This window comes from Nocardia sp. NPDC051929 (assembly GCF_044548645.1).
In the GTDB taxonomy this organism is placed as follows: Bacteria; Actinomycetota; Actinomycetes; order Mycobacteriales; family Mycobacteriaceae; genus Nocardia; species Nocardia sichangensis.
Window position 1 is genome coordinate 1 of sequence record NZ_JBIUCG010000015.1, and the last position, 54606, is coordinate 54606.

A 54606-nucleotide genomic window follows, 5' to 3' on the forward strand; every position below is an offset into this window, starting at 1 on the left:
CATTCCGAACCCGGAAGCTAAGCCTGCCAGCGCCGATGGTACTGCACTCGACAGGGTGTGGGAGAGTAGGACACCGCCGGAACATCCTTTCACGAAAGGCCCTCGACACCGTCGAGGGCCTTTCGTCGTTCATGCGGCGAGAACGTTTCGCAGCAATTTCAGAGGGAACTACAAGCACACACAGCGCGCGGCCGACGATGATGGATGGTGGAGACGGATCGCTGTCCCGCGCGAACAACGGAGGTATGTATGGTCGTCGCGACGACGCCGGGTCACCCGGCGCCGCCAGCCCCCGCCACCTCGACGCGACCGCGTTGGTGGCGGCCGAGGCTGCCCGCGACGGCTGTGTACTTGGCGGGGCTGGTCGTCGTCTCGGCGATCTTCTCCGTCCTGAGCGACTCCGCGCAGACGAGGGTGGTTCTGCACGCGAGCACGAACCTGCACAACCTGCTGGACGGCCGGATCGGGACGTTGCTGGCAAGCGCGTTCGTGATCGGCGACGTCGTCGGGTCGTGGGTGATCATCCCGCTGCTGGCCTGTCTGCTCGCTCTCGCCGAACTGCGCTTCGGCGCGTTGCGGTTGGTGCGGGTTTTCCTGGCCGGCCACATCGGCGCCACGTTGTTCGTCGCGGCGGGGCTGTGGGTGGGCGTTGAGGCCGGATGGGTGCCCACGAGCATCCGCTGGGCCGAAGACGTCGGTGTCAGCTACGGCGCCATGGCTTTGGTGGGCGCGCTGGTGGCCGCCCTGCCCTACCGGTGGCGCGCCGCCTGGTCGACGCTCTGGTTCATCGTCGCGGTCGAGGGTGTGCTCATCGAGCACACCTTCACCCAGGTCGGCCACATGGTGGCGTTGATGATCGGCACCGTGGTCGGGTTCTGCATGGTCTGGGCCAGGACGACCACCCGTCGGCGGCTGACCCGGATCGAAAGCGCCCTGCTCGCCGTCAGCGTGGTTCTCGCGGCGATTCTGCTCATGGGCTGACGACGGGGGCGTGCGGGCGTTCGCCTACAGTGCTTGGGTGCGCCTAGTGATTGCTCGCTGTCAGGTCGACTACGTAGGGCGACTCACCGCCCATCTTCCGATGGCCCGCAGGCTACTGCTGGTGAAAGCGGACGGCTCGGTGCTCGTGCACTCCGATGGCGGCTCGTACAAGCCGCTGAACTGGATGAGCCCGCCCTGCTGGCTGGAGGAACGCAACGGCGACGCGCAGCTCCCGGAGGGAGCGAAGGCGCTGTGGGTCGTCGCCAACAAGGCGGGCGAGGAACTTCGCATCACCATCGAGGACATCGAGCACGACTCCTCCCACGAACTCGGCGTGGACCCGGGCTTGGTGAAAGACGGTGTGGAGGCTCATCTCCAAGAGCTGCTGGCCGAGCACGTGCATACGCTCGGCACCGGCTACACGCTCATCCGCCGCGAGTACATGACCGCGATCGGCCCGGTGGACCTGCTGTGCCGGGACGCCGACGGCGGCACTGTGGCGGTGGAGATCAAACGGCGCGGTGAGATCGACGGCGTCGAACAGCTCACCCGCTACCTCGAGTTGCTGAACCGGGATCCGCTGCTGGCTCCGGTGGCGGGCGTTTTCGCCGCCCAGCAGATCAAGCCGCAGGCGCGCACCCTTGCCGAGGATCGCGGTATCCGCTGCCTCACACTCGATTACGACGCCCTGCGTGGCACGGAGAGCAACGAATTCCGCTTGTTCTGAACTCGGGGGCGCGCGGGGCGCACGCGGCCGAGTAATAGGCTTGTAGCATGCCCCGCCGGAAACCGCGTTCGGATCGCCACGCTGATCACTCGCGGTCGGGAGGCGCGCCGATCGGCGATGTCTTCGGACGGACCGAATCAGGCCCGGACGGTGACGAGACTTACGTGGTCCGCACCATTCCGGGCACCCGCGCTGTGAAGACCTACCGCTGCCCGGGCTGTGACCACGAGATTCCGCCCGGCGTCGCGCACCTCGTCGCGTGGCCCGCTCATGGCGGAGAAGACGACCGCAGGCATTGGCATCGCGGGTGCTGGAACGGTCGCCGTACTCGGAAGATCACCCGACGCTGGTCCTGATGCCCAGCAAACGGGTGCGGAATTAAGGAAGGCCGCCCCGGTGGGGGCGGCCTTCGGTGAATTCGGTTCAGTTTTGCTGTAGTCGCCTCAGTCCGACGTCAGTTGCTGACGTCGGCGCTCTCGCGCTCTTCCGAGTCGATATCGTCGTCCTCGGTGGCGACCTCGGGGATCGCCTTCTGACGGGAACCGGTGACCGACTTGGTGTTGCCGCCGATCGACTTGCGCTGATCCGGAACGCCGTCCAGCAATTCGCTTTCCCGGTTGACCGCGGCGAGCATCGCGGGCACCGAGTCGAGCTGACCGCGGATACCGAGCAGCTGGGCGAGCACGCGGCCGCGCAGCACGCGCATCTCCTCGGCCAGCTCCTTCGCGTGCGCGATCTTGCGCTCGGAGGTCTGGGTGGCGGAGGTGATGAGGCGGTTGGCCTCGTCGGTCGCGTCCTTGATCCGCTGGGCGGCCTCGGCGCGGCTGGTGGCTTCCAGCTCTTCCATGGCGCGGGTGAGCTTGGTGCGACGCTCGGCCATGGTGGCCTCGAAGTCCTGCTGGGTGGCCTTGCGCTTCGCGTCGGCTTCCTTCGCGATGCGGTCGGCCTCGGCCTGAGCGGCCTCGATGATCTTGGCGGACTCGGTGCGTGCGTTCGCGAGGGTCTGCTCGAATTCGATTTCGAGCGCCTCGCGCTTCTCCTTGGTCTCCGCGAGCAGCGACTCGTACTTGCCACGCATCTCGGTGGCCTGCTGCTCGGCGATCGACACCATCTCGGCGGCTTCGGCCTGCGCCAGGGCACGGACCTCGGACGCCTCGTCGGAGGCGAGACGGAGCATGCGGGAGATGCGGTCGGACATGCCTTCCGCGGTGGTCGGCGGCACCGAGAGTCGGTCGACCTCCTTGCGGAGTTCGTCGATCTCGTCGCGCGCGTCTTCCAGCTGGCTCGCGAGGTTACGTGCTTGTGCCGCAGCCGCATCGCGGTCGGTGGCGGTGACTCTCAGTTCCGCGTCGAAGCGGTCGAAGTAATTACGCACCTCGTCTTGCGCATAACCCTTGCGCACAACGGTGAAGGGCAGTGCAACGAAGCGATTGCGATCGGACTCGGGTGACGACATGGCACACAAACTACAGCCTGAAGACAGCCGATGGTGACTCGACTGCGAATGTCATTCCAACGAGTTTTCCCGACCTGACGCCGATACTAGTGCGTAACATTAGCGTTCGGTTCGACCAACTCGATCAGCACACCTCCAGCATCCTTCGGGTGGATGAAATTGATGCGAGAATCGGCCGTTCCGTGCCGTGGAGCCTCGTACAGCAAACGCAGACCCTTGGCGCGCAGGTACGCGGAGACGGCCTCGATGTCGGTCACCCGGTAGGCCAGTTGCTGCAAGCCGGGCCCGCTGCGGTCGATGAACTTCGCGATCGTCGATTCCGCGTTGAGCGGCGCCAGCAACTGCAGGGCAGTGGCGCGGTCGGGTGCGCCGGGCAGCGACAGCATCGCCTCGTGCACGCCCTGAGCCTCGTTGACCTCGCGATGGGTCTCGATCATGCCGAGGTTCTCCGCGTACCAGGCGACCGCGGTGTCGAGATCCGGCACCGCGATGCCGACGTGGTCCACCGCGGTCACGTAGTCCGCGGGGATGAAAGATGACTGTTCGGTAACGTTGCTCACCATTCGAAAGTAGCGCGACCTGGCACGGGGCGCGCGTGACGCACCCGCTACCGTTGAGTAGAACACCTGCTCTCGCATTGCCCGGTGTGGGCGCGAGCAGGTCCGATCTACGAATGCGAGGCTCGTCGTGACCACTTCCGTGATCGTCTCCGGTGCGCGTACCCCGGTCGGCAGGCTGCTCGGAGGTCTGAAGGACTTCAGCGGTTCCGATCTGGGCGGGTTCGCGATCAAGGCGGCGCTGGAGAAGGGCGGTGTCGCGCCCGACCAGGTCGACTACGTGATCATGGGTCAGGTGCTCACCGCGGGCGCGGGCCAGATCCCGGCCCGGCAGGCGGCGGTGGCGGCGGGCATCCCGATGGACGTGCCCGCGCTGACGCTGAACAAAGTCTGCCTGTCGGGCATCAACGCGATCGCGCTGGCCGACCAGCTGATCCGGGCGGGCGAGTACGAGATCGTCGTCGCGGGTGGCCAGGAGTCGATGAGCCGGGCGCCGCACATGCTGGAGAAGAGCCGGGAGGGCTTCAAGTACGGCGACGTGACGCTGCGTGACCACATGGCCTACGACGGCCTGCACGACATCTTCACCGATCAGGCCATGGGCGCGCTGACCGAAGCGCGCAACGAGGCCGATCGGATCAGCCGCGAGGATCAGGACGCGTTCGCGGCGGCTTCGCACCAGCGTGCGGCGGCGGCGTGGAAGAACGGCGTGTTCGACGACGAGGTGGTCCCGGTCGCGGTGCCGCAGCGCAAGGGTGATCCGGTGCTGGTGACCACGGACGAGGGCATTCGCGCCGACACCACGGTGGAGTCGCTGGGTAAGTTGCGTCCGGCGTTCCGCAAGGACGGCACCATCACCGCGGGTACCGCGTCGCAGATCTCCGACGGAGCCGCGGCGGTCGTGGTGATGAGCAAGGAGAAGGCGCAGTCGCTGGGGTTGAGCTGGATCGCCGAGATCGGTGCGGCGGGTGTGGTCGCGGGTCCGGATTCGACGCTGCAGGACCAGCCCGCCAACGCGATCGCCAAAGCCTGCGCACGCGAGGGCATCTCGCCCGCCGACCTGGACCTGGTGGAGATCAACGAGGCGTTCGCCGCCGTCGGCATCGCGTCCACCCGCAAGCTGGGCATCGACCCGGAGAAGGTGAACGTCAACGGCGGCGCCATCGCCATCGGCCACCCGCTGGGCATGTCCGGCGCCCGCATCCTGCTGCACCTGGTGCTGGAGCTGAAGCGCCGCGGCGGCGGCGTCGGCGCGGCCGCGCTCTGCGGCGGCGGCGGACAGGGTGACGCGCTGATCGTTCGCGTCTGAGTTCGGCGGGGCGATGCCCCGCGCCGAATCGTGCCGATGGCCGCCCCGACGTGGGCGGCCATCGGTCGTTCTGGCCCAGCGCACCGCAACCACGTTCTTTCGAGCGAAGCGAGACCGAGCCTGTTCCGTTCGCGGCCCGGCTCGCGTGTGCGCGGCCGCCGCGTACGCGACGAAGGAGCAAGCGGCGGTCGCGCACACGCGAGCCATAAGAGGGCCGCGAACACGCAGCGCCGCAGGCGCTGCAAATTGAACACAGCAATTAGACACAGCTCACTACGACAGCCTGTAGTGCATCCGGCAGAATGGGCGCATGGGCAATGTCTTCGACCTGAGCACGGTGGCCAAGCGGTTTCGTTTCATCGCGGTGCTCGAGGCGATCTCCTGGCTGCTGCTGATCATCGGCATGGTGTTCAAGCGGATTCCGGAGCCGGTGCTGTGGCCGGTCAAGGTGTTCGGCATGACGCACGGCATCGTGTTCGTGCTGTTCGTCATCACCGCGATCGTGGCGGCGCGCGAGCTGGGCTGGAACGTCAAGACCACCGTCCTCGCGCTGCTGTCGAGCATTCCGCCGTTCTGCACGGTGCTGTTCGAGGTCTGGGCGGTGCGCACGGGGCGGTTGGGTGAGCTGAGCAACGCCGGTTCGGTCGAGTCCGGGGCGCCCGCATCCGCCACGTCGTGACAAACTGGAGGTCGTGAATCGACCAGCCGCACGCCGTCCTTCGCCCGCTGTCGCCGCCGCCATGTCCGGCGCGGTCGATCTGTCCAGCCTGAAGCAGCCCGCCGGTGGCGGGGGCGCTCCGGCCGGTGGCGACTACGCGGTATCCGAGGCCGATTTCGAGACCAAGGTGCTGCGTCGTTCGATGCAGGTGCCGGTGGTGGTCGTGCTGTACTCGCAGCGCAGTCCGGGCAGCGTCGAACTGGTGCGAACGCTGGAGCGACTGGTGGCCGCCGACGGCGGCAGCTGGGACCTGGCGATCGTCGAGGCCGAGGCCAACATGCGCATCGCGCAGGCGCTGCGGGTGCAGGGCATCCCGACGGTCATCGCGATCGCGGCAGGGCAGCCGCTGGCCGATTTCGAGGGCGCCCAGCCGGAGCCGCAGGTGCGGCAGTGGCTGAACGCCGTGGTCGACGCGGTTGCGGGCAAGCTGGAGGGTGGCGGGGAGCCGCAGCCGCAGGCCGAGGACCCGCGTTTCGCGGCGGCCGAGGCGGCGCTCGAGCACGGTGACCTGGCCGGCGCCGAGGCGGCGTACCAGGCGATTCTCGACGCGGAGCCGACGAACGACGAAGCCAAGGGCGCGCTGCGTCAGCTGCGCTTCCTCGCGCGGGCCCAGGAGCTGCCGGAGTCGGCGATCGAGGATGCCGATGCCGACCCGTCGAACGTCGATGCCGCGATTCGCGCCGCCGATCTCGAATTGTTCCAGCAGCGGCCCGAAGCGGCCTTCGATCGGCTGATCGGCGTCGTCAAGCGCACTTCCGGCGACGAGCGCACCAAGGCGCGCACCCGCCTGCTCGAGCTGTTCGAGCTGTTCGATCAGGCCGAGCCGTTCGTCGTGGCCGCGCGCCGCAAGCTGGCCGCGGCGCTGTACTGAGCCGCCGCGCGGGGCGGTCCGCGAACCAGCCGGCCGCGTCACCGCCCCTGGTGGCGCCCAGGCGTCGGGTATCCGATCCGGGGCGGTGTTGTGACCGACCTGCGCTACCGGTCGCGATGACCATCGGTCGCCGCTCATAGTGGGCGTCCGCCGAGTCTGCTCTGGATTCGCGCATCGGACTCGGGTCTCGCACCGAGGCGTCAGCTGCTCACCTGAGTCCGTGCTTCGGGGACCGGCGCACGTCGGGGTCGGGCAGGGCTCGGTTCGCCGGGCGACTCGTCAGGCGGGGCGCAGCCAGACCGCGCCGTGGGGTGCGAGCGTCACGGTGGCCGAGGCGGGACGGTCGTGCCACGGCTCGGCGCTCGCCGTCACCTCGCCCAAGTTGCCGAGGCCGGAGCCGCCGTAGTCCGCGGCGTCGCTGTTGAGGATCTCCAGCCATGAGCCCGCGTGCGGCAGGCCGATCCGGTACGCGTCGTGCGCCGACCCGGAGAAGTTGTAGACGCAGGCGACAACGGAGCCGTCGGAGCCGTAGCGCAGGAACGCCAGCACGTTGTTCGCGCGGTCGTCCGCCTCGATCCAGGCGTAGCCACCGGGTGTGGTGTCCTGGCTCCACAGGGCGGGGTGGGCGCGGTAGACGGCGTTCAGGTCACGCACCAGCGTGGTGATGCCTTGGTGCAGCGGGTTGTCCCGTTCGTGCCAGTCCAGACCGCGATCGTGTGACCACTCCCGGAACTGGCCGAAATCCTGGCCCATGAACAGCAGCTGTTTACCCGGGTGGGCCCACATGTAGGCCAGCAGCGCGCGCACGCCCGCGGCTTTGGCGAAATCGTCGCCCGGCATTCTGGTCCACAGCGTGCCTTTGCCGTGCACGACCTCGTCGTGGCTGATCGGCAGCACGTAGTTCTCGCTCCAGGCGTAGACCAGTGAGAAGGTGATCTCGTTGTGGTGCCAGGAGCGGTGCACCGGGTCGCGGCCGAGGAACCCGAGGGTGTCGTGCATCCAGCCCATGTTCCATTTCATGGTGAAGCCGAGACCGCCGACGTCGATGCCACGGGTGACGCCGGGCCAGGTGGTGGACTCCTCTGCGATCGTCACGACGCCGGGGTGATGCCGATGCAGCGTCTCGTTGAGGTCCTGCAGGAAGTCGACGGCCTCCAGGTTTTCCCGGCCGCCGTGCACGTTGGGCTCCCACTGGCCTTCGGCGCGGGAGTAGTCCAGGTAGAGCATGGAGGCGACCGCGTCGACGCGCAGGCCGTCGATGTGGAATTCCTCGACCCAGTAGCGAGCGTTGGCGATGAGGAAGTTGCGTACCTCGTGCCTGCCGAAGTCGAACACGTAAGTGCCCCAGTCGAGTTGCTCGCCCCGGCGCGGGTCGGCGTGCTCGTAGAGCGGAGTGCCGTCGAATCGGGCCAGCGCCCACTCGTCGCGCGGGAAGTGGGCGGGGACCCAGTCCAGCAGGACGCCGATGCCCGCCGCGTGCATGCGGTCGACGAACGCTCGGAAGTCGTCCGGGGAACCGAATCGCGCCGTCGGCGCGTAGTAGGAGGTGACCTGGTAGCCCCACGAGCCGCCGAACGGATGCTCGGCGATGGGGAGCAGCTCGATGTGGGTGTATCCGGTCGCCCGCACGTACTCGGCGAGTTGGTCGGCCAGTTCGCGGTAGCCGAGGCCGGGCCGCCAGGAACCGAGATGCACCTCGTAGACGCTCATCGGGGCGCGGGTGGGATCGGTGGCCGCGCGCTGCCCGAGCCAGGCGCTGTCCTGCCACACGTAATGGCTTTCGGTGACCACCGACGCCGTGGCCGGTGGTAGTTCGGTGGCGAATGCCAGCGGGTCGGCGTGATCGACGGTCCGCCCGTCGGCGCCGTGCACGCGGTATTTGTACTTGGCGCCCGGCTCGACACCCGGGATGAAGACTTCCCAGATCCCGGACGACCCCAGCGCGCGCATGGGCGCGGTGGTGCCGCTCCAGCCGTCGAAGTCCCCGATCACGGTGACGCCGCGCGCGTTCGGCGCCCATACCGCGAACGACGTGCCCGCGACGTCACCGTCGAGGGTGCTGTAGCGGCGCGGGTGCGCCCCGAGCACGTCCCACAGGCGTTCGTGGCGGCCTTCGCCGATCAGGTGCAGGTCGAGTTCGCCGAGCGTGGGCAGGAAGCGGTAGCCGTCGGCGCCGATGACGGTCTGGCCGCCGGGGTAGGTCGTCACGACGCGATAGTCATCGATCTCCGGGTACGGCAGCACCGCGGCGAATACGCCGTGGCCCACGGACTTCAGCACATGGTCGTCGCCGCCGACCCGCACCGACACGGTTTCGGCGTGCGGGCGCAGCACCCGCACGGCGGTGCCGTCCGGATGGGGGTGTGCGCCGAGCACGGTGTGCGGGTCGGTATGGGTGCCCGCCGCGAGCAGCATGAGGTCGCGACGTTTCATCGCAGCGTCCTGCGGTAGGACAGCTCGGTGCGAGCCTGCTGGGACACCGGGGGCAGGGCGATGATGTGCGCCACGGCCCGCGCGGGGTCCAATCGCACGTAATTGGTTTGGGCCCAGTGGTATTCCTCGCCGCTGACCTCGTCGTACACCACCGGGTGGTCGTGCCACTCGCGGCCGATCGCGGGCAGGTCGAGCGAGAGCATGCCCCATTCGGCGCCGAAAGGATTGAGATTCACCACGACCAGCACCGCGTCGCCACTTGCGGGATCGAGCTTGGAATAGGCGATCAGCGCGTCGTTGTCCACGTGGTGGAAATGCAGGCAGCGCAGCTGTTGCAAGGCGGGGTGGGCCCGGCGGATCTCGTTGAGCCGAGTGAGCCAGGGTTCCAGCGATTCTCCGCGCGCCAGCGCCTCGGCGAACGGGCGCGGGCGCAGCTCGTATTTCTCCGAATCGAGGTACTCCTCGCTGTCCGGGCGCACCGCCTGATGCTCGAACAGCTCGAAGCCGGAGTAGACGCCCCAGGTGGGCGCGAGGGTGGCGGCCAGGACGGCGCGGATGGCGAACATGCCCGGCCCGCCGTGCTGGAGGCTCTCGTGCAGGATGTCCGGGGTGTTCACGAAGAGGTTCGGGCGGGCCTCGTCGGCCTTCGCGGCCAATTCGTTGCCGAACTCGGTCAGCTCCCATTTGGCCACGCGCCAGGTGAAATACGTGTAGGACTGGCTGAATCCGCGCCGGGCGAGCCCGTAGAGCTGGGCGGGGCGGGTGAACGCCTCGGACAGGAAGATGACGTCCGGGTCGGTGCGCCACACGTTCGCGATCAGCCACTCCCAGAAGTCGGCGGGCTTGGTGTGCGGATTGTCGACGCGGAAGATGTTGACGCCCAAGCCGATCCAGTGTTTGACGACGCGCAGCACTTCGGCGTAGAGGCCGTCGGGGTCGTTGTCGAAGTTGACCGGATAGATGTCCTGGTACTTCTTCGGCGGGTTCTCGGCGTAGGCGATGGTGTTGTCGGGCAAGGTGGTGAACCACTCGGGGTGCGCCTCGACCCACGGATGATCCGGCGCGCATTGCAAGGCGAGGTCGAGCGCGACCTCGAGGCCCAGTTCCCGCGCCGCCCTGACGAACTCGGCGAAATCGGCTTCGGTGCCCAATTCCGGATGCACGGCGTCGTGACCGCCGTGCCGCGAGCCGATGGCCCACGGCGAGCCGACGTCGCCGGACTCCGCCGTGAGCGCGTTGTTGCGGCCCTTGCGGTTGACCTCGCCGATCGGGTGGATCGGCGGCAGGTACACCACGTCGAAGCCCATGGCGGCGATGCGCGGAAGGTCCTTGGCCGCGGTGACGAAGGTGCCGTGAACCGGCTCGCCGGTGGCGTCGCGGCCGCCGGTCGAGCGCGGAAAGAACTCGTACCAGGAGCCGTAGAGCGCGCGGTGCCGCTCGACCAGGACGGTGTGCTGCGGCCCGCGGGTGACCAGGTCGCGCAGCGGCGTGGCGCGCAGGATCCCGGCGACCTCCTCGGTGAAGGCCGGGGCCACCCGTGCGGGGAGTTGCTCGTCACCGCGCAGCGCGGCGGCGACCGCGCGCAAGCGCTCGAACTGTTTCTTCGGGACGGCCTGCGCCGCGCGGTCGAACAGGCGGGCGCCCAGCTCGAGATCGTTGGCCAGATCGACGGCGCTCTGCCCGACGGCAAGCTTCGCCTCGATCGCCGATCGCCAGGTCGCGATCGGATCGCTCCAGCCTTCGATCCGGTAGGTCCAGGCTCCCGGCGTGTTCGGTGTGAAGGTCGCGTTGAAGACGTCGGGCTCGTAGTCCGGCGTCATGCGGACGCGGGCGGGTCGCGACGCGCCGGGGGCGCGCACGACGAGTGTGGCGGCGACGGCGTCGTGCCCCTCGCGCCAAACCACGGTGCGCACCGGGAATACCTCGCCGACCACCGCCTTGGCGGGCCGGCCGCCTGGGATGGACGGGGCAGTGTCATCGATAGCGATGCGGCCGGTCACGGACCCCAACCTACCGGCAACCGGCCTTTCGGACCGGACCAGCCGATTTTTCGTGCCCGTTTGCTGGCCTCTCACGGTGGCGGGCCAGCTGGGCATTCGCCTCAGCGTGCGTCGGCGGCGAGGCCCAGGCCGAGCGCGACCAGCACCGCGCCGAGCGCACGCTCTACCCGCTGCCGGATACCGGTGCGGCGCAACCAGGCGCCCGCGCGGTCGGCGGCCATGACCACGCCGACGCACCACGCGGTGTCGATCACCAACTGGATCAGCGCCAGGATCACCATCGTGGGCAGCACCGGCCCCTCGGACGGAAGGAATTGGGGAAGGATTGTCAATCCGAAAATCGCCGCCTTGGGGTTGGCCGCGATCGAGATCAGCGAGGCGCGGAACGCGGCGGCGGGCGTGTGACCCGCCGGGAGCATCCTCGTCATCGCGCTGCCGAACTCCTCGCTACCACGGGCATTCCGCCACGCCTGCACGCCGAACCAGATCAGGACCAGCGCGCCGATGACGTGCACGGCCGTGTTCATGGCGCGGTTCGCGACGAGTAGGACGGACAGTCCCGCCCCGCCCGCCAGCGTCCAGCCGAGTACGCCGATCTCGTTCCCGGCCACCGCCGCCAGGCCCGCGGTGCGGCCGTCCCGCACCGCGCGCTGCAGGAACAGTGCGGTCGCAGGCCCGGGCAGCGCGGCGATGAGCAGGCAGGCCGGAAGGAATTGCGGAAGAACGTCGACCCAGTGCGGCATCAGCCGATGCTGTCATCCCGGTCCTGCTCGGGCTACCGATTTTCCCGCTTTCGGAAGCGAGGTGCCCGGGTGGCCACAGACGGGGCTCGCTCGTCCACTGGGTGGCCACCCGGGCGCTCAACTCGACATGCCCGAACCGTCGATCAGGGCATGACCATGCACGCGAAGCCGAGGTTCATCCCGTTGCCCACCGTCATCACCGGTGAGGTCCAAGCGGGCGTGGCGCCTTGTGTCGCGGAAATGGTGTGTTGCCCGGTCGCCTCGGGGATCCAGACCGTGGTGGCCTGGCTGCCGACCACCGGTGCGGGGTTCGGTGAGAAGGTGCCCCCGGCACTGTCGGCGAACTGAACCGATTCGGTCGAGGGATTGTTGTCCACCGTCGCCGTCACCCGGTACTGGCAGTTGGTTCCGTAGTTTCCGAAGCCGAAACTGGTGCCTTGGGCCGGGCTTGCGGTCGCCGTCGTGACCGCCGCGCCGGCGGTGGGTGCGACGAGAACGAATGCCGCCGCGAGCGCTCCGAACCCTGTGATCGCTGCTCCAGCGCGCGACCAGCGCCGATCGCGGGCGCGATTTGGGTGTGCTGTCATCCACATCTCGATCACTCCCGTACTGATTCGGTTGGTGCGGCCGGTTGGTCCGCACAGCTTGTGGGTTTGCCCCGCGTTCCGGAGTTCACAAGCGAGCGCGGGTCTCGATCGGGTAGCGGGCACGGGGGTGCCGGTGTGCGGCGTGTGGCCGTTCCGTGACGATGAAGAGCGTTATGCTGCCGGGAAACACGCTGGTCGGAAGGTTGTTCCTGGCCGTGGTCGGGCAGGGCGCCTCCCGCGGTCGGCGTGTAGGTTCTACCCAATGAAGGCATTGCGTCGTTTCACCGTCCGTGCCCATCTGCCCGAGCGCCTGGCCGCCCTGGGGGAGCTCGCCACGAATCTGCGCTGGTCGTGGCATCCGCCGACGCAGGACCTGTTCGCCGCGCTCGATCCCCAGCGGTGGCAGGAGATGGGGCACGACCCGGTCCGGATGCTGGGCGAGGTGCCCGCGGCGCGGCTGGACGAGCTTGCCGCCGACCCCGGCTACGTCGCGCGTGTGGACTCCGCGGCGGCGGACCTGCGCGAGTACTTGGCCGCGCCGGGGTGGTTCCAGCGCCGGGCGGGCGAGGAAGGGGTGCGGGGCATCGCCTACTTCTCGATGGAGTTCGGCGTCACCGAGGTGTTGCCGAATTATTCGGGCGGCCTTGGCATTTTGGCCGGAGACCACCTGAAGGCCGCCTCCGACCTCGGCCTGCCGCTGATCGGCGTGGGATTGCTGTACCGCTCGGGCTACTTCCGGCAGTCGCTGACGACGGACGGCTGGCAAGCCGAGCACTATCCGGCGCTGGATCCGCAGGGCTTGCCGCTGCGGGCGCTCACCTCCGGCGGTTCGCCCGTGCTCATCCACGTCGCGATGCCCGACCGCAGGGTGCTGCGTGCTCGGGTGTGGATCGCGCAGGTCGGCCGGGTTCCGCTGCTGCTGCTCGACTCCGACATCGCCGAGAACGACCCGGAGTTGCGTGCGGTGACCGACCGGCTCTATGGAGGTGACCAGGAGCATCGCATCCGTCAGGAGATTCTCGCTGGCATCGGCGGTGTGCGGGCGGTGCGCGCGTACACCGCGTCCGCCGGACTGCCCGATCCCGATGTGTTCCACATGAACGAGGGCCACGCGGGTTTCCTCGGCGTGGAGCGGATCCGCGAATTCGTCGCGGCCGGGCAGGATTTCGATTCCGCGCTCGCCGCCGTTCGGGCGGGCACGGTGTTCACCACGCATACTCCGGTCCCGGCGGGCATCGACCGGTTCCCCATGCCGATGGTGCGGCGTTATTTCGGCGGCGCGCACGGGGAATCCGAATCCGCTCTGCTGCCGGGGCTTTCGGTGGACCGGATCGTGGCTCTCGGCCGGGAGGCCGATCCGTCGGTCTTCAACATGGCGCACATGGGCTTGCGCCTGGCGCAGCGCGCCAACGGCGTGTCGAAGCTGCACGGCGAGGTGAGCCGGTCCATGTTCGCCTCGCTGTGGCCGGGCTTCGACCCGGCCGAGGTGCCGATCGGTTCGGTCACCAACGGTGTGCACGCCACCACCTGGGCCGCGCGCGAGTGGGTGGACAAGGCGCGCGAACACATCGGCGCGGAGCTGGTCGAGGAGGGGCGCGGCTGGGAACGGCTGCGCGACGTCGATCTCACCGAGTTGTGGTCGACCCGCAACACCCTGCGCGGCATCCTCGTCGAGGAGGTGCGCCGCAGGCTGCGCGTGTCCTGGTTGCAGCGTGGCGCCGCGGAGGCCGAACTCGGCTGGGTGAACGGCGTTTTCGACCCCGATGTGCTGACCGTCGGGTTCGCCCGGCGAGTGCCGACCTACAAGCGCCTCACCCTGATGCTGCGCGATCCGCAGCGGCTGCGCGCCCTGCTGCTGGATCCGCGGCGGCCGATGCAACTGGTCGTCGCGGGTAAGAGTCATCCGGCCGACGACGGCGGCAAGGCGCTGATCCAGCAGGTGGTCCGCTTCGCCGACGATCCCGAGGTGCGGCACCGGATCGTCTTCCTTCCCGACTACGACATATCAATGGCTCGCTACCTGTACTGGGGCTGCGACGTCTGGCTGAACAATCCGCTGCGCCCGCTCGAGGCCTGCGGCACCTCCGGCATGAAATCCGCGCTGAACGGCGGGCTCAATCTCTCCATCCGCGACGGCTGGTGGGACGAGATGTACGACGGCGAGAACGGGTGGGCCATTCCGACCGCGGAGGGCGTCCGGGACGAGCACCGCCGCGACGATCTGGAGGCCGCCGCGCTCTACGACTTGTTCGAGCGTGCGGTGGCGCCGCGTTTCTACGAGCGCGACGCGTCCGGGATGCCGGTGCGCTGGGTCGAGATGGTTCGCCACACGTTGCAGACCTTGGGGCCGAAGGTGCTGGCTTCCCGGATGGTCCGCGACTACGCGGTGGAGTACTACGCTCCCGCCGCCGCGGCGTCGCAGCGGGCGACGGCCGACGATTTCGCGGTGGCGCGCGCCATCGCCGAGTACCGCCACCGGGTCGAGTCGGCGTGGCCCTCGGTCAAGGTGATCCAGGTGGACAGTGCGGGGCTGCCGGACACGCCGGTGATCGGGGCGCGGCTGTCGCTCACCGCGCGGGTCGAGCTCGGTGGCTTGAGCGTGCCGGACGTGGTGGTGCAGGCGGTGCTCGGCCGGGTCTCGTCGACCGACGATCTCTCCGACACCACGACGATCCCGATGACGCACGTCGGGTCCGACGCGGGCGCCGAGCTGTTCACCGTGGACACGCCGCTGCCGCTGTCCGGCGCGGTCGGGTACACCGTGCGGGTGCTGCCGCACAACGATCTGCTGGCCTCCGACGCCGAATTCGGACTGGTCTCCGCTCCGAGCGCTTGACCCCGGTGGCGCCGGTCACGGTGGCGCCGCCGTGGGTGTCGCGGGCAGTGAACCGTCGGCTACCGTGCCCTTGGCCCGCCCCGAATCGTTCCTGTACTGGAGTCACCCATGGTCACCGACGTTCTGCACCGGACCCGAGGACGCCTCGACGGATACTTCGGGGTTCGCTCGACCGGCTCGACCGTGAAGCGCGAACTCATGGCGGGGACGGTCACGTTCCTCGCCATGTCGTACGTCCTCGCGGTCAACCCCGCCGTGCTCGGCGATCAGGGCGCGCTGGGTGACAAAGGCATCCCGATGCAGGCGGTGTTCACCGCGACCGCTGTCGCCGCGGTATTCGGCACGCTGGTCATGGGGCTGTGGGCGCGATATCCGATCGCGCTCGCGCCGGGCATGGGACTCAACGCCTTCTTCGCCTACACGGTGGTGCTCGGCATGGGGATTCCCTGGCAGGTCGCGCTGTCGGGCACGTTCCTGTCCGGCGCCATCTTCTTCGTCCTGGCGGTGACGCGGATTCGCGAACGCATCCTCAACGCGATCCCGATGCAATTGAAGCTCGCCGTGGGCGCCGGCATCGGACTGTTCGTCGCCTTCCTCGGCTTGAAGAACGCCGGGATCGTGGTGAACAGCGAGGCGACGCTGGTCACCCTGGGCGACTTCACCAAGGGCACCACCTTGCTCGCGCTGTTCGGGTTGCTGGTGACCGTGGTGTTCCTCGTGCGCGGCTGGCACGGCGCCGTGCTCTACGGCATCGTCCTGACCACCCTCGTCGGCATCGTCAGCGGCTTGGTCGCGCTCCCCAAGGGCTTGTTCGCCGCGCCGCATGGGCTCGAGCAGACCTTCGGTCAGGCGATCGTCCATCTGCCCGACGCGTTCACCGGTCAGATGGTCGTGGTGGTGCTGACCATGCTGTTCGTCGACTTCTTCGACGCATCCGGCACGCTGATCGGCGTCGCGAACCAGGCCGGGCTGCTGGACGCGAACGGTAAGTTGCCGCGCGCGGCGAGCGCGCTGGCGGCGGACTCGGTGGGCACCATGGCGGGTGCGGTCATCGGCACCTCGACCACCACCGCCTACGTGGAATCGACCGCGGGCGTCTCGGCGGGCGGACGGACCGGGCTGACCGCCCTCGCCACGGCGGGCTGGTTCTTCGTGGCCATGTTCTGTTTTCCGATCTTCGCGGTCGTCGCGGGCTCCAGCGAGGTGACCGCGCCCGCGCTCATTGTGGTCGGCATCCTGATGGCCCGATCGCTGGGGCAGATCGACTGGAACCGCCTGGAGTACTCGGTGCCCGCGTTCATCACCATTGTGATGATGCCGCTGACGTACTCGATCGCCAACGGCCTGGCCATGGGGATGCTGCTGTACCCGGTGGTCATGGCGGCCAAGGGCCGCGTCAAGGATGTGCATCCGGCGATGTGGGCACTGATGCTGGTGTTCCTCGGCTACTTCTTCTTTCTCGCGGAATGACTTTCCGCTCGCCCGAGCGCTGAACCATCCTTCCCGCCCGACCGTGGAATAGACCGAGAGGTTGGGTAGTTGCCCCCGTTCGTGCGATAATCGGACCGCAGTCCGATTTCTTCGCCGAAGTAACGATCATGTCCGGGAACGACAGCGCAGGGATGAGGACCACCATGACGATCAAATCCGTACTCGACAGAACCGGAACCGATTCCGAGCTGGACCGAATCGCCCCCGACATCGGCCTGCTGGTCGTGCGAGTCGTCTTCGGCGGCCTGCTCGCGGCGCACGGCGCGCAGAAGCTGTTCGGCTGGTGGGGCGGGCCCGGTCTGCAAGCCAACGCCGACGGCTTCGAGAAGATGGGCTACAACCCGGGCAAGGTATTCGGGACGCTGGCGGGGCTGAGCGAATTAACCGGCGGCCTCCTCTTGCTGCTCGGTCTGCTGACGCCGCTGGCCGGAGCGATCGTGCTGGGCACGATGATCAACGCGATCAACGCCACCTGGGCCGGTGGCCTGCTGGGCGGTTACGAGATGGGTCTGCTGTTCGCGGTGGTCGGCGCGGCGCTGCCCTTCACCGGGCCGGGTAAGTTCTCGTTGGACGCCGGGCGTCCGTGGGAGCGACACGGATTCGTGTGGGGTGTGGGAGCGCTGATCCTCGCCGTCGCCGCGGGCGTGCTCACGCTGATCCTGAAGTGGGTGCTCTGAGCCTGCGGCGCAGACGGATTCGCGGCGCTCGCGTTGCCGGCCACGCTGTTCGAGGTGGCGTGGTGGCCGTGCGCCGTTGTCACACCTTCGCCGCGGCGGCCAGCCTGCTCAGTGCTTTGACCACGACCTCAGGGTCGGCCGTCTCCCAGTACGGCGGTAGCGACGCGCGCAGGTATCCGCCATAGCGAGCGGTCGCGAGGCGGGAATCCAGGATGGCCACCACACCGCGATCGTCGACGCTGCGCAGCAGGCGGCCGGTGCCCTGCGCGAGCAGCAGAGCCGCGTGGTTGGCGGCCACGGTCATGAAGCCGTTGCCGCCACGCATCTCCACGGCGCGTTGCCTAGCCGCCAGCAGCGGATCGTCCGGGCGGGGAAAAGGGATGCGGTCGAGGATCACCAGACTCAGCGACGGTCCAGGCACGTCGACGCCCTGCCACAGCGACAGCGTGCCGAACAGGGAGGTCTCCGGGTCGTCGGCGAACTTGCGGACCAACGCGCCTGTCGCGTCCTCGCCCTGGCACAGCACCGGTGTGTGCAACCGTTCGCGGAGTGCGTCGGTGGCCGCGCGGGCGGCGCGCATCGAGGAGAACAAGCCGAGGGTGCGTCCGCCCGCGGCCGTGATCAGTCGCTCGATCTCGTCCAGGTAGGCAGGTGCGAGCCCGTCGCGGCCCGGCGCGGGCAGGTGTTTGGCGACGTAGAGGATGCCGGACTTGGCATGGTCGAACGGTGACCCGACATCGAGCGAACTCCAGCGCACGCTGTCGGCGTCCGACGGCGCCTGCGCCCCGTTCGCGGTGGCCGGGTCGGTGCGATTGCCCGACTGCGCGGGCAGGCCCCAGGTGACCGCGAGGCCGTCGAACGAGCCGCCGATCTGCAACGTGGCGGAGGTGAGCACGACGGTCGCGGCGCCGAAGAGCCTGCTGCGCAGCAGCCCGCCCACCGACAGCGGCGCCATCCGCAGCGACCGGCGCACGACGCCCCGGATCTCGTCGGCGGCCAGCCAGATGACGTCGCGGCGGGCGGCGGGATCGGGCTCGTCGAACGCCGTCAGCGCGCGGACCGCGCTGTCGTGCACCTCGTCGAGCGCGGCCAAGGCCATGGTGCGGGCGGCGGAACTCTCCGGGTCGCCCTGCGCTGTGGTGCTGCCAGGGGGCGCGAGCGCGGTGCGCGCGTTCCACGCGCCGTCGCGGACCAGGGCCAGTACCGGGGCCACGCCGTCGGGCAGGGTGTCCCACCGGGCGGCGGGCAGCTCGTCCAGCACGGTGTGCCAGGCCTCTGCGGCGCCCTCCAGGCGGTCGACCTCCTGCTCGTCGATGAGCTTGGCGCAACGCCGGGCTGCCGCGCTGATCGCGGCGGAGGTCAGTTCGGCGGTGGCCACACCGGTGACCCGGTCGACCAGCTCATGCGCCTCATCGATGACCACGACGTCGTGTTCGGGGAGCACCTGGATGCCGCTGATCGCGTCGATGGCCAGCAGCGCGTGGTTGGTCACCACCACGTCGGCCTGCGCCGACTCGGTTCTGGCGCGTTCGGCGAAGCAATCCTGGCCGAAGGAGCAACGCGACTTGCCCAGGCATTCCCGCGATGACACGCTCACCTGCCGCCAGGCCCGATCGCTCACGCCGGGAGCGAGTTCGTCGCGGTCGCCGGTGTCGGTGTCGGAGGCCCATTCGTTGAGCCGTTGCACTTCGCGACCGAGGCGCGAGATCGCGAACGCGTCGAACAACTCCGCTTCGGCGGGCTCGTCCGGTACGGCGCTGTTGATCTTGTTCAAGCACAGATAGTTGTTGCGGCCCTTGAGGATGGCGAACTTCGGCGTGCGTCCCAACGGGCCGCTGAGCGCCTCGGCCAAGCGCGGAAGGTCACGGTCGACCAGCTGACGTTGCAGCGCGATCGTGGCCGTGGAGACCACCACCGTGCGGCCGGTGCGCACGGCGTGGCGCAGGCTCGGCACCAGATACGCCAGCGACTTGCCGGTGCCCGTGCCCGCCTGCACGGCGAGATGCTCCTTGGTATCGATCGCGTGGTCCACCGCCGCGGCCATCGTCACCTGCCCGGCGCGCTCCTTGCCGCCCAGCGCGTGTACGGCGGTAGCCAGAAGATCGGATACGGGGGGCAGTTCGGGCACGCCAGCAGCCTACTCGGCGCCTCCGACAGGGCAGGGCGGTCGCGGAGACCGGACGGTCTATCGGGTGATGCCGCCTTCCAGGTCGACGCCGGCCCCGCGCATGCGGTCCAGCGCGAGGGCGACCGTTTCGGGTGCGACTCCCGCGGTGAGATCGAGCAGGACGCGGGTGTCGAAACCCTCGATGCGCGCGTCCAGCGCGGTGGCGCGCACGCAGTGATCGGTCGCGATGCCCACCACGTCGACGGCGTCGACGCCGCGGTCGTGCAGCCAGTCGGCCAGCCCGGTGCCGTCCTCGGTCGTGCCCTCGAACCCGGAGTAGGCCGCCGAGTACGCGCCCTTGGAGAAGACCGCATCGATGGGTTCGGTGGTCAGGGCGGGGTGGAAGTCGGCGCCCGGCGTGCCGACCCGGCAGTGCGGCGGCCAGCTGTCGATGTAGTCGGGCGCGTCGGAGAAATGCGCACCGGGATCGATGTGATGATCGCGGGTGGCCACGATCGCGCCGTAGTTCGCCGCCGCGAGGTGCTCACTGATCCGGGCCGCCACGGCGGCGCCGCCCGCGACCGCGAGCGAACCGCCCTCGCAGAAATCGTTCTGGACGTCGACGATGATCAGTGCCCGGGTCATGGCGACCTCCCGCGATGTGGCTGAACAACTGTTTCAGATTCTGCCGCTCGGTCGGACGCTCGTTCAGCCGACTCGCGGGAAATTCACATGCGCGCGATGTAAACGCGGCCTGCGCCCACGGTGATTACCGGATGCCCCTTTCGTCGGCGGCCGGATGCGCCGCCTTCCAGCACGGAGACCCTCATGAGCCCTGCCAAACTGTTCCGCAGCGTAATCGTCGCCACCACCGTGTTCCTGGCGGTCTTCTTCCTGCTCGGCTCCCGCCCCGCGGAGCCGTCGGCATGGGTGTGGTTCGGGATCACCGGAGTGGTGTTCGCGCTGCTCTTCGCCGCCGGGCTGCGGCTGGTGACCCGCGTCGACGAGCGCAGGCGCTGACCTCAGACGAAGGTGGTCACCACGGCGGGTTCACCCGCCGACAGCTTGAGGCCCTCCCACGGCAGGCTGATCAGTCCGCGCGCGACCAGGTCGCGGCTCTCGGCGAGGGTGGGCAGGTCATCGACCTGCTTGCCCTCCCGGATCAAGGGGACCAGCAGCTCATGGGATCGGAAGCCGTTGCGGGGCGGCATCGGCCCCGCCGCCGGATAGACGATCTCCTCGACGATCGTGCCGGTGTCGCGGGCCAAGCGGAGCGCCTTCTTCGTACCGCCACGAGACTGCTTGTGGCTGCTGCGTTTGGCGACCGGCACCCCTTCGACTTCGACCAGCTTGTAGACCATCCCGGCCGTCGGCGCGCCGGAGCCGGTGACCAGGGCCGTTCCGACACCGTAGACGTCGACCGGTTCGGCGCGCAGCGCGGCGATGGCGTACTCGTCGAGATCGCCGGAGACCACGATGCGGGTCTTGGTGGCCCCGAGCGCGTCGAGCTGGTCGCGCACCTGCCTGGCCAGGACACCGAGATCGCCGGAGTCGATCCGCACGCCGCCCAGCTCTGTTCCCGCGACCTCGATGGCCGTCGCGACGCCCCTGGTGATGTCGAAGGTGTCCACCAGCAGCGTCGTCCCGACTCCCAGCGTCTGCACCTGGCTGCGGAACGCTTCGGCCTCGTGCGCCCCGTCGGGGCCGCTGTGCAGCAGGACGAACGCGTGCGCGCTGGTGCCCGCCCCCGGGATCCCGTAGCGGCGTACCGCCTCCAAGTTCGAGGTGGCGTCGAAACCGGCGAGATACGCGGCGCGCGCGCAGTCCGCCGCGGCCAGCTCGTGGGTGCGCCGGGAGCCCATCTCGATCATCCGGCGGCCGCCCGCGGCGCTGACCATCCGTGCCGCGGCGGCCGCGATCGCGCTGTCGTGATTGAGAATCGAGAGGACCAGCGTCTCCAGCACGACGCATTCGGCGAAGCTGCCGCGCACCGAGAGGATCGGGGAGCCCGGGAAGTACAGCTCGCCCTCTGGGTAGCCGTCGATGTCGCCGGTGAACCGGTAGTCACGCAGCCAGTCCAACGTCCGCCGATCCGAGAACGAGGCGGCGACGGACAGTTCCGCATCGCCGAACCGGAACTGCCGCAGCGCGTCGAGCACCCGGCCGGTACCCCCGACCACGCCGTAGCGGCGACCGTTTGGCAAACGTCTAGCGAACACCTCGAAGGTGCACTGCCGATGCGCCGAACCATCGGCGAGCGCCGCGGCGAGCATGGTCAGTTCGTACTGGTCGGTCAGCAGTGCCGTGCTGGTCACGCCGTCACGCAGGTCCACGCTGTCACTGTAGACAGAACGGTCGGCTCACGCCGTCCGGCATCGGCCCGGTGAACCGGCGAAAACCCGAATCGGGGCTGCGTGGGTGTTGTTTATCCGGTGTCGAGTCGTACCCTTGACCCTATGGCCTTGTGCAACACAGTCCGGGGTGACGTCGTTGTGGACGCCGCGAACGCGACATTGTCGGCGGCACAGGCGACACCCGAAGCGGTGGAGTACACCGAGATCCTGGAGGCGGAGGACCGCCCGTGGGTGACCGTGGTCTGGGACGATCCGGTCAATCTCATGCACTACGTCACGTATATCTTCCAGAAGCTTTTCGGCTACAGCAAAGCGAAGGCGACCGAGCTGATGCTCAAGGTCCACAACGAGGGCAAGGCGGTGGTCTCGTCCGGTTCCCGCGACAAGATGGAACACGATGTCCAGCGGCTGCACGCCGCCGGACTTTGGGCCACCATGCAGCGGGACGACTGACCACCGCGACTACCCTGACGCCGTGCGCAAGTGGAGCAGGAAGAACTCGCTGAGCGGTCTCAAACTGCGATCCGAAATGGACGCACGTGAGGCCAACGTGCTTCGGTCCCTGGTCGGTGCGGTCTCCGGACTGCTCACCGAGCGCGCCGGTTCGGCGCCCGACGACGACTTGGCCGCCCTCACCGGACTGCGATCCGGCAACACCGTCCCGCCGGAGGATCCGCGGCTGCGCAGACTGCTGCCGGACTTCCACCGCAACGAGCCCGGCTCGCCGGACGCCGAACGCGCCGACCTCAACAGCGCGCTGCGCGGTCTGCACGAGCCCGACATCATCGACGCCAAGCTGGCGGCGGGCTCGGTCGTGCTGGACACCGTGCCGAGCGCGGGCGGCAAGATCGTCATCACCCCCGAGCAGGCCGACGCGTGGTTGACCGCGCTCACCGACGTGCGGCTGGCGCTGGGCACGGTGCTGAACATCGATGCCGACACGCCCGACCATCTCGATCCCGACGATCCGCGCGCCCCGCACCTGGACGTGTACCACTGGCTGACCTGGATGCAGGACTCGCTGCTCCAGGCGCTGGCTCCCTGACCGGCCGCGCTGCGATGATCGGCGCGAACAGACCAGCAGTCCCGCGCCGTGAGGAGTACCGATGGTGAATGCCGAACCGGGTGAACGCAACTCGCTCACCGATGTGCCCGGAGTACTGGTCGGTCATCATCACGTCCTCGATCCGGACGCCACGCTCGGTTCCGGATCGGCGACGGGATGCACGGTGGTGCGCGTGCCGGGCGGCGCGGTGGCGGCGGTCGACGTGCGCGGCGGCGGGCCTGGTACCCGTGAGACCGATCTGCTCGATCCGATGAACACCGTCCGGCAGATCGACGCGATCCTGCTCACCGGCGGCAGCGCCTTCGGGCTCGCCGCGGCCGACGGCGTGATGCGGTGGCTGGAGGAGAACGGCGCGGGCATCGTGATGGACCCGGCGGACCCGAGCCGGGTGGTGCCCATCGTCCCCGGCGCGGTGATCTTCGATCTTCCGGTCGGCGCGTGGGACATCCGTCCGACCGCCGAGTTCGGCTACCGGGCCGCCGCGGCGGCGGACGTCGACTTCGCTCGCGGTTCGGTCGGTGCGGGCGTCGGCGCGCGCGCCGGTTCGATCAAAGGCGGGATCGGCACGGCGAGCATCGTGCTGGGTGATGGCGTGGCCGCGGGAATCACCGTCGCGGCGCTGGTCGTGGCGAATCCGGTCGGCTCGGTGTTCGATCCCCGCACGGGGTTGCCGTGGGGGTGCGGCACCGATGGGCCCGCCTTCTTCGGTCTGCGGCAGGCGACCCCGGAGCAACTGGCGGCGGCGAACGCGCTGCCGGTGAAGGGCACCGTGCTCAACACCACGATCGGCGTCGTGGCCACGGACGCTCCGCTCGACCCGGCCGGATGCAAGCGCGTCGCGGCCACCGCGCACGACGGGCTGGCCAGGGCGATCCGTCCCGCGCACTCGCCCCTGGACGGGGACACCCTCTTCGCGCTCGCCACCGGAACGGCGGAGGAGGGCGGCGACTTGCCGTTGCCGCCCGCCTTCCCCGCCGATCTGCTTGTCCTGGACCAGATCTGCACCGCCGCCGCCGTCTGCGTCGAACGCGCCATCGTCGACGCGATCCGCTCGGCGCACCCAGTGGCGGGCATCCCGGCCTACAACGACCTGTTCGGTGTTTGAACAGGCGATGCCGGGAACCGGGGGACCGGGCGACGTCGCCGGGGGAATAGCCGAATATCCTGGCTCGTTGTCGACTGCGATGGGTCGGCGTTGTGGAAAGGTGTGCGACTCGTGCTGGTGATCAGGGCCGACCTCGTGGAGGCGATGGTGGCGCACGCGCGCGCCGATCACCCCGATGAGGCCTGCGGTGTCATCGCGGGGCCGGAGGGTTCGGATCGTCCGGAGCGCTTCATCGCCATGGTCAACGCCGAGCGTTCGCCCACGTTCTACCGCTTCGACTCCGGCGAGCAGTTGAAGGTGTGGCGCGCGATGGACGACGCCGACGAGGCGCCGGTCGTCATCTACCACTCGCACACCGCCACCGAGGCCTATCCGAGCCGGACCGACGTGTCGTACGCCTCCGAGCCGTTCGCGCACTACGTGCTGATCTCAACCCGCGATCCCGAGCGGCACGAGCTGCGCAGCTACCGGATCGTCGACGGCGAGGTCACCGAGGAACCGGTGCGGATCGTCGACGCGTACGAGAACTAGACCGATGCCTGTTCGCGAAACCGAGGAGTACCCATGCCGGTAACCGTCTCCATTCCGACCATCATGCGCGGCCTCACCGGAGGTGAGAAGCGCGTGCAGGCCGAGGGCGCCACGCTGTCGGCGCTGATCGACGACCTGGAGGCCAACCACCCCGGGCTCGCCGAGCGCCTGCTGAAAGACGGCAAGCTGAACCGCTACGTCAATATCTACGTCGACGACGAAGACGTGCGCTTCGCGGGCGGGCTGGCCGCCGAAGTGCCCGAGGACGCCAGCGTCACGATCCTGCCCGCCGTGGCCGGAGGCTGACCCGTCCCGTGGCGCGTTACGAATCGCTGATCGCGACTCTCGGCAATACCCCGCTGGTCGGGCTGCGCACCCTGTCCCCGCGATGGGACGGTGACGATCACGTGCGGCTGTGGGCCAAGCTGGAGGATCGCAACCCCACCGGCTCGATCAAGGACCGGCCCGCCCTGCGGATGATCGAGCAGGCCGAGGCCGACGGGCTGCTGCGGCCCGGTTGCACGATTCTCGAACCCACCAGCGGCAACACGGGCATCTCGCTGGCCATGGCGGCGAAGCTCAAGGGATACCAGCTGGTCTGCGTGATGCCCGAGAACACCTCGGTGGAGCGGCGGCAGTTGCTCACCATGTTCGGGGCCAGGATCATCGATTCCCCGGCCGCGGGCGGCTCCAATCAGGCCGTCGCGCTGGCGAAGAAGATCGCCGCGGAGAACCCCGATTGGGTGATGCTCTACCAGTACGGCAATCCGGCGAACACGGCGGCGCACTACGAGACGACCGGCCCGGAAATTCTGGCCGACCTGCCCGAGATCACCCATTTCGTCGCGGGTCTCGGCACCACGGGCACGCTGATGGGGACCGGCCGCTTCCTGCGGGAGAAGGTGCCCGGCATCGAGATCGTGGCCGCCGAACCGCGTTACGGCGAACTGGTCTACGGCCTGCGCAACATCGACGAGGGATTCATCCCCGAGTTGTACGACGAGAGCGTGCTGACCACCCGTTTTTCGGTCGGCCCGTACGACGCGGTGAAACGCACCCGTGAACTGGTGCTGGAAGAGGGCATCTTCGCCGGGATCTCCACCGGCGCCATCCTGCACGCCGCGCTCGGCGTCGCCCGCAAGGCGGTCAAGGCGGGCACGCGCGCAGACATCGCGTTCGTGGTCGCCGACGGCGGATGGAAATACCTGTCGACCGGGGCATACGACGGCACGCTCGAAGAGGCGGAAGAGCGGCTCGACGGCCAGCTCTGGGCCTGATTCCCGGCCGCGCCGGTACCCTCGGTGAGGCGGGGGCCACGTCCCCGCCACGGCGAGGAGGTGGCCATGACCGGCGCGGGACTCGGGCCGTCGTTCGACCCTGATCGGCCGGCTGCGCTTCGTGCGCAATTGGGCAAGCCCGCCGGTGTGCCCACAGCGCCCGCCACCGCGGGCTTCGCCGCGATCAAGCAACTGTGGCTGCGGGCCGGCGTGCTGATCGCCGGATTCGTAGGGGTGCTGTACGGCGTCGAAGGGGTCGACACCGCCGTCGGTGGCCGGCTCGACCACGCGGGCATCGAGCCGCGCCGCGCCGACGGGCTGACCGGCATCCTGTTCGCCCCGTTGTTGCACGGCGGCTGGCCACATCTGATCGGCAACACGCTCCCGGTGCTGGTGCTCGGCTTCCTGGTCCTGGTGACGGGCATCGGCCGCGGGCTGGCCGCGACCGCGATCATCTGGCTGGGGGCCGGGCTCGGCGTCTGGCTCACCGGGGCGACGGGGAGTACGCATATCGGCGCGTCGTCGCTGGTGTTCGGCTGGCTGACCTTCCTCATCTCCCGTGGCTGGTTCGCGCGCAACGTCGGGCAGATCGTGCTCGGTCTCGTGGTGCTGGCCCTCTACGGGTCGCTGCTGTGGGGCGTTCTGCCGGGACAGCCCGGAATCTCTTGGCAGGGGCATCTATTCGGCGCGTTGAGTGGATTGCTGGCCGGCTGGGTACTCTCTGGAGATGCACGACGAAACCGCCGCGGGGACCGAGCCGGAATCGGCGCGTCGCCGCGGTGACCGGGCGGCCCGCCGGAGATGTGGGGGGATCCTTTCTTGAGTGAGAATTCCGCGTGGCAGCATGGGGGAATGCGCCTTACCGTCCTCGGGTGCTCGGGCAGTGTGTCCGGCCCGGACTCTCCCGCGTCGGGTTACCTGCTGACCGGCCCGGACATGCGGCCGACGGTGATCGATTTCGGTCCGGGAGTGCTGGGCGCGTTGCAGCGCCACGCCGATCCCGGTGAGGTCGACATCTTCCTGACCCATCTGCATGCCGACCACTGCCTGGACCTGCCCGGTTTGCTGGTATGGCGCCGCTACCACCCGACGCCCCCGGAGGGCAAGGCGATCGTGCGCGGCCCGTCGGACACCTCGTTGCGCATCGGCAACGCCTCCGCCGAGGTCGGCGGCGAATGCGACGACTGGTCCGATGTGATCGACATGCGGCGCTGGGTCGAAGGCGAGTCCATCTCCTTCGGGCCGGGTCACACCGTCACCGCGCGCCGGATGTACCACCCCCCGGAGTCCTACGGTCTGCGGATCGTCACCGCCGCCGGACGCACTTTCGTCTACACCGGCGACACGGCACTGTGCCCGCAGGTCCACGAACTCGCGCAGGGCGCCGACATCCTGATGGCGGAAGCCTCCTGGACCCACGACCCGGCGAATCGCCCTCCCGGCATTCACCTTTCGGGCACCGAGGCCGGCCGGATCGCCGCCGAGGCAGGCGTAAAAGAACTGCTGCTCACCCACATCCCCCCGTGGACCTCCCGCGAGGACGTGATCGCCGAGGCGAAAGCAGAGTTCACCGGCCCCGTGCATGCGGTGGCTCCGGGCGAAACCTTCGATCTCTGACCGAATCCCGGGTGACGCCGGGCATGACGCGAACTTCACGAGCGGAACCGCGTCACCGGCCTTGTGCACCCCGCGCGGCAGCACGCCGGTCTGCTTTTGATATCGACGTGCCCAGCGCGCCGCGACCACGTCTTTCGAGCCAGCTCACTGCACACCGCGTGCACCGGGTGGCGAGTTGCGATACCGACGCGCCCAGCGCACCGTAACCCCGTCTTTCGAGCGAAGCGAGACCGAGCATGCGCCGTTCGCGGCCCGGCTCGCGTTTGCGCGGCCGCCGCGCACGCGACGAAGGAGCAAGCGGCGGTCGCGCAAACGCGAGCCACAAGGGGGCCGCGAACACGCCGCGACGAAGTCGCGGCAAATTGAACACAGTAGGCTGTGGCCGTGTCGAGACGAGCCGATGGCAGGGCGGACGATGAGCTCCGCGAGGTCCGGATCACCCGTGGTTTCACCACGCATCCAGCTGGTTCGGTGCTGGTGGAGTTCGGGCAGACGCGGGTGATGTGCACCGCGAGCGTCACCGAGGGGGTGCCGCCGTGGCGGCGTGACTCCGGGTTGGGCTGGCTCACCGCCGAGTACGCGATGTTGCCAGCCGCGACGCACACTCGCAGCGGGCGGGAATCGGTGAAGGGCCGGATCGGCGGACGGACCCAGGAGATCAGCCGTCTGATCGGCCGCTCGCTGCGCGCCTGCATCGACCTCGCCGCGATCGGGGAGAACACCATCGCCATCGACTGCGATGTGCTCCAGGCCGACGGCGGTACCAGGACGGCCGCCATCACCGGCGCCTACGTGGCGCTGGCGGATGCCGTGACCTATCTCGGCGCGGCGGGCGCGCTGGCCGACCCGCAGCCGATCTCCTGTGCGATCGCCGCGGTGAGCGTCGGCGTGGTCGACGGCCGGGTGCGGGTGGATCTGCCCTACGAGGAGGACTCGCGCGCCGAGGTCGATATGAACGTGGTCGCGACCGATACCGGAACGCTGGTGGAGATCCAGGGCACCGGCGAGGGCGCCACCTTCCCGCGCTCCACGCTGGACAAGTTGCTCGATGCCGCGCTCGCGTCCTGCGAGCAGTTGTTCGTCGTGCAGAAAGAGGCGCTGGCGCTGCCGTATCCCGGTGTGCTTCCCGAGCCCGCCGAGTCGAAGAGGAAGTGATGACCCGCCGTCTGCTGGTGGCCAGCCGCAACACCAAGAAACTGAACGAACTGCGCCGCATCCTCGACGAGGCGGGCATCGCCGGAATCGAGATCGTCGGATTGAACGATGTTCCCCCGTACGACGAGGCGCCCGAGACCGGCGCGACGTTCGAGGAGAACGCGCTGGCCAAAGCGCGCGACGGCGCCGTGGCCACCGGATTGGCTTGCGTCGCAGACGATTCCGGTATCGAGGTGGACGCGTTGAACGGCATGCCGGGTGTGCTGTCGGCGCGCTGGTCGGGCAAGCACGGCGACGACGCGGCGAACAACGCGCTGCTGCTGGCACAGCTGTCGGATGTGCCGGACGAGCGGCGCGGCGGGCGGTTCGTGTCCACCTGCGCGCTGGTGGTGCCCGGCGGCGCGGAGACCGTGGTGCGCGGCGAATGGCCCGGCTCGATCGGGCGGAAGCCGGTGGGCGACGGCGGTTTCGGCTACGACCCGCTGTTCGTCCCGGAAGGCGGCGATGTCACCGCGGCCCAGTTGACGCCCGCCCAGAAGGACGCGGTGTCGCATCGCGGGCGGGCGCTGGCCCAGTTGACGCCCGCGCTGGCTGCGCTCGCCGAAGGCTGACGCCTCAGACGCCGAAGGTCTGCTTGACCTGCTTGGCGTTGACGTGTTCGACGAAGAACGACAGCAACGGGATGGTGCCCGCGAGCAGGGTGCCGACGGTGCGCAGGACCGGCCAGCGGACCTTGACCGCGAGGTCGGCGGTGACCAGCAGGTAGACGAAGTACACCCAGCCGTGCACGACCGCGATCCAACTGGGGGTGGCCACGTCGAAGCCGTACTTGGCGATCATCTCACCGGTGAGCAGCAGCAACCAGAGGCCGGTGATCCAGGCCAGCGCCCGATAGCGCAGCAGCGCCGGACCGATCTTGGCGGCGTTCCCGGCCCTGGCCGGGGCAGCGGTGGTCTCGGTGGAATTCTCGCTGGTGGTCAACCGGCGCTCCTCTCGCGGGTGTGCAGGCCTGCCGTGCGGACCTGTTCTTCGATGTCGTCGGCGTGCAGCGCGGCGAGGTATCGGTTGTACTCGGCGAGCACGGGGTCTTCATCCCGGACGGCCTTCGGGCGCTCGGGCAGCAGTCCCGCCGGGAGTTCGGTCGGCGCGATCGGCTTCGCGGCGCGCCTGGCTTTGGGTGCATCGCGCCGCGAAGCCGCGGCGGACTCGTTCTTTTCCTCTGGTTCGCCTGCCTCGCGTTCCAGCCGCACGAACCGGAAGTAGGCGAAGACGGCGAAACCCGCGAACAGGGGCCACTGCAGCGCGTAGCCGAGATTCTGTGCGGTGCCGGTCGCGGACTCGTACCGTTCCCACTGCCACCAGGCCAGCCCCAGGCAGCCCAGCGCGGCGACGATCACCAGCGCGATGAGGGCCGGGCGGTTGTGTGCCGAGCGGCGGGGTGAGGCGGACACGGCTTCTACGGTACCCGTTCTACTACGCGGGCCGTAGAACAAGGTGCGCCGTCCCGCGCCTGCTGTGACCACGGTCATCGAGGCGACGACCGGTGCGGAGCGGACCGGCGCTCGGGGCGGTGTCGGATGCCGAGACGAGCGGCCGCGCGCCCGCTGCCGGATGTGGCTTCCGATGTGGCAGCGGGCCGCTGCAAATCACGCAGTCGTCACGAGTGGTGCCGCTCGCCGCCATGTGGCAACGCGCATCGGGCGTCCGCTCCGGCGCGTGCCACCGAGCGCGCGGCCGGACTCCGCCTGCGGTGAACTCGACGAGTCGGCCCGGTTCGACCGCAGGGGCCGCGCGCACGACGCGGACCCTTCCGGGCGCATCGACAACCGGGCCCCGGCGTGCAGTTGCCCACTGACTGCTCCGGTGTTGCTCCGCTCAGAACGAGTAGGTGACTCCGGTCTTGCGCTCCGACTCTGCCCACAGCCGCTGCCACAGGTCCTTGTTCTGCGACAGGCGGGTGGACGACGAGGGTTTCACCGGGCCCTGGCTGCCGAAGAGCCGGGTCGGGCCCCAGTAGGTCTCGGGATCGGCGTCCGGCATGGTGGCGGCGAACAACGTCGAGTGCGCGGCCTTGGCGGGCGAGTGCCCGATCAGGCGGATGAACGGCTTGGAGATGTGGTCGAGCGGGGTCTCGGTGTGCGCGAAGAGGTCGGTGGCCGAGACACCGGGGTGCACCGCGTAGGAGCGCTTGCGGGAGCCGGATTCACGCAGCCTGCGCTGCAGTTCACGGGCGAACATCAGATTGCACAGCTTGGCCTGCGCATAGGCGAGATTGCGCTGGTAGCGGCGCTTTTCGTAGTCGAGGTCGTCGATCCAGAGCTTCGGCGTCTGCTTGTGCGCGATGCTGGAGAGGGTGACCACCCGATCGGTGATCCGGTCCAGCAGGAGGCCGGTGAGCGCGAAGTGCCCGAGGTGATTGACGCCCCACTGGGTCTCGAAGCCGTCTTTGGTTCGCGAGAACGGGATGTTCATCAGGCCGGCGTTGTTGACCAGGACGTCGAATTCGCCGCTGTCGTCGGCGAACTTGCGCACCGAGGACAGATCGGCCAGGTCCAGTTCCGCCACGCGGACATCGCCGTCGATGCCCGCGGCGACCTCTTTCGCCTTGACCGCGTTGCGGCAGGCCATGATCACGGTCGCGCCCTTGGACGCCAGGACTTTCGTGGTGACGGCGCCCAAGCCGCCGTTCGCGCCGGTGATGACAAAGGTGCGTCCCGTCTGGTCCGGGATCTCAGCTGGTTTCCACGCCATGCGCCAACCTTACTCTGGAGTAAGTTTCCGGGGAGGATATCGGCATCGATCGTCTCAGACGCAATGGCTCGTGTCGCGGAACGCGCCCGCGACACGAGCTGTCGGCCGGGTCGTTCAGCGGCCGCTGCCGATGGGTTGCCCGAAGGCGGCCGCGAGTACGGCACCCACCGTGTCGCTCCACACCTGCCAGGTGGCGGGGTCCAACGTCATCGAGCCGACATCGGTGATGGTGACGCCGCCGGCCACCGGCGCGCCCGCGAAGCGGTCCTTCAGCCACAGCAGCGCGCGCGGTGCCGCGATCGGGTCCAGGGTCAGGTGCTCGCTGAAGTGGTCGCGGATGTACTCGACCCGCGCGCCCGGGTCCTCGGCATAGGTTCCGACGAGCTCGTTGACCGGTCCGACCGGGATCAGCCAGTCGGCATTGGCCTGGTACATCAGCATCGGCATGTCCGGCACGGCCTTGCCGAGCTTCGTCTTGTGCAGCACGTCGGCGACAGCGGGGTCGGTGAAGGGATTCTTCGCCAGCATCCCGAGGTTGTCGGCGAACGGGAACAGCGCGGCCTGGTAGCTGGCGCAGAGTTGTTCCTTGCCCGCGATCATGAGCTTGCCCAGGCCGTTCGCGTTCTCGTCGAGGAATTTCCGCAGCTCGGGATATTCGCGCGAGACGCCGAGCGCGCCCGCGAAGATCAGCCCGGCGGAGAGATTGCCGTTGGCCATCCGCAATGCGGCCGACAGGTCGGCGGGGATGCCGCCCTCCGCGGTGCCGACCACGTTGAGTTCGGGTGCGTAGTCGCGCTTCAGTTCGGCGGCCCAGCCGGTGGCGATCGCGCCGCCGGAGTAGCCCATCATCCCGACCCTGGTCCCGGTCCCGGACAGTTGCATCGGTGCGAAGTTCTCCGCGGCGCGAATGCCGTCGAGCGTGATCCGGCCCGCCAAAGGACCTGCGGCGTAAGCCGAGTCGGGCCCCTGGTGGTCGGGGATTACCGCGGCCCAGCCTTGGGCCAGTGCGGCCTGCACCTCGAGGAACTGGGCCGCCACCAGGGTGGAGCCGGTCAAGGTCGCGGGGATGGAACCCATCTGGAGTTGATACGACGGCATGCAGTAGTTGCCGGTCGAGTCTTCGGCGATCTGGTAGGAGAACAGCGGCCGGTCGGCGACGTAGCCGCGCGGCTTGATCACCGTGGCCACGGCGGGGATGGCCTCGCCGCGGGAGTTGGTGGAGCGGTAGGACAACTGCCAGGCGTCCACGTTGACCGGGAGCAGCGACAGGTTCGCCAGATTCACCTGGCGTGCGGCGATGATCTGGCCGGGGGACAAGTCGGTGTAGGTCTGCGCGGGCGGGCGATAGAACGCCGGGTCGAAGCCCGGCGGCAGCGGCGGAAGGGGGAACGGCAGTGCGGGCTGGACCATCGGATCGTCCGGCGCGGGCTCGGCGGCTGCCGAGGCGGGGAGGAAGGGCAGTCCCACCGCCACCACGGCGAGCGCCGCGAGCAGCTTCGGTGCGTGCTTGCGCGAAATGACCACGCGAGAACCTCTTCGTTCTGTGAGCCACATTTGTGAGCCCCATCGGTTTCAGACTGGACCCGAGTATGCGGCGTCATGACCCGGATCACAAGTACGAATCGGGCGGCGGCCAAGGCATGCGGGGTAGTTCGTGGTCGCCGGGATTTCGCTACGGTGAGAGATATGACGGCGACAGTGGGCAGGCAATACGGCGGGCGTGCCGTCGTGGAGCGGAAAGCCGAGCGGCGTCAGCGGTTCCTCGACGCGGCCACCCGGATCTTCGCCGAGCGCGGTTACGCCGATTGCTCGCTGGCCGACGTATGCGCCGCCGCGGGTCTGTCCAAGCGTCAGTTCTACGAGGAGTTCCAGACCAGGGAGGACGTTCTGGTCGCCGCGTACGACCGGATCCAGGACGAGGCCGCCGCGGCCGTGGTCGCGCGGATGGACGCGCTCGACCCGCGGTTCGACCTGCGCGCCGCGATGACCGCCGTGGTGACCGCTTATCTCGAGTCGATCGGCGCCGATCCCTACCGCGCCAAGGTCGCCTTCATCGAAGTGGTGGGCGTGAGCGAACGGATGGAGCGCCACCGCCGCGAACGCAGGCACGCGTGGGCTTCCGTGCTGGAAACCCACGTGGTTCCGGTGGTTGCTCCCGGTTCGCGGGTGCGCGGCACGCCGGGGTGGGGGGCGAGCGCCTTGATCGGCGCGATCAACGGGCTGGCGCACGAGTGGGTGCTCGCCGATCCGCGTCCGTCGGTGGCCGAACTCGTCGATCTGCTCGTGCCCATCGCGATGTCGCTCATCGAGCGGCCGGAGGAAGCGCCGGAGGGCGAACCCGGCTGATTCGCTGCCGTGTCGCTGGATATCCATCGACGCGGCAAAAGCCCATACTGGGCTGATGGCCGGTTCGGTTGCTGTCGCCGCGGACCCTGTTGCCCCGATGGGCAGGGCCAAGACCAACATCGTATTCGGCACCATCGTGCTCGGCATGCTCATGGCGGCGCTGGACCAGACCATCGTGTCCACCGCGCTGCCCACCATCGTCGCCGACCTCGGCGGGGCGGGGCACATGGCGTGGGTGGTCACCTCGTACCTGCTCGCCGAGGCGGTGGCGACCGCCCTCGCCGGAAAGCTCGGCGATCTGTTCGGCCGCAAGCTGGTGTTCCAGATCAGTGCGGTGATCTTCATCGTCGGCTCGATGGTCGCAGGCCTGGCGAACGGCATGCTGGTGCTGGTCCTCGCTCGCGGGATCCAGGGCTTCGGCGCGGGCGGACTGATGGTCACGTCGATGGCGCTGATCGCCGACATCATCCCGTTGCGGCAGCGGGGTAAGTACCAGGGCGCGCTGGGTGCGGTATTCGGCGTGACCACGGTGATCGGTCCGACGCTGGGCGGCCTGTTCACCGACCACGCCAGCTGGCGCTGGTGCTTCTACGTCAACGTGCCGGTCGCGGTGGTGATGATCGCGTTGGCGGCCCGCACCATCCCACGGGTGCGCGCGGCGGCCAGGCCGATCATCGATTACCTCGGCATCGGCTTGGTGGCGCTGGGCGTCTCCTGCCTGATCCTCGGCCTGGAATGGGGCGGGCAGCAGTACGCGTGGGGCTCGCCGACGATCGTCGGCCTGTTCGCCGCGGCGGCTTTCCTGCTCGTCACGTTCGTCGGGGTCGAGTTGCGCGCAGCGGAACCGATGCTGCCGATGGGGTTGTTCCGCAGCCGGGTGTTCACGGTGTGCTCGATCCTCAGTTTCATCGTCGGCTTCGCCATGCTCGGCTCGATGACCTACCTGCCCGCGTATCTGCAATACGTCGACGGTGTTTCGGCCACCATGTCGGGTGTTCGCACACTGCCGCTGGTGGTGGGCCTGTTCACCACCTCGATCCTGTCCGGGCAGGTGGTCGGCAAGACCGGGCGCTACCGGTACTTCCCTATCGCGGGCACGTTGGTCATGGCGCTCGGCCTGTACTTGATGTCGACGATGGGCCGGACCACCGGCACATTGCTGGAGTCGCTGTACATGCTGATCCTCGGCCTGGGTATCGGACTGGCGATGCAGGTGCTCACCATCGTCGTGCAGAACACCGTGCCCTACGCCCAGCTGGGTACCGCGACCTCCGGTGTCACGTTCTTCCGCACGCTCGGTAGCGCCTTCGGGACGGCCATCTTCGGCACGCTCTACAGCAACCAGATCGGCCCCAACCTCGCCGCCGCGCTGGCTCAGGTGCGCGTGGTGCCACCCGAGGTCGCGGCGGACCCGCAGGCGTTGCGCGCGTTGCCCGCCGAACAGTCGGCGCCGATCATCGATGCGTACGCGGACTCGATCGATTACGTGTTCTTCTGGGTCGTTCCGATCGTGTTGGCCGGATTCGTGGTCGCGTGGTTCCTGCCCGAGGTGCCGCTGCGTGACAGCGCGCGGGCGGGAGCGGGCGATGTGGGCGAAGGGTTCTCGGTGCCCGACTCGCCCGATCGGCTGGTGCAACTGGAACGAGCCATCGCGGGCACCATGCACCGAGCGGGGGCGGAGGATCCGATCGGCGCGCGTATCCTCGCCGACGCGGACAGCGACCTCACACGCGGTGAGGCATGGGCGCTCGGCCAGGTGTATCTGCGCGACCGGGTGCGCGGTGACGCCACGCTGGCCGGAATCGCCTGGGCGCACCGAGTGCCCCAGGAGGTGATCGAGCCGATCTACGACCAGGTCGGCGCGGAGGGCTATCTGACGCGAGAGGGTAAACGCTTGCGGCTCACCGATTCCGGTGCGGCCGAGATGGATCGGATCAAGGCGGCCTGGCGGCGCTGGCTCGACACCAGGCTCGACGACTGGAACGAGGCCGACCCGGCCGATCGCGCACTGCTGGATCAGGCGCTGACGAACATCGCCACGAAGTTGCTGGAGGACCACGCGCGCGAGCAGGAAACGGTGCCCGCCTGACCGCTCTTGCGGTCGATTACTCGTAGACGTATATTCGTAGACGAGTAAGGAGGAGGTGCCGCGATGAAGAAACGCAAGGTCGACAACCTGCTGGCGCTCGCGGTGCTGTCCGTGATCGTCGAGCGCCCCATGCATCGCTACGAAATCGCCCAGACCCTGCGTGACCGGGGCAAGGACCACGACATGGCGATCAAATGGGGTTCGCTCTACACGGTCGTGCAGAACATGGCCAAGGTCGGGTTCCTCGAGGTCGTCGGCAGTGAACGGGCGGGCGCCCGTCCCGAGCGAGTCATCTATCGGATCACCGACGAGGGTCGCGCCGAGATGGCCGATTGGACCAGGGAACTGCTGTCGACTCCGGAACCGGAACCGCACCGGTTCGTCGCGGGGCTGTCGATTCTCGCTGTGCTTCCGCCCGCCGAGGTGGTCGAACTGCTCGCCACCCGCCTCGAAGCGCTGGATCGAACCATCGAGACCGTACGTCGTGAACTCGGCGAACTCGCGGGCGCGTTGCCGCGACTGTTCATCGTCGAGTCCGAGTTCGGACTGGCGATGCTCGAAGCCGAGGCGGCGTGGACGCGCTCGCTGCGCGCGGAACTGACCGAGGGCACCTTCCCCGGACTGGCGCAATGGCGCGAGTGGCACGAGCGCGGCGCGCTGCCGTCGGAGGTCGCCGAAATGGTGGAGAGGGGGATGGCCGAGGACTAGCCGAGAAACCGGGCCCGGCGAAGGTGCGGCAACACCGCCGCCGGGCCCGATCGAACAGTCTCGAACCGCGCCCGCGAACGCGCACCCGGCTACAAGGCTGGCAACCACAGGATAACCGGGTGGGTGGCGCGTGTGTCGGTCCGGGAACCGAAACCCATATCGCACGAATCCTGGAGACACCCATGTCCACAACACGTACCGCCCTGGTGATCGGTGGCGGCATCGCCGGCCCCGTCGTCGCGACGGCCCTGCGCAAAGCGGGCATCGACGCCCGCGTCTACGAGGCCTATCCCGGCCCTTCCTATGGCATCGGCAGCGGACTCGCGCTCGCGCCGAACGGCGTCGCCGCGCTCGACATCATCGGGGCGGGCGACCCGGTCCGCGCCATCGCGCTTCCGGTCCGCAACATGAACATGTCCGTCGGCGCGAAGGTGCTGGCGATGCCCGGCATCCCCGATATGCCGCCGCTGCAACTGGTCGATCGCAGCGAGCTGCACCAAACACTGCACCGGCACGCGGTCGCGGCGGGCGTTCCGTTCGAGTACGACAAGCGCCTGGTCGATGTGCGCGAGGACGCGTCGGGCATCACCGCCCAGTTCGCCGACGGCAGCACAGCCACCGCCGACGTGCTGATCGGCGCGGACGGCATCCGCTCGCGGGTGCGCACGCTGATCGACCCGAAGGCGCCCGGCCCCGACTACACCGGCATGCTCGGCTTCGGCGCGACCACCGAGTGCGACGCCGACATCCCCCCGGACACCATGACCTTCGCGTTCGGCAAGCGGGCCTACTACCTGTACTGGCCGCTCGGGGACGGGCGGGTGGCATGGGGAGCGAACCTGCCGCACAAGGAGTATCTGTCGCTCACCGCCGCGCGGGCGGTGCCGAGCGCGCACTGGTTGCGCATCCTGCGCGAGGTCTACGGCGACGACACCCCTGGCGGCGAGCTCGCTCGGCGCACCACCGAGGAGCAGTTGGAGGTGGTCGGCGCGCTGCACATCATGCCGCCGGTGCCGCACTGGTATCGCGGGCGGATGGTGCTGGTCGGCGATGCGGTGCACGCTCCGTCCAACAGTTCCGGTCAGGGCGCGTCGCTGGCCATCGAGAGTGCCGTGCAGCTGGCCCGCTGCTTGCGTGATCTGCCCGCTCCGGAGGCGTTCGCGGTGTACGAGCGCTTGCGGCGCGAGCGGGTGGAAGGCGTCGCGGCGCGCGCGGCGAAGATCAATCACAGCAAGACGCCGGGGCCGGTGGGACGCAAGGTCATGCAGTTGCTCATGCCGGTCATGGCCAAGACCGTGATGAAACCGGAGAAGACCATGGGACCGGAGCAGCGCTACCGGATCGACTGGAACGCTCCCGCCGAGCACGAGCTCGCGTCGGTCTGAGTCGGCCGGAGGTCCCTCGGGTCCGAGCGACCCGGGGGACCTCCGGTGCGGCTATCGGCGGCGGAATAGAGTTGCGTGGTGAGCGATAGGGATTCCGATGGAAATCTGGATCTGAACCAGTTGCGCACCTTCCTGGCCGTGCACCGGGCCGGTTCGATCACAGCCGGGGCGCGGCTGGTCGGCTTGTCCCAGCCGACCGTGACCGGCCAATTGCAGGCGTTGGAGAAGCGGCTCGGCGCGCGACTGTTCGACCGATTGCCGCGCGGCGTCGCGCCGACCGCGGCGGCGACCGAGCTGGCGGCGCGCATCGCCGCGCCGCTGGACGCGCTGGACACCGTGGCGGGTCCGGTCCACCGGGCCGAACCCGCGCCACAGCCCGCCGTTCGTCTCGCCGGACCCGCCGAGTTCCTCGCGGTGCACGGGCTCCCCGCGCTGGCGCCACTGGTCGAGCGAGGGGTTCGACTGGCGGTCCACGCGGGGCTGACCGACGACTTGCTCGGCGGGCTGCGGGCCGGGCACTTCGACCTGGTGGTGTCGACGGTCCGGCCCAGAGGCCGGACGGTGGTCGCCGAACCGCTGGGTGACGAGGAGTTCGTGCTCGTCGCCGGGCCGCAGGTCGCCGCGCGCGTCGACGGCGACCTGTTGCGGACCAAGGGCCCGGTCGCGTTGTCCGATGTTCCGCTGGTCAGTTACGCCCCGGATCTGCCGATCCTGCGCCGGTATTGGCGGCACGTCTTCGGCGTCCGGCTCGCCGCCGAGGCCGCGGTGGTCGTCGCCGATCTGCGCGCGGTCGCCGCGGCGGTCGCGGCGGGCGCGGGGATCAGTGTGCTGCCGCGATATCTCTGTGCGGCCGAACTGGATTCGGGATCGCTCGTCGCGCTGTTGGAACCGGAGGACCCGCCGATCAACACGGCATTCCTGGTGCGTCGGCCCGGACCCGCTGTCCGCCCGCACGTCGAGCTGGTCCGTCAGCGGCTGACCGCCGCGGCGCTGCACTGGTGAGCGCGGGCCCGCTCAGTATCGCGCCGCGCGGTCGCGCAGAATTCGCGCGGTCCGCTCGTCGCCGGGCAGGAACGCCTCCAATTGCAACTCGGCGAGCGTGACGTCCACCGCGGTGGCGAAGGAGGTGAGCGTGGTGATCAAACGCAATTCCCCTTCGGCGCAGCGCAGGCGCAGCGGCACCGCGAAACCGAGATGGTCCGGTCCCGGTTCGGCCTGGGGCAGATACGTCTCCAGCTCGGCGATCAGCTCGTCCAAGGCGGGATCGGGGCTGCGGGCCATCCGGTTGCGCAGCGCCTCGGTGACGTGCCGTCCCCATTCCGGCAGGTTGACCACGCGGGCGGCCAGTCCCTGCGGGTGCAGCGCGAGCCGCAGCACATTGACCGGCGGTTCCAACAGCCACGGCGCGGCCCCCTCGGTGAGCACCTCGAAGGCCGAGTTGGCGGCGAGCAGGACGCCGTGCGGCCGGACCACCAGCGCCGGGTAGGGCAGGTGGCCGTCCAGGATCGCCCGCAACGCCTCCAGCATCGGCGCCAATTCCACGGTATCGAGCGCCGATTCGGGGAAGACCGGCGCGTAACCCGCGGCGAGCAGCAGTCCGTTGCGCTCACGCAGTGACAGCTCCAGTGATTCGGCCAACCGCACCACCATCGTGCGTCCGGGGCGTGAGCGGCCCTGTTCCAGGAAGCTGAGATGACGCTGCGTGGTGTCGGCGCGGATCGCGAGATCCAGCTGGCTGACCCGTCGCAGCGTGCGCCAATGCTTGAGCTGCCGGGCGAACCCGGTGGACTCGGCCGCCGTCGTCATGGCAGCAGTATCGGGCGTCGGGCGGCGGCTTCGCCATACCTTGCGGGGAATCGCGCAGGCTCCGAACGACGGCAAGACTCCGTCCCATGAGCAATCAACTCGATGCACGGGAACTGTCCCGATTCGCCGATCGCTACATCGCGCTGTGGAACGAATCCGACGCGCAGGCCAGGCACAAGCTGATCCGGGAACTGTGGTCCGAGGATGGCGCCCAGGTGCTGGTGGATCCGCCGCAGGAGATGCGGGAGGCGCTTGCCCGACTGTCCTTCCCGATCCCGACCGTGGAGATCCGCGGCTACGAAGCGCTGGACCGGCGCGTGGATCGCGCCTACGAGGAATTCGTCGCCCCTGGTGAGCACGTGTTCGTACCCAAGGGGCAGGCGGTTCGTCTGTCACTGAATCTGATCGGCCTGACCTGGCACATGGTGACGAAGACCGACGGGGCGGTCGTCGGCGGCGGATACGACGTCATCGCGCTCGACGACGCGGGCCGGATCCGGTGGGACCACCAGTACATCGGTGTCGCGTGATGCGGGCCGTCGCCTACCATCTCGACCCCGCGCGCGGGGCGGCCGCGCTGACCGTCGCGCCGCAGGAGATGCCAGAGCCAGGGCCACGCCAAGTGGTGATCCAGATGCTGGCGGCGTCACTGAATCGTCGCGATCTCATGTTGCTGGACGGAACGTATCCGCTGCCCGCGACCCCGGGCGTCGTCCCGCTCAGCGACGGTGTCGGCGCGGTGATCGCCGTGGGCGAGGAAGTGACGCGCGCCGCGCTGGGCGACCGGGTGACCGCCTCCTACTTCGTCCGCTGGATCGACGGGCCACAGCGCCAAGCGCACGTGGTCGAGCAGTACGGCGCCACCTATCCCGGCATGCTCGCCATGTACGCGGTGCTGGAAGAGGATTCGGTGGTGCACGTGCCCGACCATCTCACCGACGTGGAGGCCGCCACGCTGACCTGCGCCGGAGTGGTGGCGTGGGCGGCGCTGACCACGCCGCTGCCGGTGCTGCCCGGCGAGACCGTCTTGACCGTCGGCAGTGGATCGGTGGGCCTTTTCGGTGTGCAGCACGCGAAAATGCTGGGCGCTTATGTCATCTCGGTGACCTCGAGCGCGCGAAAGGCCGAGCGGCTGCGCGCGCTGGGAGCCGACGAGGTGATCGATCGGAGCCGGACACCGGACTGGGAGCTGGCCGTGCTGGACCGCACCGGAGGCGACGGTGTGGAACACATCCTCGACGCGGTGGGCATGCCGACCCTGGCGAAATCCGTGCGGTCGGGCGGATACAACGCGCGGATCACGATGATCGGCGCGTTGCCCGCCACCGACGCGCCCGTAGGCAACCCGTTCGGGACGTCGTATCTGTCGATTCGCCGCATTGCGGTGGGCAGCCGGACGCAGTTCGAGGCGATGAACCGAGCGATCACCGCCCACGGGATGCGTCCCGTCATCGACCGCGTGTTCGCGTTCGAGGAAGCCGAAGCGGCCTACCGGTATTTCCGCACCGGAGACCCCTTCGGGAAGGTGGTGATCGAGTTCCCCTAGGACTCAGGGGCAGGCGGTGAGAATCCGCGTCATGGCGTCCTTTTCGGCCGCGGTGACCCAGAGTTGGTAGGCCGTCTTCACCTGGATCTGCCTGGTCACGTAGGCGCAGTGGTAACCCTTGTTCGGCGGCAGCCAATCGGCCGCGTCGGAGTCGCTCTTGGACTGGTTGGTCGGACCGTCCACGGCCTGCAGGTTCAGCGGGTCGTTGGCCAGGTCGCGGCGGCGTTCGGCGGAAAGCTTCTGTGCGCCTTTCTGCCACGCGTCCGAGAGCGCGACGACATGGTCGATCTGCACGTCGTCGGAGGACTTCGTGCCGCGCTTGAAGTCGATGGTCTTTCCGGTGTAGAAGTCGGCGAGCGTTCCGGTCGCGACGATGCACTTGCCCGACTTGAACGTCACGTCGGTCATGTCGCGCTGGAGGATGTCGTTGCGGGTGTCGCAGCCGTTGTTGCCGCCGGGCACCGAGACGTTGTCGGACCAGGGCGGCCCGAATTCGTCACGGCTGTATCCGGTCTTGGGCGCACGGTCGGCCACGCGCAGCGCGTTCAACAGCGCGAGCGCGTCGCGCGAGGGAATCGGGGCGGGCGCGTCGGCGCAGGACCGTCCGCCGGAACCGCAGCCCGACGCGGTCGACTGGCCGGGCGGAACGGTTGTGCAGGAGACCAGTCCGATGGAAGTCGCCACCATGATGCCGATCAGAGCCAGCCGTTGCACTGTGGACTTCATCGAACTTCCTAACGCCGAATCCCTTTGAAACTGTAACCGGCGAAAAGGTATCCAGTGACCGGCTTCGCGCAACCGATCGGCGCGTATGAGATTCGGCACAGCTGGCCGGTAACGGGCCGTGCGCCAGAGCTGCCGAGCCGGAGAACGGGGCCGCCCCCGAATCGCCGTGCCGGCGCCGATTCGGGGGCGGTGATCACGAGGAGGCCGGTGGAGCCGCGCGGTTGTGCGGATGGTTGTCCACTCCGAAGCCCGCACTGGGACGACACCACGGGGCTGATGAGGGGGAGGTCCCGAGGTGTCGAGCCGCGCCTGCTCCGGACTCACTCGTGATGATCAGGGGTGATCGATGTCCGGCGGGCGCCGGTGACCAGGGAAGCCGCTCTCCGGTTGCAGCACGCATCCGCTCCGTCTCGATCACGCTTTGTTCTACGTATCAAGACAGTAGATAGATGCCGCGCGAATTGGCAAGTTCGTTCGGACGGTTCGAAAAGTTTCTCAGCCGATCTTCAGTTTCGGCCACACATCTACTGCATGAGTACGGATGTATCCGAGAGTTGCCGCCCTCGCGACGACCGGTTCGACGGGCCTGTGACGATGCTCACTCCACATCCGGTCACAGGCGGTGTGATTCCTGTGTCCAAACGGGTGCAGGCGAAAAGCCGGACCCGAAAGGACCACATCATGCCCACCGTCGACGTCATCGACTCGTTCATCAATTACCGCGACACCGGTGCGGGAGAGATCCCCGTCGTGTTCCTGCACGGCAATCCGACCTCCTCGCATCTGTGGCGCAACGTCATTCCGCACGTGGCCGACCGGACCCGAGTGCTGGCGCCGGACCTGATCGGCATGGGGGAGTCGGGCAAGCCGGACAGCGCCTACCGTTTCACCGATCACGCCGCCTACCTCGACGCCTGGTTCGACGCGCTCGGGCTGGACCGAGTGGTGCTGGTCGGACACGACTGGGGTGGCGCGCTGGGCATGGACTGGGCCGCGCGGCATCCCGGCCGCGTGCGCGGGATCGCGCTGATCGAAACGTTCTTGCGGCCGATGCGCTTCGACGAGCTGCCTCCGCTCGGCGCCGAGCTGTTCCGGAAGTTTCGCTCGGCGGAAGGGGAGCGGATGATCCTGGAGGAGAACATCTTCATCGAGTTCAACCTGCCGAAGGGCGTCGCCGACCTGTCGCCCGAGGACCACGACGTGTACCGGGCGCCGTATCCGAGCCCGGCCTCGCGCAAGCCGCTGCTGGTGTGGCCGCGGGAGTTCCCGCTGGACGGCGAGCCCGCCGACGTGGTCGCCCTGGTGCGGAACTACGACGATTGGGCGGCCGCGACGCCCGAGGTGCCCAAGTTGCTGATGGCGTTGGAGAACGGCGTCGGGCTGGGATCGGCGGAGGCGATCGACTGGGCCGCGAGCACCTTCGCGAGCGCCGAGGTCGTCGCGATCCCTCCGGCGGGCCACCACGCGCCGGAGGATCGGCCGGACGAGATCGGCCGGGCGGTCGCGCAGTGGCTCGATCGGCACGCCTTGGTCGGTGCCGCCGCTCGCGCGTGATCTCGGCCGCGCTGTGACCCGGCAGTGCTTGCGCCGACCGCGGCGCGGGCCGAATGATGGCCGGATGAGCACGGAGCACGAGCGGGTCGCGGCGGACGAGAAGGCCATGGTCGCCCGCGCGGTCGCGGGCGACCGGGACGCCGTCGCCGAGGTGGTGCGCCTGTTGCAGGACCCGCTGTACCGGCTGGCGCTGCGCATGGTCTGGCGGCCCGCGGAGGCCGAGGACGCGACGCAGGAGATCATGGTGCGCGTCCTCGATCATCTGCACACCTGGCGCGGCGAGGCGAAGCTGCTCACCTGGGCCTACCGCATAGGCGTCAACCACCTGCTGAATCTGCGGCGGCAGACCCCGCAGGAGGCCGCGGAACTGAGCTTGGACGCCTACCGGGACGGACTGGCCGACGGTCTGTCGGAGGCGGACTATCGCGGACCGGAAGCGGTGCTTCTAACTGCCGAGGTGCGGCTCACCTGTAGTCAAGGCATGTTGCAATGCCTGGCCCGGGACGAACGGATCGCGTTCGTGCTCGGCGACGTGTTCGAGCTGAACTCCACCGAGGCCGCCTGGATCCTCGACATCACCCCCGCCGCCTATCGAAAGCGGTTGGAGCGCGCCAAGAAACGGCTCGGGAACTTCCTGAACTCGACCTGTGGCCTGGTCGACCCGACGGCGTTCTGCCGCTGCTCACGCCGCGTGGACAAAGCTCTGGCGCTGGGACGGGTCGACCGGAGCCGTCCGGTGTACGCGCGCCATCCGGTCAGCGCGGGCGGGCGCACCGCGGCCGAGGCCGAACGGCAGATGATCCGGCTGCACGACGCGGCGTCGGTGCTGCGCGCGCATCCCGACTACGCCGCGCCGCAGGCGAAGATGGACGCGATCGCGGGGCTGCTCGGTTCGGGGCGTTTCCCCATGCTCGAGGAGACGTGAACCCGCCGCGTCGGTGATCAGCCCGGTGCTTCCGCGTCGGGTGAACCGGTGGCGGGTGAGGTTCCTCGTAGTTCCGTTGCCAGGCGTGTGATCTGCGCGGGGCCGACCCGGCAGCAGCCGCCGATGATCCGTGCGCCTCGGGCGAACCAGTCCCTGGCTTGCCCTGCGGTGAACCGGGTGGGGCCGGTCCAACGGTGGCGCGCCGCATCCCAGTCCTCACCGCTGTTCGGGTAGGCGACCACGGGCTTGCCGGTTCCCGCGGCGAGTTCGACCGCGGCGGCGACATCGGCGGGCGCGCAGCAGTTCACGCCGATCGCGACGATCGAGTCCGAGCCCGCGGCCACCGCGAAGGCATCGGTGAGCGGTTGCCCGGCTCTGGTGCGCGCGCCGTCGACGGTGTAGCTCAGCCATGCGGGCACGCCGAGGTCGTTCACCAGGTCGACCAGCGCTTCGGCTTCGTCGACGTCGGGAACGGTCTCCAGGGCCAGCAGGTCGGCGCCCGCCTCCGCGAGCACCTCCATGCGCGGTCGATGCCAGGCCCGCAGTTCGGCCACGGTGCGCCCGTAGCGGCCACGGTATTCCGATCCGTCCGCCAGCGCGGCGCCGTAGGGGCCGACCGAGGCGGCGACCCAGCGGCGTCGATCAGCGGTCTCGGCGTCGCACGCGGCACGAGCCAGCGCCACGCCACGTCGCCACAGCTCCACCGTCTGCGCCTTGGTCAGCCCGCGCGCGGCGAAGCCATCGAAAGAAGCCTGATAGGTGGCGGTGGTCGCGATGTCGGCGCCCGCCCGGAAATAGACTTCGTGCACGGACCGGATCGCGGCGGGATCGTCCACGAGCAGACGGGCCGACCACAACGCGTCGGACAGGTCGTGGCCGCGCGCCTCCAGCTCGGTGGCCAGTCCACCGTCCGAGATCAATGCCCCCGCCGCAGTGTCGAACAGCACGGCTCCACTGTAGGACGCGGATTCACTCGTCGTCGGTGGGCTGGGCGGTCGGGGGTACCCCGGTGTCGAGGAAACGGATGAGCCGGTCGATGCGCGCGGTGTGGTCGGCACAGCGCTCCAAGTGGTGTCCCAGCAGTGCGTTGTCGATCGCGACTTCGGTGGACGGCTGGGACGCGGGGTCGCGCAGCGCGGAATGCAGTTGCCGGTGCAGCGTTTCCATCGAATGGTCCGCGGGCGTCTCCTCCTCCGGCAGCGGGTGCCGACCGGCGACCGCTCGCCCGGCCGAAGCCGTACGCTCGGCCGCCAGCTTGCCCATCGCGGCGAGGATGTCCAGGATGGGTTGCTCGGCAGCGTGTCCGGGGTGACTCTGATACACCTTGTCGGCGACCCGGCTGGCGAGCCAGCCGATGCGGGACAGCTCACCGGCGATCTGGATCGCGGTCACCACATGCCGCAGGTCGCGGGCCACCGGAGCCTGTAGCGCCAGTAACACCACGGTGCGCGCCTCGCAAGCGCCGTACATCTTCTGCAACTGCTCGTCGAGCGCGAAGACCTCGTATGTCGCGGTGAGGTCGGCGTCGACGAGCGCGTCGGTGACACGCTCGACGGCGTCGTGGGCCAGCGTGCACATCAGCGTCAGATCATTGGTCAACGCGATGAGCTCGGCAGTGAACTGGGTGCGCACCGCCAAATTCTCACCTATCGACCGGGGCGGGGTCGATTCCTTGTCGGATGTTCTTCGGTAACGACATCGCCTCGACATGCCGTCGCGGACGGGAACGCTGGACCACGCGCGATCGCTTCGCCAGCAAAACGACGGGAAAATACAGTTGAGGCAGTGCTTTTCGCGGCCGGAACACGCTATGGCGGATCGGGCGCACCGGCGCGCGCGACGGCGGGCGGCACTCGCGCACGCATTCCGGCCGGGGCAGCGGAGGAGATGCATTGCCCGATCGGGGATCTATGGCGCGCATCACATTGCGCTGTTGCGGCGCATGGCGACTCGCGTGGTTGCTCGTCGCGTGCCCTGTTCGGCTCCGTGCGGCGGCGTGGACGGTCGATACTGCGCGACGCGATGGGCGGGCGTTTGCGTCCCGGTTCCTGTGGCTGCCGCGGTCCGCCGCGTGCGGGTCCGTGCCCTGGTCAACGCCCGAATCGCACACGCGGCGAAGCCAGCCGACGGGTGCGCCCGGTGTTACGGTCGCGGCATGCCGAACTTGCGCGATATCCAGCATCGTGTGGTGACGACGTTCCAGCGCCGACTGGGTAATCCGATCCTCAGTACGCTGCCCGGGCAGACTCTCCTGGAGACCACCGGCCGGGTGAGCGGTCAGCCGCGGATCACTCCGATCGGCGGACGAAAGATCGGCCGGGAATTCTGGCTGGTCTCCGAGTTCGGCGAGCGATCCCAGTATGTGCGGAACATCAAGGCGGACAATCGAGTCCGGCTGCGGCTGCACGGCCGCTGGCACGCGGGCACCGCCCACCTGCTGCCCGACGACGACCCGCGTGCCCGGTTGGCGGCCCTGCCGCGCGCCAACAGCGCGGCCGTGCGGTTGGTCGGCACCGACCTGCTCACGCTGCGCATCGATCTGGACGACTGAACCCGCGGCGGGGCGGTGACATTGGTCGCCTGACCTGGATGCGGGCGATTTGCTGGGACCATGGTGGGCATGATCCGTCTGTTCATCGCCCGTTGGACCGTGCTCGTACCATTGCTCGCCGTCGTCGCCCTCGCGGTCACCTGGGGCCGAAGTCTGCCCGGTGTCGCGGTGACGGTTGTGGTGGTGGCGTTGATCGGGGCGGTGCTCTCGGCGGTTCATCACGCGGAGGTGGTGGCGCGCCGGGTCGGTGAGCCGTTCGGCTCGCTGGTGCTGGCCATCGCGGTGACCGTGATCGAAGTCGCGCTCATTCTCACGCTGATGACCCAGGGCGGTGACAAGACCGCGACCTTGGCCCGCGACACGGTCTTCGCCGCTGCGATGATCACCTGCAACGGCATCCTCGGTCTCTGTCTGCTGGTGGGGGCGTTGCGCAGGCGCGTGGCGGTGTTCAACGCCGAAGGCACGGGTGCGGCGCTGGCCACCGTCGCGACGCTGGCGACGCTCAGCCTGGTGTTGCCGACCTTCACCACGAGCAAACCCGGCCCGGAGTTCTCGCCCGCGCAGCTGGCCTTCGCCGCGGTGGCCTCGCTCGCGCTGTACGGCTTGTTCGTGATGGTGCAGACCGTGCGCCATCCGGACGACTTCCTGCCGGTGGAGGCGGACGGCGTCGTCGCCGAGGACGACGAGCGCGTCGAGCCACCCAGCGTGCGCGACGCCGTCACCAGTCTCGGTCTGCTGCTGGTCGCCCTGGTCTGCGTGGTTGGGCTGGCGAAGGTGGTCTCGCCCGCCGTGGAATCGGCGGTCCAGTCGGCGGGTCTGCCGCAATCGGGGGTCGGCGTGGTGATCGCGTTGCTGGTGCTGCTGCCCGAGACGATCGCCGCGGTGCGGGCCGCGCGCCGCGACCAGGTGCAGATCGGTCTCAATCTGGCGCTGGGTTCGGCCATGGCGAGCATCGGCCTCACCATTCCGGCGATCGCCGTGGCCAGCATCTGGCTGGACGGCCCTTTGGTGCTCGGCTTGGGGGCGACGCAGATGGTGCTGCTGGCGCTGACCGTCGTCGTCGGTGGGCTGACGATCGTTCCTGGACGGGCGACGCTGCTGCAGGGCGGCGTCCACCTGGCCGTGTTCGCCGCCTTCGTCGGCCTCGCCGCCAGCCCCTAGCGGGCGGCTCAGACGAGCGCCTCGACGCGGTCACCGCCGAATCGGTGCGGCGCCAGCGGTGCGAACACTTGGACGCCGGACGGGCGACACCCCGCCTTCGGTGGTCGCGAGCCGCGCGCTCAGTGTGGGTGCTGAGCCGCGTATCTGGCTCGTTCCAACGCTCGGCGCCGCGCGCGCTGCGGATTCTCCAGATCCGCGGGCAAGCCGTGCTTCACGAGCCGATGCGCGCGGTTCATCGGCATGAAAGCGATCGTGTAGAACAGGGCCAGCAGCAGCGCCAGCAGGACCATCGCGCCGCGCAGCCACAGCTCGCCGGGGAAGAGCAGGAACACCGCGAACAACGGTGTGAACGGCACCAGTCCGCGCAGCACGTGCCGGGTGGCGGCGAACCTGCCGGTCAGGTCGTCGCGCACCCACTCACGCATCGAATCGGGCAGGCGGCGGCCGAAGGCGTAGCCGATCCACTGGATCGGACCGGGCCGTCGTCGCTCTCGGGTCATGACCGGGCTCCTGGGTTCGAGGACGGGGCGTGGGGCTCGGCGAGCACCGACCGGCGGGCCGCCTCGTTCACCCGGGTGAGGACATCGCGCAACTGCTCGAGGTCGGCCAGGGTCACGCCGAGGCGTTGGACGACGGCGGGCGGTATCCGCTCGGCCTTCGCGCGCAGTTCGGCTCCGGCCGGGGTCAGGTTCACCACGAGGTTGCGCTCGTCTCGGCTGTCGCGTTCGCGACTGATCAGTCCGGCGGCTTCGAGGCGTTTGAGCAGCGGGGACAGTGTGGGGGAGTCGAGCTGGATGGCCTCGGCGATCGCTTTCACCGACATCGGCGCCTCGCCCCAGAGCGCCAGCATCACCAGATACTGCGGGTGGGTGAGCCCGAGCGGTTCGAGCAGCGGACGGTAGACGGCCAGCACCGCGCGATTGGCCACGGCCAGCGCGAAGCACACCTGCCGGTCCAGGCGCAGCGGATCCTCGATCTCGGTCTCCATCGGTCCTCCTTGTCCTCCCTCAAATTAGCGCATGAATAGTTAGTGCGTTAATCAATGTGGGCGACATCTCGGCGCGAGATACCGGCTTCGGGGCCGCCGCTGGATACCGTGAATCCATGCACCACGACGCGGGTCCGCTACGCATCGAGGAACTCGACGCGGTTCGTGGCTTCGCGCTGTGCGGCATGCTGGTGGTGAACATCTGGCGGATCACCGACATCGCGGCGACGGACGAATCGGGCGTGGTGCTACCGATCCGGCACACGCTGTCGGTGGTGTTCGAGGGACGGTTCTTCCCGATCTTCTCGTTCCTGTTCGGAATCGGCTTCGCACTGCTGCTGGACAGTGCCGAGGAACGGAGCGAGCGCCCGCGACTGGTCCTGATCCGCCGCTTGCTCGCGCTCGGGGTGATCGGCCTGGTCCATCAGCAGTTCCAGCCGGGTGAGGCGCTGCTGCCGTACGCGTTGGCCGGGCTGGCGATCCTGCTGCCCGCCTCGGCGCTGCCGAACTGGGCGGTGCTGCTAGCGGGACTGGTAGGGACCTTCGGCGTGGCGCTGGCCCTCGGCGGCGGGCTGGCCCTGGCGCCAGGGTTGTTCCTGCTCGGCCTGGCCACCGCGCGCGCCGGGATCGTGGACACACTCGATGAGCGGGGCTGGCAGATCGCCGCGGTCTTCGCCCTCGCCCTGCCCGCCGCGATAGTGGCGGGCAGGTGGGAATACCGCACGCCGTATCTGGAGCTGTGGTCCACTCCCGCCGTGGCTGTCGCTGGTCTACTGGGCGCGCTGGCCTATGTCACCGGGCTGCTGCTGTTGCTGCGCATCGAGCCGGGCCAGGTACTGGCGGAGGTGTTGCGGCCGCTGGGTCGCCTGGCTTTGACCAACTACGTCGGCGCCACCGCGCTGATCCTGCTCGCGGCACCGCGTCTCGGCCTGTCCGGCTCCGGCAGCTACGCGGCGGTGCTCGGGTTGGCGGTCGGGATCATCGCGGTGCAGGCGGTGTGCAGTGCCGTGTGGTTGCGGTTGTTCGAGTACGGCCCGCTGGAATGGGTGTGGCGTTGCGTCACCTGGTGGACCGTGGTGCCGATCCGGCGGACGCGCGTGCCGAGCCGCCCGTACTGAGTTCAGCGCGGGGCCGCCGGATCGCCGGTGTTATCCAGCTCGGCCAGGGTCGCCGAAACCAATGGCCCCGTCTCGAATTGGACGGCGACCTCGACCAGCCAGGCCGACTCGGCGGCCAGCGTGGGTCGACTCGGTTCACGGAACGACTGGTCGTCGCCGGTGGGCGGCAGACCGAGCCGGTGCGCCCGTAGCGCCGCGGCGATGCGGGCGGCCTCGATCGCGGCGGCTCTGCTGCGATCCGGGATCGCCAGTTCGGTCGCCAAGCGCTCGGCGATCGCCACCGCTTCGGCGGACAGATGCGGTCGCAACCGCAACAGCCAGTCCCGTATCTCGATCACCCTGCGGTACACCCGATCTCGGGCCGCCGTGCCGCGCCGGTCCGGCGGATGCGCCAGTTCCGGGTCCACCTCGCGCAGGGCCAGCCACAACGGGCGCAGCCGCGGCAGCGCCCGCAGCCGGGCGGTGGTGTGCAGCAGCCACGGCGCCAACGAGGGGCACAGGTAGCCGACCAGCATGACGGTGGCGCCCAGGCTCGCGAACGCGGGCGCGATATCGGTGTTGAGGAGACGCAGATCGATACCGGCCCACGCCGCGCCGATCGCGATCACCTTGCCCACGCTGTAGCCGAGCGCGACGGCGCTCCCGAGCGCGAGCAGCCGCAGGCCGCGGCGCAACCAGATTCGATCGACCTCGCCCATCCACCGGCGGCACAACACGATGATGCGGATCAGCGCCGCAGAGTAGACGGTGAGGTAGACGCCGAGGAACGCCACCGCCAGCGGGACTTTCGCGTAGTGGTCGTCGAAGTCGGTGGGATGACTCTCGTCGTGCACCGGCGCCGCCGTGAACAGCGCCGCCAGCACGACGGGCACGAGCACCGGCGGGACGAGCACGCGCCGTGCCGCGCTCGCGTCCGGTTCCCGCTCCGCCACCATGAACCCCGTCCAGACCACTTGGGCGAGCACCGCGCCCGCGATGGCTCCGTACACCACCAGAGACGCCAGGTTGGGCACGCCGGAGACGTCATCGATCCAGGTATAGGTGCGCGGCACAGCCGCTTCGAACCCGATGCCCGCCGCGAGGATGGCGAACGCGACCGCCCAGCGCGCGGGGTTGCCCGGGTTGCGCAGGGCCAGACCGGTTCGCCACAGGAACGCCGCGAAGGCGAAGACGCCCACGCCGCCGTACACCAGCGCGAACCACATGCTCAGCTCGGCCCCGGCCCCAGCGCGTCCAGCAGTCGGCGCGCGGCGACCGGCGCGGAATCGGGCAGGACCCACTCCTCCCGTGCCGTCCACTGCGTGATGTGGTGCGTCATCAGCATATTCGCGAGGTGTTCGGCCTCGCGTTCCTGCGGCTGCGCGTAGCTGGTGCGCCCGAGCATGCGCCGCACAACCGCGGGGTCGATGTTCGGCGCGAGCAGCCGCACGGCTTCCGCGCCGCGCACGTCGACGGTGCGGTGGCCGGCGAGCAGATGGCCGAGTTCGTGACAGACGATGTGATCCTGATGCATCTTGGAGGTGTTGCGCTGATAGGCGATGAAATCGATCGCGTCGGTGACCAGCAGGCCGCCGGTGAGGCCGGTGACCGGGAAGCTCTCCGGGCGCAGCCGCAGGGGACGGGCGCGCCGCTCGGCGACGGCCTCGGCCAGCTCGCCGACGGTGAACCGGCCGGGCAGTCCCATGGCGCGCAGCTCCCGGCGCAGCCAGCGACGATCCAGCACCGGCTGGTCACCTCCGTCCTTGCTCCAAGCCGCGATCCGCATCGCTCACCCGTTGTGCTCGTTCTCGATGCGTCGCAGGATGTCCAGCATCGCCAGCACCGATTCAGCGCGGACCGTACCCTGTTGCAGCCCGTCGCGCAGCACCAGTTCGAGTACCTCGTGTTCGGCATTTCCCTTGAGCGCGTTGATCAATGCCAATTCGCTGCCGCGCGCTGCCGCCAGTCGCGGGTCGGTGAACGGATCCAGGCTGTCGAGCCCGAAGTAGCCGCGCAACACCTCCAGCGTCTCGTAGGACGGGTTCACTGCCTGCCCGGTGCGCAGCTTCCAGAGGTAGTTGGCGGACAGGCGCGTTCCGGTGGTGCGGTGGATGTCTTCGGCGAGCGCCCGGTGGGTGATCTCCTGCGGTCGCCCGTCTTTGCCTGCGGGCGGGTGTATTCCGTTGATGAGCGTGTTGAGAGCCCGTGTAAACGGGTGTAAGCCGTCCCCCATATCAGCGTGTCTCCTGTGGTTGACAGGGCCTGTGGCGTAGATCATACTCGTCCCTGCTCCGCCAGCACATGCCGGTGTGGTCGCCCCCGAAGGGGCGTCGGCCACGAGAGGCCCGGCATCCCAGAGCGGTAGCAGGTGGGGCGATCATCGTCGCTCGCCCCATTTCATCGGAGCCGCACCGGTAGTGTCAGTGGTCCGCGATGGCGGAAACCGGAGCGCCAGGCGATCTCTCGTTCGTCCACCGCGAGCGCCGCATCCGGCCATCGCGTGAGGACGTGCTCGAGAGCGGCCGCGGTGAGGGTGTGTACCAGCGCGTTCCCCAAGCAGGCGTGCATGCCGTAGCCGAGCGCGAGCTGGTCCGCGCGGTCCCTGGCGAGGTCCGGTACCGCTGGGCGCGGGAAGATTTCGGGATCGTGGTTGGCCGATGCCAGGCACAGCAGTACCGTCTGTCCCGCGGCGATCGTCGTGTCGCCGATGACCAGGTCGGTGGTCGCGAAGCGCGGTCCGGCCAGCACCTGCGGGGAGAGGTGCCGCAGCAGCTCGTCCACGGCTGATCGCTTGTCGCCCAGGGCGTACCACGTCTGCCGCAGGCCCGGACTGCCGAGCAAGGTGAGCACCGAACCGGCGATCAGATCGGCGAGCACTTCATACCAGACGAACAGCAGGTAGAACAGCAGCCCGGTGAGCTCAGCACCGGTCGGCGACCCGCAGGCCCGGTGTGCGCCTACCCAGCGCCCCAGCGCGGTGTCGGAGCGCGGTGCCCGCGCGGTGGCGTCCGCGATGATCGCGAGCATGGTGGCCAGGGTGTCGCGGGCGCGCGGTGGTGCGGCCGACGGCAGGAGCGTCGAATTCGCCCAGCCGCGAAGGCGTTCGGCAGTGTGGTCGTCGAGGCCGAGTAGTTCGCCCAGCACGGCGGCGGGAAGCGGCACGGCAAGACGCTCGACGAGATCGACGGTCTCGCCCGAATCATCCTCGTGCAGCAGCGAATCCACCAAGCGGGGCGCGCGGTCGGTCCACTCGGCCAATCGGCGTGGCGACAACTCGGAGGTCACCAGACCGCGCAGGCGTGCATGGTCGGCCGGCGCGGCACTGAGCATCGCGTCCAGCGGTGGCGGCACCGAGAAGCCCCGGTAGTCGTCTCCCTGGGCATACCGGACCCGGGTGGAGAGCCGCTCATCCAGCAGCCCGGCCCGTACGTCGCGGTATCGCGTCACCAGCCAGGCCGGTGGCCCATCGGGCGTGCGAACGCGGTGAACGCCCCCTTCGATGCGCAGTCGCTCGAGCGTGGGCCACGGGTTACGGGCGAAGTCGGAGTCGAACACATCCGTCACTCGCCCATCATCCCGCACTGTGTCCTGGGGACGGAGGCTGCCGAGGGCTGCCGGTGCGTGCTGCGCGCCGATCAGGAGGCGGCGGCTCCGGTCTGCCGGATCGCGTCGAGGACTTCACCGTAGGTCAGCGTGGTCGAGTTCACGAGCGCGCGCTCCGAGGCCACGTCGATGTCGACGGAATCGATACCGTTGACGCCGCGCAGTGACGATTCGATCGCGGACGCGGACTCGCGGGTAACGTTGTGCAGAGTAACCGTGTACGTCATGTAATTCGCATTGACCGATCGCGCTCGCTCAAACTTTCCTTTCCGTCCCGTTTGATCGTGGAGACCCCGGGAATAGCCGGGTTGTCAAACGACTCGACGCAACAGGGATTGCCATGATCATCATCATCGGGCTCATCGCCTTGATCGCGGCCGTGATTATCGGAGTGGCCGCGGTAGTGGGCAACACCGGCCCCGCTCAGCAACTGACGAGCGATTTCGCGGTATTCGACTATCACTTCCACGGTTCCACCGGAGCACTGTTCGGTTACGGAGTAACGCTCGGTGCGATCGGGGCGTTCGGACTGGCCCTCGTCCTATCCGGCGCCTGGCGGGTCACCCGCCGCGGCGTGGCCGCGCGTCGTGAACTCGCACAGTCCCGTCGCGAGATGGCGGCGGTGCGGCGCGATCTGGCCGCAGGCACTACCGCGCCGGTGGAACGCACCTCGCAGGAGCCGGCTTGGCGGCGGTGGTTGCGCACAGGCGGTTCGGGTACTGCCCGCACCGATCGCGGCGCCACGGTATCGACCTCGAAACCCGTGACCGCG

57 protein-coding genes (1 of these 57 only partly in view) are annotated in these 54606 nt (G+C 69.0%); 33 read left to right on the top strand and 24 right to left on the bottom strand.

Features of this window, described 5'->3' with window-relative positions; genetic code table 11:
- Window positions 1–249 precede the first annotated feature (249 nt).
- From ACIHAX_RS20790 to ACIHAX_RS20800, 3 genes are read left to right on the top strand one after another with little or no spacing between them, the layout of a single operon-like run.
- Window positions 250–981, top strand: coding sequence for a rhomboid-like protein (locus ACIHAX_RS20790; RefSeq protein ID WP_355081530.1), 732 nt, complete (start codon window positions 250–252; stop codon window positions 979–981).
- A gap of 37 nt (window positions 982–1018) precedes the next feature.
- Window positions 1019–1708 carry an endonuclease NucS gene (gene nucS, locus ACIHAX_RS20795; protein ID WP_355081528.1) on the top strand — a complete coding sequence of 230 codons (690 nt, stop codon included), beginning with the start codon at window positions 1019–1021 and terminating at the stop codon, window positions 1706–1708.
- Window positions 1709–1755: 47 nt separating this feature from the next.
- Window positions 1756–2064 carry an ATP/GTP-binding protein gene (locus ACIHAX_RS20800; protein ID WP_356966870.1) on the top strand — a complete coding sequence of 103 codons (309 nt, stop codon included), beginning with the start codon at window positions 1756–1758 and terminating at the stop codon, window positions 2062–2064.
- A 98-nt stretch (window positions 2065–2162) separates the two neighbouring features.
- Here the strand turns inward: ACIHAX_RS20800 and ACIHAX_RS20805 are convergent, their stop codons facing one another.
- Entirely contained in the window at window positions 2163–3164 is a 1002-nt protein-coding gene (locus ACIHAX_RS20805) for a hypothetical protein (protein ID WP_355081524.1), read from the bottom strand.
- A gap of 86 nt (window positions 3165–3250) precedes the next feature.
- Complete coding sequence (gene mce, locus ACIHAX_RS20810) at window positions 3251–3724, bottom strand: methylmalonyl-CoA epimerase (RefSeq protein WP_356966872.1); 474 nt, start codon at window positions 3722–3724, stop codon at window positions 3251–3253.
- 127 nt (window positions 3725–3851) lie between these two features.
- On the opposite strand from mce, the gene ACIHAX_RS20815 reads away from it, so the two are divergent.
- From ACIHAX_RS20815 to ACIHAX_RS20825, 3 genes are all read left to right on the top strand, one after another.
- Complete coding sequence (locus tag ACIHAX_RS20815) at window positions 3852–5030, top strand: acetyl-CoA C-acetyltransferase (RefSeq protein WP_355081520.1); 1179 nt, start codon at window positions 3852–3854, stop codon at window positions 5028–5030.
- Between the two features lie 310 nt (window positions 5031–5340).
- The gene (locus ACIHAX_RS20820) at window positions 5341–5709 is read left to right on the top strand and encodes a DUF3817 domain-containing protein (protein WP_355075568.1); all 369 of its coding nucleotides are present in this window, start codon (window positions 5341–5343) and stop codon (window positions 5707–5709) included.
- 61 nt (window positions 5710–5770) lie between these two features.
- Window positions 5771–6619 (top strand): tetratricopeptide repeat protein, encoded by an 849-nt coding sequence (locus ACIHAX_RS20825; protein WP_355075969.1) that lies wholly within the window; start codon window positions 5771–5773, stop codon window positions 6617–6619.
- A 279-nt stretch (window positions 6620–6898) separates the two neighbouring features.
- Here ACIHAX_RS20825 and glgB read toward each other — a convergent pair whose 3' ends face one another.
- The 4 genes from glgB to ACIHAX_RS20845 form a co-directional block, all read right to left on the bottom strand.
- Window positions 6899–9052 (bottom strand): 1,4-alpha-glucan branching protein GlgB, encoded by a 2154-nt coding sequence (glgB, locus tag ACIHAX_RS20830; RefSeq protein WP_364432441.1) that lies wholly within the window; start codon window positions 9050–9052, stop codon window positions 6899–6901.
- A complete protein-coding gene (locus ACIHAX_RS20835; protein WP_397279118.1) occupies window positions 9049–11052 on the bottom strand; it encodes a maltotransferase domain-containing protein in 2004 nt (667 codons plus the stop codon). The genes glgB and ACIHAX_RS20835 overlap by 4 nt, the downstream gene beginning before the upstream one ends.
- 101 nt (window positions 11053–11153) lie before the next feature.
- Window positions 11154–11795 carry a LysE family translocator gene (locus ACIHAX_RS20840; RefSeq protein WP_355075573.1) on the bottom strand — a complete coding sequence of 214 codons (642 nt, stop codon included), beginning with the start codon at window positions 11793–11795 and terminating at the stop codon, window positions 11154–11156.
- Window positions 11796–11938: 143 nt separating this feature from the next.
- Entirely contained in the window at window positions 11939–12382 is a 444-nt protein-coding gene (locus ACIHAX_RS20845) for a hypothetical protein (protein ID WP_364432435.1), read from the bottom strand.
- A 262-nt stretch (window positions 12383–12644) separates the two neighbouring features.
- Here ACIHAX_RS20845 and glgP point away from each other — a divergent pair, with 262 nt between their 5' ends.
- The 3 genes from glgP (at window position 12645) to ACIHAX_RS20860 (ending at window position 17386) form a co-directional block, all read left to right on the top strand.
- On the top strand, window positions 12645–15218 hold the full coding sequence (gene glgP / locus ACIHAX_RS20850; RefSeq protein WP_355075576.1) for an alpha-glucan family phosphorylase: 2574 nt from the start codon (window positions 12645–12647) through the stop codon (window positions 15216–15218).
- Window positions 15219–15326: 108 nt separating this feature from the next.
- Window positions 15327–16688: an NCS2 family permease gene (locus ACIHAX_RS20855; RefSeq protein WP_397279119.1), complete on the top strand. Its 1362-nt coding sequence runs from the start codon at window positions 15327–15329 to the stop codon at window positions 16686–16688.
- A gap of 164 nt (window positions 16689–16852) precedes the next feature.
- The gene (locus tag ACIHAX_RS20860; protein WP_355075579.1) at window positions 16853–17386 is read left to right on the top strand and encodes a DoxX family protein; all 534 of its coding nucleotides are present in this window, start codon (window positions 16853–16855) and stop codon (window positions 17384–17386) included.
- 79 nt (window positions 17387–17465) lie between these two features.
- Here the strand turns inward: ACIHAX_RS20860 and ACIHAX_RS20865 are convergent, their stop codons facing one another.
- Together ACIHAX_RS20865 and ACIHAX_RS20870 are read right to left on the bottom strand one after the other, a co-directional pair.
- On the bottom strand, window positions 17466–19514 hold the full coding sequence (locus ACIHAX_RS20865; RefSeq protein ID WP_355075581.1) for an ATP-dependent DNA helicase: 2049 nt from the start codon (window positions 19512–19514) through the stop codon (window positions 17466–17468).
- A gap of 57 nt (window positions 19515–19571) precedes the next feature.
- Complete coding sequence (locus ACIHAX_RS20870; protein WP_364432426.1) at window positions 19572–20138, bottom strand: isochorismatase family protein; 567 nt, start codon at window positions 20136–20138, stop codon at window positions 19572–19574.
- A 183-nt stretch (window positions 20139–20321) separates the two neighbouring features.
- Here ACIHAX_RS20870 and ACIHAX_RS20875 point away from each other — a divergent pair, with 183 nt between their 5' ends.
- Entirely contained in the window at window positions 20322–20513 is a 192-nt protein-coding gene (locus tag ACIHAX_RS20875; RefSeq protein ID WP_355075585.1) for a hypothetical protein, read from the top strand.
- 2 nt (window positions 20514–20515) lie between these two features.
- Here ACIHAX_RS20875 and ACIHAX_RS20880 read toward each other — a convergent pair whose 3' ends face one another.
- Window positions 20516–21826 carry a nicotinate phosphoribosyltransferase gene (locus ACIHAX_RS20880; RefSeq protein WP_364432422.1) on the bottom strand — a complete coding sequence of 437 codons (1311 nt, stop codon included), beginning with the start codon at window positions 21824–21826 and terminating at the stop codon, window positions 20516–20518.
- Between the two features lie 123 nt (window positions 21827–21949).
- Between ACIHAX_RS20880 and clpS the strand changes: the two genes are divergently transcribed.
- The 10 genes from clpS to rdgB all read left to right on the top strand — a co-directional run bounded on the left by clpS (window position 21950) and on the right by rdgB (window position 29209).
- Window positions 21950–22300, top strand: a complete 351-nt coding sequence (gene clpS / locus ACIHAX_RS20885; RefSeq protein WP_039796380.1) for an ATP-dependent Clp protease adapter ClpS — start codon at window positions 21950–21952, stop codon at window positions 22298–22300.
- Window positions 22301–22322: 22 nt separating this feature from the next.
- The gene (locus tag ACIHAX_RS20890; protein ID WP_355075589.1) at window positions 22323–22892 is read left to right on the top strand and encodes a DUF2017 domain-containing protein; all 570 of its coding nucleotides are present in this window, start codon (window positions 22323–22325) and stop codon (window positions 22890–22892) included.
- A 61-nt stretch (window positions 22893–22953) separates the two neighbouring features.
- The gene (locus ACIHAX_RS20895; protein WP_397279123.1) at window positions 22954–24018 is read left to right on the top strand and encodes a P1 family peptidase; all 1065 of its coding nucleotides are present in this window, start codon (window positions 22954–22956) and stop codon (window positions 24016–24018) included.
- Window positions 24019–24129: 111 nt separating this feature from the next.
- Entirely contained in the window at window positions 24130–24549 is a 420-nt protein-coding gene (locus tag ACIHAX_RS20900; RefSeq protein WP_355075591.1) for a M67 family metallopeptidase, read from the top strand.
- 33 nt (window positions 24550–24582) lie between these two features.
- Window positions 24583–24855, top strand: a complete 273-nt coding sequence (locus ACIHAX_RS20905) for a MoaD/ThiS family protein (protein WP_355075593.1) — start codon at window positions 24583–24585, stop codon at window positions 24853–24855.
- A gap of 8 nt (window positions 24856–24863) precedes the next feature.
- A complete protein-coding gene (locus ACIHAX_RS20910; RefSeq protein WP_355075595.1) occupies window positions 24864–25826 on the top strand; it encodes a cysteine synthase in 963 nt (320 codons plus the stop codon).
- A 66-nt stretch (window positions 25827–25892) separates the two neighbouring features.
- Complete coding sequence (locus ACIHAX_RS20915; protein WP_355075597.1) at window positions 25893–26609, top strand: rhomboid family intramembrane serine protease; 717 nt, start codon at window positions 25893–25895, stop codon at window positions 26607–26609.
- A gap of 69 nt (window positions 26610–26678) precedes the next feature.
- Window positions 26679–27443, top strand: a complete 765-nt coding sequence (locus tag ACIHAX_RS20920; RefSeq protein ID WP_397279126.1) for a cyclic nucleotide-degrading phosphodiesterase — start codon at window positions 26679–26681, stop codon at window positions 27441–27443.
- Window positions 27444–27827: 384 nt separating this feature from the next.
- Complete coding sequence (rph, locus tag ACIHAX_RS20925; protein WP_355075601.1) at window positions 27828–28598, top strand: ribonuclease PH; 771 nt, start codon at window positions 27828–27830, stop codon at window positions 28596–28598.
- On the top strand, window positions 28598–29209 hold the full coding sequence (gene rdgB / locus ACIHAX_RS20930) for an RdgB/HAM1 family non-canonical purine NTP pyrophosphatase (RefSeq protein WP_355075603.1): 612 nt from the start codon (window positions 28598–28600) through the stop codon (window positions 29207–29209). The genes rph and rdgB overlap by 1 nt, the downstream gene beginning before the upstream one ends.
- 4 nt (window positions 29210–29213) lie before the next feature.
- On the opposite strand, the gene ACIHAX_RS20935 is transcribed toward rdgB, so the two are convergent.
- The 4 genes from ACIHAX_RS20935 to ACIHAX_RS20950 form a co-directional block, all read right to left on the bottom strand.
- A complete protein-coding gene (locus ACIHAX_RS20935; protein ID WP_397077039.1) occupies window positions 29214–29579 on the bottom strand; it encodes a DUF3817 domain-containing protein in 366 nt (121 codons plus the stop codon).
- On the bottom strand, window positions 29576–30049 hold the full coding sequence (locus ACIHAX_RS20940; protein ID WP_397279128.1) for a transcriptional regulator: 474 nt from the start codon (window positions 30047–30049) through the stop codon (window positions 29576–29578). The genes ACIHAX_RS20935 and ACIHAX_RS20940 overlap by 4 nt, the downstream gene beginning before the upstream one ends.
- A 424-nt stretch (window positions 30050–30473) precedes the next feature.
- The gene (locus tag ACIHAX_RS20945; protein WP_356966897.1) at window positions 30474–31349 is read right to left on the bottom strand and encodes an oxidoreductase; all 876 of its coding nucleotides are present in this window, start codon (window positions 31347–31349) and stop codon (window positions 30474–30476) included.
- A 114-nt stretch (window positions 31350–31463) separates the two neighbouring features.
- Window positions 31464–32873: a lipase family protein gene (locus ACIHAX_RS20950; RefSeq protein ID WP_397279130.1), complete on the bottom strand. Its 1410-nt coding sequence runs from the start codon at window positions 32871–32873 to the stop codon at window positions 31464–31466.
- A 162-nt stretch (window positions 32874–33035) separates the two neighbouring features.
- Here ACIHAX_RS20950 and ACIHAX_RS20955 point away from each other — a divergent pair, with 162 nt between their 5' ends.
- From ACIHAX_RS20955 to ACIHAX_RS20975, 5 genes are all read left to right on the top strand, one after another.
- Complete coding sequence (locus ACIHAX_RS20955) at window positions 33036–33695, top strand: TetR/AcrR family transcriptional regulator (RefSeq protein WP_364430135.1); 660 nt, start codon at window positions 33036–33038, stop codon at window positions 33693–33695.
- A gap of 55 nt (window positions 33696–33750) precedes the next feature.
- A complete protein-coding gene (locus tag ACIHAX_RS20960; RefSeq protein ID WP_397279132.1) occupies window positions 33751–35784 on the top strand; it encodes a DHA2 family efflux MFS transporter permease subunit in 2034 nt (677 codons plus the stop codon).
- A gap of 63 nt (window positions 35785–35847) precedes the next feature.
- Window positions 35848–36492 carry a PadR family transcriptional regulator gene (locus ACIHAX_RS20965; RefSeq protein ID WP_364430129.1) on the top strand — a complete coding sequence of 215 codons (645 nt, stop codon included), beginning with the start codon at window positions 35848–35850 and terminating at the stop codon, window positions 36490–36492.
- A gap of 182 nt (window positions 36493–36674) precedes the next feature.
- The gene (locus tag ACIHAX_RS20970) at window positions 36675–37877 is read left to right on the top strand and encodes an FAD-dependent oxidoreductase (protein WP_397279135.1); all 1203 of its coding nucleotides are present in this window, start codon (window positions 36675–36677) and stop codon (window positions 37875–37877) included.
- 78 nt (window positions 37878–37955) lie between these two features.
- The gene (locus ACIHAX_RS20975) at window positions 37956–38879 is read left to right on the top strand and encodes a LysR family transcriptional regulator (protein ID WP_355075618.1); all 924 of its coding nucleotides are present in this window, start codon (window positions 37956–37958) and stop codon (window positions 38877–38879) included.
- A gap of 12 nt (window positions 38880–38891) precedes the next feature.
- Here the strand turns inward: ACIHAX_RS20975 and ACIHAX_RS20980 are convergent, their stop codons facing one another.
- A complete protein-coding gene (locus tag ACIHAX_RS20980) occupies window positions 38892–39683 on the bottom strand; it encodes a helix-turn-helix domain-containing protein (protein ID WP_397279137.1) in 792 nt (263 codons plus the stop codon).
- An 86-nt stretch (window positions 39684–39769) separates the two neighbouring features.
- Between ACIHAX_RS20980 and ACIHAX_RS20985 the strand changes: the two genes are divergently transcribed.
- Window positions 39770–40213 (top strand): hypothetical protein, encoded by a 444-nt coding sequence (locus ACIHAX_RS20985; protein WP_397279139.1) that lies wholly within the window; start codon window positions 39770–39772, stop codon window positions 40211–40213.
- On the top strand, window positions 40213–41229 hold the full coding sequence (locus tag ACIHAX_RS20990; RefSeq protein WP_364430117.1) for an NAD(P)-dependent alcohol dehydrogenase: 1017 nt from the start codon (window positions 40213–40215) through the stop codon (window positions 41227–41229). Before ACIHAX_RS20985 ends, ACIHAX_RS20990 begins: the two co-directional genes overlap by 1 nt.
- 3 nt (window positions 41230–41232) lie before the next feature.
- Here ACIHAX_RS20990 and ACIHAX_RS20995 read toward each other — a convergent pair whose 3' ends face one another.
- Window positions 41233–41955 (bottom strand): HNH endonuclease family protein, encoded by a 723-nt coding sequence (locus ACIHAX_RS20995; RefSeq protein WP_364430114.1) that lies wholly within the window; start codon window positions 41953–41955, stop codon window positions 41233–41235.
- A gap of 594 nt (window positions 41956–42549) precedes the next feature.
- Here ACIHAX_RS20995 and ACIHAX_RS21000 point away from each other — a divergent pair.
- Window positions 42550–43509 carry a haloalkane dehalogenase gene (locus ACIHAX_RS21000; RefSeq protein WP_397279142.1) on the top strand — a complete coding sequence of 320 codons (960 nt, stop codon included), beginning with the start codon at window positions 42550–42552 and terminating at the stop codon, window positions 43507–43509.
- 64 nt (window positions 43510–43573) lie between these two features.
- Window positions 43574–44434: a sigma-70 family RNA polymerase sigma factor gene (locus ACIHAX_RS21005; RefSeq protein ID WP_356966913.1), complete on the top strand. Its 861-nt coding sequence runs from the start codon at window positions 43574–43576 to the stop codon at window positions 44432–44434.
- 17 nt (window positions 44435–44451) lie between these two features.
- Here the strand turns inward: ACIHAX_RS21005 and mmuM are convergent, their stop codons facing one another.
- Window positions 44452–45354 (bottom strand): homocysteine S-methyltransferase, encoded by a 903-nt coding sequence (gene mmuM, locus ACIHAX_RS21010; RefSeq protein WP_397279304.1) that lies wholly within the window; start codon window positions 45352–45354, stop codon window positions 44452–44454.
- Between the two features lie 49 nt (window positions 45355–45403).
- Window positions 45404–46066 carry a PhoU domain-containing protein gene (locus ACIHAX_RS21015; RefSeq protein ID WP_356966915.1) on the bottom strand — a complete coding sequence of 221 codons (663 nt, stop codon included), beginning with the start codon at window positions 46064–46066 and terminating at the stop codon, window positions 45404–45406.
- A gap of 523 nt (window positions 46067–46589) precedes the next feature.
- On the opposite strand from ACIHAX_RS21015, the gene ACIHAX_RS21020 reads away from it, so the two are divergent.
- Window positions 46590–46985: a nitroreductase/quinone reductase family protein gene (locus ACIHAX_RS21020; RefSeq protein ID WP_355075629.1), complete on the top strand. Its 396-nt coding sequence runs from the start codon at window positions 46590–46592 to the stop codon at window positions 46983–46985.
- Window positions 46986–47054: 69 nt separating this feature from the next.
- Window positions 47055–48146 (top strand): calcium:proton antiporter, encoded by a 1092-nt coding sequence (locus ACIHAX_RS21025; RefSeq protein WP_397279145.1) that lies wholly within the window; start codon window positions 47055–47057, stop codon window positions 48144–48146.
- Between the two features lie 119 nt (window positions 48147–48265).
- Here the strand turns inward: ACIHAX_RS21025 and ACIHAX_RS21030 are convergent, their stop codons facing one another.
- Both ACIHAX_RS21030 and ACIHAX_RS21035 read right to left on the bottom strand, forming a co-directional pair.
- The gene (locus tag ACIHAX_RS21030; RefSeq protein ID WP_397279147.1) at window positions 48266–48646 is read right to left on the bottom strand and encodes a DUF5313 family protein; all 381 of its coding nucleotides are present in this window, start codon (window positions 48644–48646) and stop codon (window positions 48266–48268) included.
- On the bottom strand, window positions 48643–49134 hold the full coding sequence (locus ACIHAX_RS21035) for a MarR family transcriptional regulator (protein WP_356966920.1): 492 nt from the start codon (window positions 49132–49134) through the stop codon (window positions 48643–48645). The genes ACIHAX_RS21030 and ACIHAX_RS21035 overlap by 4 nt, the downstream gene beginning before the upstream one ends.
- A 116-nt stretch (window positions 49135–49250) precedes the next feature.
- On the opposite strand from ACIHAX_RS21035, the gene ACIHAX_RS21040 reads away from it, so the two are divergent.
- Complete coding sequence (locus ACIHAX_RS21040) at window positions 49251–50252, top strand: DUF418 domain-containing protein (protein WP_364430098.1); 1002 nt, start codon at window positions 49251–49253, stop codon at window positions 50250–50252.
- A gap of 2 nt (window positions 50253–50254) precedes the next feature.
- Here the strand turns inward: ACIHAX_RS21040 and ACIHAX_RS21045 are convergent, their stop codons facing one another.
- From ACIHAX_RS21045 to ACIHAX_RS21065, 5 genes are all read right to left on the bottom strand, one after another.
- Complete coding sequence (locus ACIHAX_RS21045; protein WP_364430095.1) at window positions 50255–51457, bottom strand: MAB_1171c family putative transporter; 1203 nt, start codon at window positions 51455–51457, stop codon at window positions 50255–50257.
- A gap of 2 nt (window positions 51458–51459) precedes the next feature.
- Window positions 51460–52017 (bottom strand): hypothetical protein, encoded by a 558-nt coding sequence (locus tag ACIHAX_RS21050; protein ID WP_364430092.1) that lies wholly within the window; start codon window positions 52015–52017, stop codon window positions 51460–51462.
- A 3-nt stretch (window positions 52018–52020) separates the two neighbouring features.
- Window positions 52021–52464, bottom strand: coding sequence for a hypothetical protein (locus ACIHAX_RS21055; protein WP_355075641.1), 444 nt, complete (start codon window positions 52462–52464; stop codon window positions 52021–52023).
- 164 nt (window positions 52465–52628) lie between these two features.
- Window positions 52629–53795, bottom strand: coding sequence for a cytochrome P450 (locus ACIHAX_RS21060; RefSeq protein ID WP_364430088.1), 1167 nt, complete (start codon window positions 53793–53795; stop codon window positions 52629–52631).
- Window positions 53796–53866: 71 nt separating this feature from the next.
- Window positions 53867–54061, bottom strand: a complete 195-nt coding sequence (locus ACIHAX_RS21065; RefSeq protein WP_067802986.1) for a heavy-metal-associated domain-containing protein — start codon at window positions 54059–54061, stop codon at window positions 53867–53869.
- Between the two features lie 113 nt (window positions 54062–54174).
- Here ACIHAX_RS21065 and ACIHAX_RS21070 point away from each other — a divergent pair, with 113 nt between their 5' ends.
- Window positions 54175–54606, top strand: partial view of a hypothetical protein gene (locus ACIHAX_RS21070; RefSeq protein WP_356966932.1) — the 5' portion only. Its footprint extends 6 nt past the window's final position; 432 of the gene's 438 nt are visible here — the first part of the coding sequence; the start codon lies at window positions 54175–54177; the stop codon falls past the right edge of the window.

Bases quoted from the DNA above. Each gene is read 5' to 3' on its own strand.
- ACIHAX_RS20790 (WP_355081530.1), top strand. From the start codon at position 250: ATGGTCGTCGCGACGACGCCGGGTCACCCGGCGCCGCCAGCCCCCGCC.
- ACIHAX_RS20800 (WP_356966870.1), top strand. From the start codon at position 1,756: ATGCCCCGCCGGAAACCGCGTTCGGATCGCCACGCTGATCACTCGCGG.
- ACIHAX_RS20805 (WP_355081524.1), bottom strand. From the start codon at position 3,164: ATGTCGTCACCCGAGTCCGATCGCAATCGCTTCGTTGCACTGCCCTTC.
- ACIHAX_RS20820 (WP_355075568.1), top strand. From the start codon at position 5,341: ATGGGCAATGTCTTCGACCTGAGCACGGTGGCCAAGCGGTTTCGTTTC.
- ACIHAX_RS20825 (WP_355075969.1), top strand. From the start codon at position 5,771: ATGTCCGGCGCGGTCGATCTGTCCAGCCTGAAGCAGCCCGCCGGTGGC.
- glgB (WP_364432441.1), bottom strand. From the start codon at position 9,052: ATGAAACGTCGCGACCTCATGCTGCTCGCGGCGGGCACCCATACCGAC.
- ACIHAX_RS20840 (WP_355075573.1), bottom strand. From the start codon at position 11,795: ATGCCGCACTGGGTCGACGTTCTTCCGCAATTCCTTCCGGCCTGCCTG.
- ACIHAX_RS20845 (WP_364432435.1), bottom strand. From the start codon at position 12,382: ATGACAGCACACCCAAATCGCGCCCGCGATCGGCGCTGGTCGCGCGCT.
- glgP (WP_355075576.1), top strand. From the start codon at position 12,645: ATGAAGGCATTGCGTCGTTTCACCGTCCGTGCCCATCTGCCCGAGCGC.
- ACIHAX_RS20855 (WP_397279119.1), top strand. From the start codon at position 15,327: ATGGTCACCGACGTTCTGCACCGGACCCGAGGACGCCTCGACGGATAC.
- ACIHAX_RS20860 (WP_355075579.1), top strand. From the start codon at position 16,853: ATGACGATCAAATCCGTACTCGACAGAACCGGAACCGATTCCGAGCTG.
- ACIHAX_RS20870 (WP_364432426.1), bottom strand. From the start codon at position 20,138: ATGACCCGGGCACTGATCATCGTCGACGTCCAGAACGATTTCTGCGAG.
- ACIHAX_RS20875 (WP_355075585.1), top strand. From the start codon at position 20,322: ATGAGCCCTGCCAAACTGTTCCGCAGCGTAATCGTCGCCACCACCGTG.
- clpS (WP_039796380.1), top strand. From the start codon at position 21,950: ATGGCCTTGTGCAACACAGTCCGGGGTGACGTCGTTGTGGACGCCGCG.
- ACIHAX_RS20895 (WP_397279123.1), top strand. From the start codon at position 22,954: ATGGTGAATGCCGAACCGGGTGAACGCAACTCGCTCACCGATGTGCCC.
- ACIHAX_RS20905 (WP_355075593.1), top strand. From the start codon at position 24,583: ATGCCGGTAACCGTCTCCATTCCGACCATCATGCGCGGCCTCACCGGA.
- ACIHAX_RS20915 (WP_355075597.1), top strand. From the start codon at position 25,893: ATGACCGGCGCGGGACTCGGGCCGTCGTTCGACCCTGATCGGCCGGCT.
- ACIHAX_RS20920 (WP_397279126.1), top strand. From the start codon at position 26,679: ATGCGCCTTACCGTCCTCGGGTGCTCGGGCAGTGTGTCCGGCCCGGAC.
- rdgB (WP_355075603.1), top strand. From the start codon at position 28,598: ATGACCCGCCGTCTGCTGGTGGCCAGCCGCAACACCAAGAAACTGAAC.
- ACIHAX_RS20945 (WP_356966897.1), bottom strand. From the start codon at position 31,349: ATGGCGTGGAAACCAGCTGAGATCCCGGACCAGACGGGACGCACCTTT.
- ACIHAX_RS20955 (WP_364430135.1), top strand. From the start codon at position 33,036: ATGACGGCGACAGTGGGCAGGCAATACGGCGGGCGTGCCGTCGTGGAG.
- ACIHAX_RS20960 (WP_397279132.1), top strand. From the start codon at position 33,751: ATGGCCGGTTCGGTTGCTGTCGCCGCGGACCCTGTTGCCCCGATGGGC.
- ACIHAX_RS20965 (WP_364430129.1), top strand. From the start codon at position 35,848: ATGAAGAAACGCAAGGTCGACAACCTGCTGGCGCTCGCGGTGCTGTCC.
- ACIHAX_RS20970 (WP_397279135.1), top strand. From the start codon at position 36,675: ATGTCCACAACACGTACCGCCCTGGTGATCGGTGGCGGCATCGCCGGC.
- ACIHAX_RS20980 (WP_397279137.1), bottom strand. From the start codon at position 39,683: ATGACGACGGCGGCCGAGTCCACCGGGTTCGCCCGGCAGCTCAAGCAT.
- ACIHAX_RS20985 (WP_397279139.1), top strand. From the start codon at position 39,770: ATGAGCAATCAACTCGATGCACGGGAACTGTCCCGATTCGCCGATCGC.
- ACIHAX_RS20990 (WP_364430117.1), top strand. From the start codon at position 40,213: ATGCGGGCCGTCGCCTACCATCTCGACCCCGCGCGCGGGGCGGCCGCG.
- ACIHAX_RS20995 (WP_364430114.1), bottom strand. From the start codon at position 41,955: ATGAAGTCCACAGTGCAACGGCTGGCTCTGATCGGCATCATGGTGGCG.
- ACIHAX_RS21000 (WP_397279142.1), top strand. From the start codon at position 42,550: ATGCTCACTCCACATCCGGTCACAGGCGGTGTGATTCCTGTGTCCAAA.
- ACIHAX_RS21005 (WP_356966913.1), top strand. From the start codon at position 43,574: ATGAGCACGGAGCACGAGCGGGTCGCGGCGGACGAGAAGGCCATGGTC.
- ACIHAX_RS21020 (WP_355075629.1), top strand. From the start codon at position 46,590: ATGCCGAACTTGCGCGATATCCAGCATCGTGTGGTGACGACGTTCCAG.
- ACIHAX_RS21025 (WP_397279145.1), top strand. From the start codon at position 47,055: ATGATCCGTCTGTTCATCGCCCGTTGGACCGTGCTCGTACCATTGCTC.
- ACIHAX_RS21030 (WP_397279147.1), bottom strand. From the start codon at position 48,646: ATGACCCGAGAGCGACGACGGCCCGGTCCGATCCAGTGGATCGGCTAC.
- ACIHAX_RS21035 (WP_356966920.1), bottom strand. From the start codon at position 49,134: ATGGAGACCGAGATCGAGGATCCGCTGCGCCTGGACCGGCAGGTGTGC.
- ACIHAX_RS21040 (WP_364430098.1), top strand. From the start codon at position 49,251: ATGCACCACGACGCGGGTCCGCTACGCATCGAGGAACTCGACGCGGTT.
- ACIHAX_RS21045 (WP_364430095.1), bottom strand. From the start codon at position 51,457: ATGTGGTTCGCGCTGGTGTACGGCGGCGTGGGCGTCTTCGCCTTCGCG.
- ACIHAX_RS21050 (WP_364430092.1), bottom strand. From the start codon at position 52,017: ATGCGGATCGCGGCTTGGAGCAAGGACGGAGGTGACCAGCCGGTGCTG.
- ACIHAX_RS21055 (WP_355075641.1), bottom strand. From the start codon at position 52,464: ATGGGGGACGGCTTACACCCGTTTACACGGGCTCTCAACACGCTCATC.
- ACIHAX_RS21065 (WP_067802986.1), bottom strand. From the start codon at position 54,061: ATGACGTACACGGTTACTCTGCACAACGTTACCCGCGAGTCCGCGTCC.